At 38.2% G+C, this 57,671-nt stretch carries 50 protein-coding genes and 8 pseudogenes (1 of these 58 running past the window's edge); 48 read left to right on the plus strand and 10 right to left on the minus strand.

Annotated elements, in window-relative coordinates; genetic code table 11:
• From STRIC_RS03820 to STRIC_RS03840, 5 genes are all read left to right on the plus strand, one after another.
• A protein-coding gene (locus STRIC_RS03820) for a metal ABC transporter substrate-binding protein (RefSeq protein ID WP_008088054.1) crosses the window boundary here: on the plus strand, positions 1-94 show its 3' end. Its footprint begins 839 nt before the window's first position; only the last 94 of its 933 coding nucleotides appear in the window; its start codon lies off the left edge, out of view; it ends in the stop codon at positions 92-94.
• Positions 95-160: 66 nt separating this feature from the next.
• Positions 161-886 (plus strand): metal ABC transporter ATP-binding protein, encoded by a 726-nt coding sequence (locus STRIC_RS03825; RefSeq protein ID WP_008088243.1) that lies wholly within the window; start codon positions 161-163, stop codon positions 884-886.
• On the plus strand, positions 886-1,728 hold the full coding sequence (locus tag STRIC_RS03830; protein WP_008088371.1) for a metal ABC transporter permease: 843 nt from the start codon (positions 886-888) through the stop codon (positions 1,726-1,728). The genes STRIC_RS03825 and STRIC_RS03830 overlap by 1 nt, the downstream gene beginning before the upstream one ends.
• Positions 1,729-2,074: 346 nt before the next feature.
• Complete coding sequence (locus STRIC_RS03835; RefSeq protein ID WP_162097583.1) at positions 2,075-3,157, plus strand: hypothetical protein; 1,083 nt, start codon at positions 2,075-2,077, stop codon at positions 3,155-3,157.
• A 71-nt stretch (positions 3,158-3,228) separates the two neighbouring features.
• Positions 3,229-4,290 carry a hypothetical protein gene (locus STRIC_RS03840; protein ID WP_040831938.1) on the plus strand — a complete coding sequence of 354 codons (1,062 nt, stop codon included), beginning with the start codon at positions 3,229-3,231 and terminating at the stop codon, positions 4,288-4,290.
• A gap of 108 nt (positions 4,291-4,398) precedes the next feature.
• On the opposite strand, the gene STRIC_RS03845 is transcribed toward STRIC_RS03840, so the two are convergent.
• Positions 4,399-5,187, minus strand: a complete 789-nt coding sequence (locus STRIC_RS03845; RefSeq protein ID WP_008088533.1) for a peptidylprolyl isomerase — start codon at positions 5,185-5,187, stop codon at positions 4,399-4,401.
• A 207-nt stretch (positions 5,188-5,394) separates the two neighbouring features.
• On the opposite strand from STRIC_RS03845, the pseudogene STRIC_RS13035 reads away from it, so the two are divergent.
• Together STRIC_RS13035 and STRIC_RS13040 are read left to right on the plus strand one after the other, a co-directional pair.
• Positions 5,395-6,223, plus strand: a pseudogene (locus tag STRIC_RS13035) (cell division protein FtsK); the annotation flags it as partial.
• 110 nt (positions 6,224-6,333) lie between these two features.
• Positions 6,334-7,818: pseudogene (locus tag STRIC_RS13040) on the plus strand (DNA translocase FtsK); the annotation flags it as partial.
• 56 nt (positions 7,819-7,874) lie between these two features.
• Here STRIC_RS13040 and STRIC_RS03855 read toward each other — a convergent pair.
• Positions 7,875-8,228, minus strand: a complete 354-nt coding sequence (locus tag STRIC_RS03855) for a DUF3397 domain-containing protein (RefSeq protein ID WP_008088272.1) — start codon at positions 8,226-8,228, stop codon at positions 7,875-7,877.
• Positions 8,229-8,590: 362 nt separating this feature from the next.
• On the opposite strand from STRIC_RS03855, the gene STRIC_RS03860 reads away from it, so the two are divergent.
• A complete protein-coding gene (locus tag STRIC_RS03860) occupies positions 8,591-9,181 on the plus strand; it encodes a cadherin repeat domain-containing protein (RefSeq protein WP_234944190.1) in 591 nt (196 codons plus the stop codon).
• A gap of 80 nt (positions 9,182-9,261) precedes the next feature.
• Here STRIC_RS03860 and STRIC_RS03865 read toward each other — a convergent pair whose 3' ends face one another.
• Positions 9,262-10,059 carry a LacI family DNA-binding transcriptional regulator gene (locus STRIC_RS03865; RefSeq protein WP_008088262.1) on the minus strand — a complete coding sequence of 266 codons (798 nt, stop codon included), beginning with the start codon at positions 10,057-10,059 and terminating at the stop codon, positions 9,262-9,264.
• A gap of 62 nt (positions 10,060-10,121) precedes the next feature.
• Here STRIC_RS03865 and STRIC_RS03870 point away from each other — a divergent pair, with 62 nt between their 5' ends.
• From STRIC_RS03870 to STRIC_RS12605, 4 genes are all read left to right on the plus strand, one after another.
• Positions 10,122-11,840 (plus strand): glycoside hydrolase family 13 protein, encoded by a 1,719-nt coding sequence (locus tag STRIC_RS03870; RefSeq protein ID WP_008088241.1) that lies wholly within the window; start codon positions 10,122-10,124, stop codon positions 11,838-11,840.
• Positions 11,833-13,281 carry a sugar ABC transporter substrate-binding protein gene (locus tag STRIC_RS03875; RefSeq protein WP_008088113.1) on the plus strand — a complete coding sequence of 483 codons (1,449 nt, stop codon included), beginning with the start codon at positions 11,833-11,835 and terminating at the stop codon, positions 13,279-13,281. Before STRIC_RS03870 ends, STRIC_RS03875 begins: the two co-directional genes overlap by 8 nt.
• Positions 13,282-13,290: 9 nt before the next feature.
• Positions 13,291-14,598 carry a carbohydrate ABC transporter permease gene (locus STRIC_RS03880; protein WP_008088389.1) on the plus strand — a complete coding sequence of 436 codons (1,308 nt, stop codon included), beginning with the start codon at positions 13,291-13,293 and terminating at the stop codon, positions 14,596-14,598.
• Between the two features lie 293 nt (positions 14,599-14,891).
• Entirely contained in the window at positions 14,892-15,425 is a 534-nt protein-coding gene (locus STRIC_RS12605) for an ABC transporter permease subunit (RefSeq protein ID WP_234944191.1), read from the plus strand.
• Positions 15,426-15,502: 77 nt separating this feature from the next.
• On the opposite strand, the gene STRIC_RS03890 is transcribed toward STRIC_RS12605, so the two are convergent.
• The gene (locus STRIC_RS03890) at positions 15,503-16,414 is read right to left on the minus strand and encodes a LysR family transcriptional regulator (RefSeq protein WP_008088207.1); all 912 of its coding nucleotides are present in this window, start codon (positions 16,412-16,414) and stop codon (positions 15,503-15,505) included.
• 250 nt (positions 16,415-16,664) lie between these two features.
• On the opposite strand from STRIC_RS03890, the gene STRIC_RS03895 reads away from it, so the two are divergent.
• The 23 genes and pseudogenes from STRIC_RS03895 to STRIC_RS04000 all read left to right on the plus strand — a co-directional run bounded on the left by STRIC_RS03895 (position 16,665) and on the right by STRIC_RS04000 (position 39,916).
• Positions 16,665-17,879, plus strand: a complete 1,215-nt coding sequence (locus STRIC_RS03895; protein WP_008088089.1) for a M20 family metallopeptidase — start codon at positions 16,665-16,667, stop codon at positions 17,877-17,879.
• Positions 17,880-19,253: pseudogene (locus tag STRIC_RS03900) on the plus strand (MFS transporter). It abuts the gene before it with no gap.
• A 126-nt stretch (positions 19,254-19,379) separates the two neighbouring features.
• Positions 19,380-20,402: an IS30 family transposase gene (locus STRIC_RS03905; RefSeq protein WP_200857371.1), complete on the plus strand. Its 1,023-nt coding sequence runs from the start codon at positions 19,380-19,382 to the stop codon at positions 20,400-20,402.
• Positions 20,403-20,598: 196 nt separating this feature from the next.
• Positions 20,599-21,024, plus strand: coding sequence for a 50S ribosomal protein L11 (gene rplK / locus STRIC_RS03910; protein WP_008088086.1), 426 nt, complete (start codon positions 20,599-20,601; stop codon positions 21,022-21,024).
• 102 nt (positions 21,025-21,126) lie between these two features.
• Positions 21,127-21,816: a 50S ribosomal protein L1 gene (gene rplA / locus STRIC_RS03915; protein WP_008088159.1), complete on the plus strand. Its 690-nt coding sequence runs from the start codon at positions 21,127-21,129 to the stop codon at positions 21,814-21,816.
• Positions 21,817-22,071: 255 nt separating this feature from the next.
• Positions 22,072-22,770 carry an energy-coupling factor transporter transmembrane component T gene (locus tag STRIC_RS03920; protein WP_008088310.1) on the plus strand — a complete coding sequence of 233 codons (699 nt, stop codon included), beginning with the start codon at positions 22,072-22,074 and terminating at the stop codon, positions 22,768-22,770.
• On the plus strand, positions 22,767-24,194 hold the full coding sequence (locus STRIC_RS03925) for an ABC transporter ATP-binding protein (RefSeq protein WP_008088210.1): 1,428 nt from the start codon (positions 22,767-22,769) through the stop codon (positions 24,192-24,194). The genes STRIC_RS03920 and STRIC_RS03925 overlap by 4 nt, the downstream gene beginning before the upstream one ends.
• Positions 24,172-24,774, plus strand: coding sequence for an MptD family putative ECF transporter S component (locus tag STRIC_RS03930; RefSeq protein ID WP_008088419.1), 603 nt, complete (start codon positions 24,172-24,174; stop codon positions 24,772-24,774). The genes STRIC_RS03925 and STRIC_RS03930 overlap by 23 nt, the downstream gene beginning before the upstream one ends.
• Positions 24,761-26,506: an ABC transporter ATP-binding protein gene (locus STRIC_RS03935; protein WP_008088042.1), complete on the plus strand. Its 1,746-nt coding sequence runs from the start codon at positions 24,761-24,763 to the stop codon at positions 26,504-26,506. Before STRIC_RS03930 ends, STRIC_RS03935 begins: the two co-directional genes overlap by 14 nt.
• Positions 26,503-27,726 carry an ABC transporter transmembrane domain-containing protein gene (locus STRIC_RS03940; RefSeq protein WP_008088169.1) on the plus strand — a complete coding sequence of 408 codons (1,224 nt, stop codon included), beginning with the start codon at positions 26,503-26,505 and terminating at the stop codon, positions 27,724-27,726. The genes STRIC_RS03935 and STRIC_RS03940 overlap by 4 nt, the downstream gene beginning before the upstream one ends.
• A gap of 19 nt (positions 27,727-27,745) precedes the next feature.
• On the plus strand, positions 27,746-28,207 hold the full coding sequence (locus tag STRIC_RS12860) for an ATP-binding cassette domain-containing protein (RefSeq protein ID WP_268741217.1): 462 nt from the start codon (positions 27,746-27,748) through the stop codon (positions 28,205-28,207).
• A gap of 183 nt (positions 28,208-28,390) precedes the next feature.
• Positions 28,391-30,005: pseudogene (gene nikA, locus STRIC_RS03945) on the plus strand (nickel ABC transporter substrate-binding protein).
• Positions 29,995-30,957, plus strand: a complete 963-nt coding sequence (locus tag STRIC_RS03950; RefSeq protein ID WP_008088593.1) for an ABC transporter permease — start codon at positions 29,995-29,997, stop codon at positions 30,955-30,957. Before nikA ends, STRIC_RS03950 begins: the two are co-directional and overlap by 11 nt.
• A complete protein-coding gene (locus STRIC_RS03955; RefSeq protein ID WP_008088205.1) occupies positions 30,942-31,748 on the plus strand; it encodes an ABC transporter permease in 807 nt (268 codons plus the stop codon). Before STRIC_RS03950 ends, STRIC_RS03955 begins: the two co-directional genes overlap by 16 nt.
• A pseudogene (locus tag STRIC_RS03960) lies at positions 31,736-32,524 on the plus strand (ATP-binding cassette domain-containing protein). Before STRIC_RS03955 ends, STRIC_RS03960 begins: the two are co-directional and overlap by 13 nt.
• Complete coding sequence (locus STRIC_RS03965) at positions 32,511-33,191, plus strand: ABC transporter ATP-binding protein (protein WP_008088356.1); 681 nt, start codon at positions 32,511-32,513, stop codon at positions 33,189-33,191. The pseudogene STRIC_RS03960 and the gene STRIC_RS03965 overlap by 14 nt, the downstream one beginning before the upstream one ends.
• Before the next feature lie 141 nt (positions 33,192-33,332).
• The gene (pyrH, locus tag STRIC_RS03970) at positions 33,333-34,061 is read left to right on the plus strand and encodes a UMP kinase (RefSeq protein ID WP_008088194.1); all 729 of its coding nucleotides are present in this window, start codon (positions 33,333-33,335) and stop codon (positions 34,059-34,061) included.
• Positions 34,062-34,097: 36 nt separating this feature from the next.
• Positions 34,098-34,655, plus strand: coding sequence for a ribosome recycling factor (frr, locus tag STRIC_RS03975; protein WP_008088157.1), 558 nt, complete (start codon positions 34,098-34,100; stop codon positions 34,653-34,655).
• 126 nt (positions 34,656-34,781) lie between these two features.
• A complete protein-coding gene (cvfB, locus tag STRIC_RS03980) occupies positions 34,782-35,636 on the plus strand; it encodes an RNA-binding virulence regulatory protein CvfB (protein ID WP_008088540.1) in 855 nt (284 codons plus the stop codon).
• A gap of 80 nt (positions 35,637-35,716) precedes the next feature.
• Positions 35,717-36,226, plus strand: a complete 510-nt coding sequence (gene msrA, locus STRIC_RS03985; RefSeq protein WP_040831941.1) for a peptide-methionine (S)-S-oxide reductase MsrA — start codon at positions 35,717-35,719, stop codon at positions 36,224-36,226.
• A complete protein-coding gene (locus STRIC_RS03990; protein ID WP_008088508.1) occupies positions 36,223-36,438 on the plus strand; it encodes a YozE family protein in 216 nt (71 codons plus the stop codon). Before msrA ends, STRIC_RS03990 begins: the two co-directional genes overlap by 4 nt.
• 184 nt (positions 36,439-36,622) lie before the next feature.
• A complete protein-coding gene (locus STRIC_RS03995) occupies positions 36,623-37,768 on the plus strand; it encodes a LysM peptidoglycan-binding domain-containing protein (protein ID WP_008088478.1) in 1,146 nt (381 codons plus the stop codon).
• Between the two features lie 375 nt (positions 37,769-38,143).
• On the plus strand, positions 38,144-39,916 hold the full coding sequence (locus STRIC_RS04000; RefSeq protein ID WP_008088387.1) for an oleate hydratase: 1,773 nt from the start codon (positions 38,144-38,146) through the stop codon (positions 39,914-39,916).
• 62 nt (positions 39,917-39,978) lie between these two features.
• Here STRIC_RS04000 and STRIC_RS12610 read toward each other — a convergent pair.
• Positions 39,979-40,194 (minus strand): annotated as a pseudogene (locus tag STRIC_RS12610) (MFS transporter); the annotation flags it as partial.
• A gap of 68 nt (positions 40,195-40,262) precedes the next feature.
• Here STRIC_RS12610 and STRIC_RS04010 point away from each other — a divergent pair.
• Positions 40,263-41,368, plus strand: a protein-coding gene (locus tag STRIC_RS04010) for an IS3 family transposase (protein ID WP_156033570.1) whose coding sequence is annotated in 2 segments (ribosomal slippage) — positions 40,263-40,539 and positions 40,539-41,368 — 1,107 coding nt in all. Because the reading frame shifts where the segments join, the coding sequence is not laid out codon by codon here.
• Between the two features lie 45 nt (positions 41,369-41,413).
• On the opposite strand, the pseudogene STRIC_RS04015 reads toward STRIC_RS04010, so the two are convergent.
• Positions 41,414-42,413, minus strand: a pseudogene (locus STRIC_RS04015) (MFS transporter).
• 353 nt (positions 42,414-42,766) lie between these two features.
• On the opposite strand from STRIC_RS04015, the gene STRIC_RS04020 reads away from it, so the two are divergent.
• From STRIC_RS04020 to era, 5 genes are all read left to right on the plus strand, one after another.
• Entirely contained in the window at positions 42,767-43,819 is a 1,053-nt protein-coding gene (locus STRIC_RS04020) for a PhoH family protein (RefSeq protein WP_008088283.1), read from the plus strand.
• 41 nt (positions 43,820-43,860) lie between these two features.
• Complete coding sequence (locus STRIC_RS04025) at positions 43,861-44,436, plus strand: uracil-DNA glycosylase family protein (protein ID WP_040831944.1); 576 nt, start codon at positions 43,861-43,863, stop codon at positions 44,434-44,436.
• A gap of 190 nt (positions 44,437-44,626) precedes the next feature.
• Positions 44,627-45,130, plus strand: coding sequence for an rRNA maturation RNase YbeY (gene ybeY, locus STRIC_RS04030; RefSeq protein ID WP_008088359.1), 504 nt, complete (start codon positions 44,627-44,629; stop codon positions 45,128-45,130).
• Positions 45,111-45,518, plus strand: coding sequence for a diacylglycerol kinase family protein (locus tag STRIC_RS04035; RefSeq protein ID WP_008088257.1), 408 nt, complete (start codon positions 45,111-45,113; stop codon positions 45,516-45,518). The genes ybeY and STRIC_RS04035 overlap by 20 nt, the downstream gene beginning before the upstream one ends.
• A gap of 12 nt (positions 45,519-45,530) precedes the next feature.
• Entirely contained in the window at positions 45,531-46,430 is a 900-nt protein-coding gene (era, locus tag STRIC_RS04040) for a GTPase Era (protein ID WP_008088076.1), read from the plus strand.
• Positions 46,431-46,814: 384 nt separating this feature from the next.
• Here the strand turns inward: era and STRIC_RS04050 are convergent, their stop codons facing one another.
• Positions 46,815-47,678 carry an IS982 family transposase gene (locus STRIC_RS04050; RefSeq protein WP_008088535.1) on the minus strand — a complete coding sequence of 288 codons (864 nt, stop codon included), beginning with the start codon at positions 47,676-47,678 and terminating at the stop codon, positions 46,815-46,817.
• Positions 47,679-47,925: 247 nt separating this feature from the next.
• On the opposite strand from STRIC_RS04050, the gene STRIC_RS04055 reads away from it, so the two are divergent.
• The 4 genes from STRIC_RS04055 (at position 47,926) to STRIC_RS13045 (ending at position 49,556) form a co-directional block, all read left to right on the plus strand.
• Positions 47,926-48,585, plus strand: coding sequence for a CPBP family intramembrane glutamic endopeptidase (locus STRIC_RS04055; protein WP_008088317.1), 660 nt, complete (start codon positions 47,926-47,928; stop codon positions 48,583-48,585).
• Positions 48,586-48,613: 28 nt separating this feature from the next.
• Positions 48,614-48,760, plus strand: coding sequence for a hypothetical protein (locus tag STRIC_RS12100; RefSeq protein ID WP_156033579.1), 147 nt, complete (start codon positions 48,614-48,616; stop codon positions 48,758-48,760).
• 107 nt (positions 48,761-48,867) lie between these two features.
• On the plus strand, positions 48,868-49,293 hold the full coding sequence (locus STRIC_RS04060; RefSeq protein WP_008088585.1) for a hypothetical protein: 426 nt from the start codon (positions 48,868-48,870) through the stop codon (positions 49,291-49,293).
• Between the two features lie 14 nt (positions 49,294-49,307).
• Positions 49,308-49,556 carry a CPBP family intramembrane glutamic endopeptidase gene (locus tag STRIC_RS13045; RefSeq protein ID WP_162097584.1) on the plus strand — a complete coding sequence of 83 codons (249 nt, stop codon included), beginning with the start codon at positions 49,308-49,310 and terminating at the stop codon, positions 49,554-49,556.
• Between the two features lie 731 nt (positions 49,557-50,287).
• On the opposite strand, the gene STRIC_RS04065 is transcribed toward STRIC_RS13045, so the two are convergent.
• Positions 50,288-51,393 (minus strand): IS3 family transposase gene (locus STRIC_RS04065; RefSeq protein WP_156033581.1). Its coding sequence is split into 2 segments (ribosomal slippage): positions 50,288-51,117 and positions 51,117-51,393, totalling 1,107 coding nucleotides; the frame shifts between segments, so codons are not numbered across the junction.
• Between the two features lie 223 nt (positions 51,394-51,616).
• On the opposite strand from STRIC_RS04065, the pseudogene STRIC_RS12620 reads away from it, so the two are divergent.
• Positions 51,617-53,635, plus strand: a pseudogene (locus STRIC_RS12620) (DUF1430 domain-containing protein).
• 1 nt (position 53,636) lies between these two features.
• On the plus strand, positions 53,637-54,269 hold the full coding sequence (locus tag STRIC_RS04085) for an ABC transporter ATP-binding protein (RefSeq protein WP_008088531.1): 633 nt from the start codon (positions 53,637-53,639) through the stop codon (positions 54,267-54,269).
• 182 nt (positions 54,270-54,451) lie between these two features.
• Here the strand turns inward: STRIC_RS04085 and STRIC_RS12105 are convergent, their stop codons facing one another.
• On the minus strand, positions 54,452-54,709 hold the full coding sequence (locus STRIC_RS12105) for a chitin deacetylase (protein WP_156033582.1): 258 nt from the start codon (positions 54,707-54,709) through the stop codon (positions 54,452-54,454).
• 33 nt (positions 54,710-54,742) lie between these two features.
• Complete coding sequence (locus tag STRIC_RS04090; protein WP_008088373.1) at positions 54,743-56,362, minus strand: transglutaminase domain-containing protein; 1,620 nt, start codon at positions 56,360-56,362, stop codon at positions 54,743-54,745.
• A gap of 146 nt (positions 56,363-56,508) precedes the next feature.
• Between STRIC_RS04090 and STRIC_RS04100 the strand changes: the two genes are divergently transcribed.
• Positions 56,509-57,614 (plus strand): IS3 family transposase gene (locus tag STRIC_RS04100; RefSeq protein WP_156033583.1). Its coding sequence is split into 2 segments (ribosomal slippage): positions 56,509-56,785 and positions 56,785-57,614, totalling 1,107 coding nucleotides; the frame shifts between segments, so codons are not numbered across the junction.
• Positions 57,615-57,671 lie beyond the last annotated feature (57 nt).

Consider the following 57,671-nt stretch of genomic DNA (forward strand, 5'->3'; position numbering starts at 1 on the left):
CGATTCAGTCGCTAAAAAAGGTGAAGATGGTGATAGCTACTATGCCATGATGAAATGGAATCTTGACAAAATTTCAGAAGGCCTAGCCAAATAAGATAAGATCAAAGCACATCAACTTTTTAGTGCTGTGCTTTCTTTTGTTTGTTATCAGGAGGGAAATGTGATTATAACCAAAAACCTGTCGGTCACTTACGACGGCAGCCAAAAAGCATTGGATAATATTAATATCCAAATTCAAGGACCAGCGATTGTAGGCATTATCGGTCCAAATGGAGCAGGAAAATCAACTTTTATGAAAGCCATCTTAAATCTGATTGATTATAGCGGTCAAGTGACCGTGGATGACAAAGAGGGTCGCAAGCTCGGACACACCGTAGCCTATGTGGAGCAGCGAAGCATGATTGACTTTAACTTTCCGATCACGGTCAAAGAGTGTATCGCTCTTGGAACTTACACCAAGTTAGGGCTTTTTCGTCCCGTTGGCAAAAAAGAAATGGCTAAAGTCGATAAACACTTAAAAGAGGTAGGACTAGAAGGTTACGGAGACCGTCCTATCAAGTCTCTATCTGGAGGTCAGTTCCAGCGCATGCTAGTAGCTAGATGCTTGATTCAAGAATCAGACTATATCTTTTTAGATGAGCCCTTTGTGGGCATTGACTCAGTCAGTGAAAAGATTATCGTTGACTTGCTAAAAGGGCTCAAAGAAGCTGGCAAAACTATCTTAATTGTCCATCATGACCTCAGTAAGGTAGAATATTACTTTGATAAGCTTCTGGTCTTAAATAAAGAACTCATTGCCTATGGTACCGTAGGTGAAACCTTTAATGTCGAAACCCTCTCTAAAGCTTATGGTCAAAACCTCATCTTAGGAAAGGAGGCTCGCTAATGTTTTTAAAATTTTTCCATAGCCTCATGACCTATCACTTCTTGCAAAATGCTCTAGTGACAGCTATTGTCATCGGTTTTGTCTCAGGAGCGGTTGGCTGTTTTATCATCTTGCGCTCCATGTCGCTGATGGGAGATGCTATCTCACATGCGGTCTTGCCTGGGGTTGCTCTTTCCTTTATTTTAGGCATTAACTTCTTTGTGGGGGCTATTGTCTTTGGGCTCTTGGCCTCTGTTATCATCACCTACATCAAGGAAAACTCGGTCATCAAAGGGGACACCGCCATAGGTATCACCTTTAGCTCCTTTCTAGCCTTAGGGGTCATTCTGATTGGAGTGGCCAATAGTTCCACAGACCTCTTTCATATCCTTTTTGGGAATATTTTAGCGGTGCAAGACAGCGACAAGTGGATTACCATCGTGGTTTCTATCCTTGTCCTAGCGGTCATCGTTCTCTTCTTTAAGGAATTGTTAATCACCTCCTTTGACCCTATTTTAGCTAAATCCATGGGCATGAATGTCAATGCTTATCATTATCTCTTGATGATTCTATTGACCCTAGTATCCGTGACGGCTATGCAAAGTGTGGGGACTATTCTCATTGTGGCCATGCTGATTACACCAGCTGCCACGGCTTACCTTTATGCCAACAGCCTAAAGACCATGCTTTTGATTTCCTCTTGCTTAGGGGCTGGGACGTCCATTTTGGGTCTTTATATCGCTTATACCTTTAATATCGCGGCAGGATCAAGCATCGTTTTGATCTCAGCTATCCTCTTTTTAATCAGCTTTTTTATCTCACCCAAGCAAGGTTACCTCAAGAAAAAGAAGCTCAAAGACTAAAACCACGTCCTTAGAAACTCAAAAAAATCCACCATCAGGTGGGTTTTTTTATTTTTAAAAGAAAAATGTGAGAAGCTTAAAATAAAATTTCAAAAAAGTTTCAACTTATTTTCTTTGCATGACTATACATCTCTCATTTATCTTAATAAAATGAAAATGCTAAAAAGACAAAAGAAGGCGGATTTAAGCGAATAAATAGCTGTATATACTTAACCAATTAACATAAATAATCCAATTTTTTAATCATTTGCTTAAAAATATTAAAATAAAAGTGTTGACAAGATTATTTTTTAACTTAAAATGAACTTCGTTGTCTTAATTTTAGGGCAGAAAAATTAAAATAAAAGTGAGAGAGAAAATGAATAAGAAGTTTTTAAAATCATTAGCCATCTTAGGATTGGCCAGCACAGCATTAGGAGTCGCACAGCCAGTAGGAGCGGTGGTGAAAGATTATAAGAGAGCTGTTGAAGAATATGATAATATCTTAAAAAATCCAGAAAATGGTAAAGCCCCTATGATGGGCTTGCAACGAGCTGAAGAATTAGCACCGAATATTATTAAAAAACTTGATCTTATGCGTTATTTAATTACTAAAGAAGAATTTATAGATTTTGAATATAGTGCAATTACGGAGAAGCTAGAAAATATTGTGGCAGGTATTGATACATTTTTAAATACAAGAAAATTAAGTATAATAGAAGAGAATGAAATAAAGAGAATAAGAGAAGAAGATAGAATCGAAAAAACATATATTTATAAATTGTCTAAAATAACTTTAAATCAATACAATAAAATGAGAGAGTTGTTAGATATACAGTTGAGAGAGACTGCAAAAGAAATTATAAATGTTCAGTCTAAAAATAATAATCTTATATCATATCCGGTTTATTCCGAGATAGTAAACAATGACATTAGTGAATTTAAATCAATAATAACAAATGGTTACTATGATATGTTTTATACTGATTATCTACGTTTTTATTTATCACCAGTAAGAAATGAAATTAATTCAAAAAGTACGGAAACAAAGAAAAAATACTTTGATAAAATAAAAGAAATTGTAAAAATATCTGATGAGATAAAGAAAATTATATCTGATGGAGAGAATGAAAAAAGCGAGGAGCTCTCTCTTAAATTTAATATGATTTTAGATCAGAATAAAAAAAGTACAGATGTTTCCCCGTATGAAGTTTCTGATGTAAAAGAATCTGTAATTGATAATGTTTATTTTATTGAAAACTGTTTAATTTTTGCTGAAGAAATTCCTAATTTAAAGATTGCCGAGGAAAAACTAAAGAATTTACAATATATTCTTAATGAGTATAAAGATATTCCAAATGATGATAGAAGTATTTATGAAGATCAAATTAAGGTAGAGGAAGAGAGAAATCGAATAAATCAAGCTAGAAACATTTCAAAAAAAATCTAGAATGGAAATATAAACAAAAAAGTAAGAAAGAACTTCATTCTAAATCGAAAGAATTTTTGAAAGTAAGTAATATGATAAAATCTAACGCTTGGAGAAGATTAAACCAGAAAGATATTTCTCAGTTCCCAACTAAGGAGTTATTGATTGAAGATATAACTCCTTCGAAAAAATTACCAGTTTTAATCACGCAATCTATTAAGATGAAGCCTTTCTTTTCATCTCAATCGGAAGTACTTACTATTGGAGATAGAAAGATATTACGTGGAGTAGTTACTTCACCGTTACCTAGCATTAGCGGCTCCAATAATTTGCCATCACTGGGTGGTACCAATATTACTCCTTTAACTGGTTTAGAAGGTGGTAGTTCAATGCTGCTTGCTCGCTCTTCTAACTCAACTTCTGTTTCAGCACCAAATAGTACTTTGAGTGGGAGAGGTGTTGCTAACTTAACAGGGATTTCAGGTGAGTCAGATCTTATCGAAGTTACTTACAACACTAGCTCAAACGAAGAAAAGACAGTTTCTCAAGAAAATAGCGTTGAGACTTCAGCTCCACAAGCACAACCAAGTCAATCAGAAGTAAAAGCTACTGAGCTTAAAGTAATTGATAACAAATTTGATTCTTACTACAAACACGAGGCTGATCGTGTTATGGTTGAGTTTTCAGAGATGAGAAATAGCCTACATTTCTATGATTGGGATACTCGAGTGGAAGAGTTGAAGCAAAAAGGTCAAGAAACCTATAGAGAATTAGAAGCTGGCTTAGGTAACGTTAAGGAAATGAGTCAACAAGCCTTGATTAATGCTACTGACTACCTAAATGTTTTGCGTACTAATCTTGAAAAACGTAAGGAAGAGCTTGGTCGTCAAGAGATTAACAAGTTGAACGATGCTATTAGTGACTTTAACACAGCTTACAACAAGTTATATGGCTTTGCGGATGAGTCACGTTATGCTCAATATGAAGAAGCAAGCTCACAAGGTCATGCGATTACACAATACTTAGATAGACAATTATCAGAAGGAACTGTTGATTACACAAATGTTTTTGCAGCTCTTAACTTGAAAACTGAGCTAGCACGTTTGGAAGGTTTTACAAAGACTTTAACAGACCTTGCGCAAGTTAATAACTAGTAAGGGCTCATTCTAATAATCCCCTTATTAGGATTGACACAATAACTATTCCCTATAAAGACAAAAAAAGAAGTGCGGTTGCCATTAACCGTACTTCTTTTGATGTTTTTATTTAACAACCTCGATATGCTTGATGGTAATCTCTTCTTGAGGTTTGTCATTAGCGCCTACTGGGCTTTGGGCGATGGTATCCACCACATCCATGCCATCGATGACTTGTCCAAAGACGGTATAGCCACCATCTAGGCTTGGGTTTCCGCCATGCTCATAGGCTGAGATGATAGGTTTGGGATAGTTTTTAGCTGCTAGATTTTTGTTTTGCTTGTTTTTGTTTTGATTGATAAAGAACTGACTACCATTGGTGTCTGCACCAGCATTAGCCATAGCAAGGGCTCCTCTGATATTATAAAGGAATGGCGAGATTTCATTCGCAAAGCCTCTGCCTGAATCTTTCTTGGCATCCTTATCTTTCCAGATAGACTGTCCACCGGTTCCATCACCATTAGGGTCACCAGCCTGAATCATAAACTCATTGATGACACGGTGAAAACTAAGATTGTCATAGTAGCCTTCCTTAGCGTGGGTGACAAAGTTTTCAACGGCAAGTGGCGCATACTTAGGAAAGAGCTTGAGGGTAATAGCCCCCTTACTAGTGGTCATAATGACCTTAGTTTCGTCCTTGCCCACCTCTTTGTTTAGCTGTGGAAACTGGCTAGCATCTGCCTTAAGCGCCTTTTTAATATCATCTTCGTAGGCTTTTGAAGCGGCTTCGCTTTCTTTTTGAGCGATTTGCTGATCGACATACTTGTCTCCTTTAATGGCACGGTCGATGCTTTCACAAGCACTCAAAGTCAAAAAACTAATAGCAAGCAAACTAAGTGATATGATTTTTTTCATGTTGACTCCTTGAATCTCTTTTCTTTATTTTATCATAAGATGAGATGAAAAATAAAGTTTTCAGATAGTTATAGGATAGAAAAAATAGCTAACTTTAGTCTATCCTCCTTAAAAGCCATGCTAACACAGATTCCTTAAGCTTCCCTAAACTGAAGACAGAAGCTTATCCTAGCTATCATTCTAAGTAAAAAATGATATAATATTGCTATGATTAAAAGAAGACAAGGTAAAAAACGTGCGCCTAAGAAGCGCTTAACAAAGGTAGAAATAGAAAAGCAGCGAGCGATTAAGCGGATGATAGTGTCGCTTTTATTAGCGCTTTTGCTTATTTTTGCTATGATTCGTTTGGGTATTTTTGGCATCACAGCTTATAATGTGGTGCGTTTTATGGTAGGGAGCTTGGCTTATCCCTTTATGGTGGCTATTCTCATTTACCTCTTTTGTTTCAAGTGGTTACGTCAAAAAGATGGTCTCATTGCCGGTTTTATCACCCTCTTTTTGGGACTTTTGATTGAGTGGCATGCTTATTTATTTTCAGCGCCGCAAATGGCTTCTAAGGAAATCTTCACCGGTACAGATCGTCTGATTACCAGAGATTTATTAGCCTTTAAGGTAGACCAGTTTGTTGGTGGGGGCATGTTTGGGGCTCTCCTTTATAAGCCAGTCGCCTTTTTGTTCTCAAATGTCGGTTCTTATTTTATTGGCTTTTTATTCATCCTGTTGGGGCTCTTTTTAATGACGCCTTGGGATGTCTACGATGTCAGTCATTTCGTCAAGAATCTGGGAGACAAGTTAGCGCAATCTTATCAGATTAATAAAGAAAAGCGCTTCTTGGCACGAGAAGAGCGTCGTTTGCAGGAGGAGCAGGAGCGCCTAGAAGCTCAAGCCTTGGCGGAGCAAGAAGCCCTTTCGAAGCTACAGGTTGACCCAGAGACAGGCGAGATTTTAGAGGACGAGGTTCAAGCATTGCCTTCTAGTGCTATTCCTATGGCAGCAGAGCCTGAGATTATCGCTTACCAGTCTCACCCACAATTAGAAGACGAATTTGATGCTTTTTTAGATAGTCAAGAGATGCCTATACCTTCTTACCCTGATGAAGCGCCTCTCTTGCCTGAAAATCAAGTTCTTGAGATGGAAATGGCAGCTGATGAAGACTTAGATGAGCCTGTTGAGGTGGACTTTAGTCCCAAGACCCACTTGCTTTATAAGTTGCCGACCATTGATTTGTTTGCGGCAGATAAGCCTAAAAATCAATCCAAAGAGAAGAACTTGGTGCGCAAAAACATTAAGGTCTTAGAAGACACCTTTAAGAGCTTTGGGATTGATGTCAAGGTGGAGCGTGCTGAGATTGGTCCGTCAGTCACTAAGTATGAAATTAAGCCAGCAGTGGGGGTTCGTGTTAATCGGATTTCCAACTTGGCAGATGATTTGGCCTTGGCTTTGGCTGCTAAGGATGTCCGCATTGAGGCACCTATTCCTGGTAAGTCTCTAGTGGGGATTGAAGTGCCAAACTCAGAAATTGCGACCGTTTCTTTCCGAGAATTGTGGGAACAATCCAATACTTCAGAGGACAAGCTGCTAGAAGTACCGCTTGGTAAAGCAGTTAATGGTAGTGCCCGTAGCTTTGACTTGACCCGTATGCCACACTTGCTAGTGGCAGGTTCTACGGGTTCAGGTAAATCCGTAGCGGTCAATGGGATTATTTCAAGTATCTTGATGAAGGCGAGACCTGATCAGGTTAAGTTTTTGATGGTTGACCCTAAGATGGTAGAGCTTTCGGTTTATAATGATATTCCTCATCTCTTGATTCCAGTGGTGACAAATCCTCGTAAGGCAAGTAAGGCTCTTCAAAAAGTGGTGGATGAGATGGAAAACCGCTACGAACTCTTTAGTAAGGTTGGCGTTCGTAATATTGCAGGCTACAATGCCAAGGTAGAAGATTACAATAGTCAGACTGAGCAAAAACAAGTGCCTTTGCCATTGATTGTGGTGATTGTGGATGAGTTGGCGGACCTTATGATGGTGGCCAGCAAAGAAGTGGAAGATGCCATCATTCGCTTGGGACAAAAAGCGCGTGCGGCTGGTATTCACATGATTCTTGCCACTCAGAGACCTTCTGTTGATGTCATTTCAGGATTGATTAAGGCAAACGTACCTTCTCGAATCGCCTTTGCGGTCTCATCAGGGACAGACAGCCGTACTATCTTAGATGAAAACGGTGCTGAAAAGCTATTAGGACGAGGGGACATGCTCTTTAAACCGATTGATGAGAACCACCCTGTCCGCTTGCAAGGTTCCTTTATCTCAGATGATGATGTGGAACGCATTGTAAGCTTCATTAAGGATCAAGCTGAGGCAGAATACGATGACAACTTTGATCCAGGTGAGGTCAGCGAGTCGGATAATGGCTCTTTTGGAAGCTCTGGTGCCGCTGAAGGAGACCCTCTTTTTGAGGAAGCTAAGGCCTTAGTCTTAGAAACACAAAAAGCTTCAGCCTCTATGATTCAAAGGCGTCTATCAGTTGGTTTCAACCGAGCTACTCGTCTCATGGATGAGTTAGAAGAAGCTGGTGTGATTGGACCAGCCGAAGGCACAAAACCACGCAAAGTCTTACAAACCAATGCTAATTAAAAGTACTTTTTTAAAACAAAAACTACCTAAGCCTAGTGGCTCAGGTAGTTTTTGTTTTAAGGCATGATAAAGATAAAAGCGACTAGAATCAAGTAGAAAAAGCTGGTCACTAGAAAGCCAATTCGCCAGAATAATTTGTAAAAGCGAGCATAGTGAAAGCTTTCTGTGCGAAAAATCAGTAATAAGGTGATAACGATGGCAAGTAGTGACATGATAATCAGATAGTATGGGAGCAGATTATGGGTAAAAAATTTTCCTGAGACAAGGATAATCTCAAGAGCAAAAAGTGGTAGTGATAGATCGGGAAATTTGATGCCTTTTTTACCAAGCCTAAAGAGGGACACCATGATACTGGCAAAAAGAGGTGTCAAAAGAATAAAGGCTGCGGCGGTTAATTTGTATATAGTCATAGGTCTATTTTATACCCAAAAAGCTGACTTGTAAACTGATACTTGTCAGCTAGTCTTTTCTCTTTGTTGGAAGGGGGGGATTTTAGAAGCTTACAAAAAAGTCTTAACAAGTGAAAGCGAATTCAATAAAATAGAGTTACTTAAACGTTTAAGTTAGCTAGATATAGCTAATTGTAGTCGTCCACCCATAGGAAATGAAGGTCATTTTCTATCTCTTTTAAAAAAAGAAAGTCTGAGAGTTATCATGAAAAAAATCCCATCTCTTTTGCTTGCAGGAGCTCTTTGTTTTAGTTTTAACAGCTTGTTCAAGCTCAAATGACGCTAAAAAGTCTGAAGACAGTCAAAAGACCAGTCAAAATCAGATGAAAGTTACTTTCTATGACGCTGATGGAAAAACGGTTTTGAAGACTAAAGAAGTGGCTTCTTTGAAAGGGATTCAAGATTATCAGCCTAAAAAATCTGGTAAACACTTTGAAGGTTGGTACTTGAAACCTGATTTATCACGTAAGTTAATGTCAAAAGCTGAGTTGCGCCCAGATATGTCACTTTTTGCTGGTTTTTCTGAAGCCAAGGAAGACACCCGTGATTTTGTGATTGTCGGAAATGGCTCAAGTGATTTGTTAAAAGCCTCTAACTGGGGTGGCAATGTGACAGAAGCACACCAATTCAAAAAAGAATGGGACGGCAAGGTCAATACTTACACCTTAACGGCTAAACTAGCGAAAGATGATGAATTCCAGTTTGCCAAAAATGGTAAATGGGAGCATCAACGTGGCTTTGGTTACCTAGCAAGTGGTGATAAAGACGGTGAAACTTACTTGAGTAATTCTAGCGGACTTGGAGATGTCTCTCTTAAACAAGCTAATATTAAAGTTGCTAAAGCAGGGACTTACCGCTTTACCCTAATCACTCATCCGGCTGATGACCAATACGATACAAATTTGACAGCATAACTTGGGAATACCAAGGGGAATAAGCATAGCTAGTTAGTTTGGACAGCAAAAAAAGCTTGAGCAGAGCTTCAAGCTAAGGGTTAGACAAGAATGTTATGGCTACAAGCTGTTTCACGTTTGGTTGCCAAGTCAATGGCCTGAAACAGCTTTTGAAATTTCTCATCAGAGCTATTTGGCAAGTACAATTGGTTAGCCCGACTAGGCAAGATACTATTAATGGTATTGTCGATGATAAGAACATTGCCTTTTGAGACGGCTTCAAGATCTGCTAATTTTTCAACCCAAAGAATATCGTCGAAGACCTTTGATAGGCTTTGGACGATTTCTTGGTTTTGAATAGGCAGACTAACCAGCTGAAAAGGCTGGTCTAAGAAATGCTCTTTAGCCTTTAGATAAAGCCCTTCATGGTAACTATTGACCTGGAAAAAGAGGGGATCATCGATAATGCTATCAATGGCAATCAATGGCACAAAGTTACTGTTACCTATTTTATAAAACTCATCTTTATTAACCTCTAAGGTGACGATGACATCTGTCACATCATACTTGCCGATGTATTCTTGACTAAGGCAAATCAGATGATAATTCTTAGTATAAAGAAAAGCAGACAAGTGATTGATAAAGTGGAGTTGCTCAGCCTTTTTGAGGAAAGAGGGATGCTCTTTGTAATATAAAGCTACCATTTGTCTCTTTTGAGTGACCAATGATTTGGCGGCTTGATTGGGTCTATAATTCAAAAGGTTAATCATTTGTAAGACCTTATTACGTGTTTCGGGGCTTATCTTTTGGTCTTCTCTGTTATTAATAATATAGGAGACGGTGGCAACAGATACCCCTGCTTCACGAGCCACATCTTTGATGGTAACTTTCTTATTCATAGCAATGTTATATAAAAAAACAGTAAAAGTCAACAACCAGTTAAAAAGGAGTAGAAAAAGACATGAATGAAGCAGGAATGCTGCAGATTCCAGATTCCAGATATTGCTTTGCGACAGATCGCAATGACTTGGTCATTCACTTACGCATTGCCAAAGAAGACAAAGACGCTAAAGTCTTTCTGGTCTATGGGGACAAATTTGAATACCATGATAAGCAGTCTGAAAAAGAAATTGAGATTGCCTACCAAGATAAGACTTATGTCTATTATGAAGTCAAGCAGCATGTGACGGATCGCCGTTTTGCCTATATTTTTCGATTTGAGGTAGAGGGCAGAAGCTATTATTTCAGTGAAGATGGATTAACAGAAAGCTATGATTTTCCAAATAGTTTTTACAATTTTTTCCAGATGCCTTACATCAATGAGGTTGATATTCACCGTCCTATCCCTTGGTTGAAAGATGCGGTTTTTTATCAGATTTTTGTGGATCGTTTTGCCCAGGGAGATTTTGACAAAGACCAGTCCTATATTGACATGGCCTGGGGAGACAAACCGACACCGAGTCATTTCGCAGGTGGTGATTTGAAAGGTATCATCCAAAAACTCGATTACCTCTCAGACTTAGGAATCAAGGCCATCTACCTAACTCCTATTTTCTTGTCACCAACTAATAACAAGTATGATATTATTGATTATTATCGGGTTGACCCACAATTTGGAAGTCTTGAGGATTTAAAAACCTTAGTAACCAAGGCTCATCAAATGGGTATCAGAGTGATTTTAGATGCGGTTTTCAATCATTGCAGTGTGCTCGCTCCTCAATTTCAAGATGTTCTTGATAAGGGCAGAGAGTCAGTCTTTTATGATTGGTTTATGATTGAAGGGGATTACCCTAATCCAGACTTGCTCAATTATGAGACCTTTGCCTCTTGTCACTATATGCCAAAATGGAACACTTCAAATCCTAAGGTTCAAGACTTCTTAATTTCAGTGGGACTTTATTGGATAAAAGAGGCAGATATCGACGGTTGGCGATTGGATGTCTCAGATGAAGTTTCACATCAATTTTGGCGTGACTTTAGACGAGCTGTTAAGGCCACCAAAGAAGACTGCGTGCTGATTGGTGAGAATTGGCATGATGCTTACCCTTACCTAGCTGGTGACCAGTATGATAGCATCATGAATTATGCCTTTACCAAGGTGTGTTTGGACACTTTTGCTTTTAATCGTTTCTCAGCCGAAAATTTGTCTCATCAATTGAATAATATTTTGATGCGTAATACCGATGCCGTCAATCGGATGAATTTGAACCTTTTGGATTCTCATGACACGCATCGTATTTTTACCCAAGTTGGCAAATCAACTGAGAAACTATTGGCTGCCCTTGCCTTGGCTATGGTTTTTCCTGGTGTTCCTTGTCTTTATTACGGTACGGAACTAGCCATGGAGGGAGGCTATGACCCTGATTCGAGAAGAACCTTTAATTGGCAAAAAGAGGAGTGGAATATGGCCGTCCTTGAGCAGACCAAGGCGCTCATTAGACTAAAAGAATTAGCTGTGATTCAAGAGGGTGATATTCGCATCACTTATGATAAGGATCTTTTAAGAGTTAGCCGACTTGGAAAAGTGCAAAGACTCGACTTGCTTCTTAACTTGGGACAAAACCCACTTGGCATTGAGGTTAAAGATCAAGTAATCATGGCCAATGGCTTAGATCTTCAAAAGCAAGTCTTAGCCCCATTTGGATTTATCATTATAACAAAGGAGAAGACGCATGATTAACAAAAAAGCATCCCTAACAGGATTTATCTGTTTAAGTCTACTTAGCTTAAGTGCTTGTCAATCATCAAACCAATCTGAAAAAAATGCTGCAAAGGGAGACATCTTCACAGGAAAGCTTGAGAAGAAGGTTACCATTAAAGTTTTGGAAAATGATACTGCAATTTCCAAAGGTTATTTTAAAGAAATTATCACAGCATTTAATAACAAGTATGCTAAAGACGGTATTAAAGCTGTAGATGCCAATACAGATCAATTTGTTGATTTAGCAAAAGATGGTCCTTATGGTTATGGACCGGATGTTATTTATCAAGCTAATGACATCATTATGAAATATGCGGCAGATAAACACATTTACCCTTTACCAGTTGATCGCTTGGGCGCTTATAAAGAGACCTCAAAAGAAGCGTGGACAGCCTTCACCTTGAAAAAGGATGGCAAAAAATACATTTGCGGGATGCCTGTCAATGTGCAGATGCCTCTCATCTATTACCGCAAAGACTTGCTTCCAGCTGATTGGAAGAGCCAGTGGGATAAGAATAACAATGATCAGCCGGATATGTTAGAGAATTGGTCAGATATGTTAGCCTTTTCTCGTCAACGCCATCAAGAAAATCCTTCACAATATGGTTATATGCAATCCATCTATGATTCTTACTTTTCAAATGGCTTCTTGCTATCTTATGGGGCTTATATTTTTGGTAACCATAATACAGATACCAAAGATATTGGCCTATCAAAAGGACAGGCAGAAAAAGGGGCTCATGTTTTGCAACAGTTAGCTAGTGCTATGAATGAAGAAAGTATCAATGATACGATCCAAACCAGTGCTTATAGCAAGATCGGAAACGGCACTTATTTTGCAACCATGTCAACACCAGACGTCTATTCTACTTTCCTAGGTGAAATGACTCAAGATTACATGGCAAAAGGAAAATCCGAGGCTGAAGCGAAGACGCTAGCTAAGGAAAATCTAGGTTTAGCAAGCATTCCAAAATTGCCTAAGTCTGGTGATTTAGAAGATGGTAGTCAAGACTTGATTCCAACCAAGACCATGGGTGGTATTAGTGGATACGCCGTGAGTGCTTACACTAAGGCTCCTAATGCTAGTCTTGCCTTCATTGAATTTGCAACTAATTACCAAAATATTAAAAAACGTCATCAGCTCCTAGGGATTGTTCCGACACGAGTTGATTTGGTTAAAGAAATTGGTGGCTCAACAAAAGATGTGTACCTAAATCTGGAACAAAAAAACATTGTCCTTATGCCATCAAATGGGGCTGCTAGCCAAATTTGGACGCCAACACAAACTTACTTTGCTGACATCACCAAAGATGTCTTTAGACCAGAATCTGAAAAGAAATATCCTGATAACAAAGCTCTAAAAGAAGGCTTGAAAAAGGTAGACCAACAGATTCATGATGCCATTCATACCTTGGAATAGGAGAAAGTCATGGAAAGCAGACAAAAAAGAGATCTTAGCTCTAAGGGCTTGAGGCACTACTTGCCTTATGTCCTTATGGGCTCAGGACAATTTCAATATGGTCAACGCTTAAAAGTCTATTTTCTAGCTCTTGTTGAGCTTAGCTTTCTTAGCTATTTTGTGATCAGAGGCTTTAAGGATATGGTGGGATTTGTTACTTTGGGAGATCAAAAAGCTGATACTTGGCAAGGCATTAGTGGTGATAATTCCGTTATCATGCTTTTGATGGGTATTTTGAGTCTTATCTTTTTAGCCTACTTTGTTTACCTTTATGTGCTTTCTATTAAGGAATGGCGAGCTTTAGAAGAAGGGCCAAAGCTGGCAAAAGAACCACTTAGTTTAAAAGAGGAATTTCATCAGCTAGCAGACCAACATTTTCCACAAATGGTTTTGTTCTTCCCAATTTTAGGGATTCTCATTTTTAGTGTCCTTCCAATTGTCTTTATGATTTTGATTGCCTTCACTAATTACGGTGGGAAAATCGTACCGCCAGAGTTGGTAGATTGGGTTGGTTTGGCTAATTTCAAAAAAATTGTGAGTCTTTCCCAATTTGCGCCAATCTTTTTCAAAATCTTTCAATGGAATATGGTTTGGGCTGTTTTATCAACCGCTCTGAACTATTTTGCAGGACTAGTTTTAGCTCTCTTATTTAGCCATAAGAAACTTAAAGGAAGTGTCTTTTGGAGAGCTTTTCCGATATTAGCTTATGCTATTCCAGGATTTATTAGCCTTCTAGCCTTCAAGTTTATGTTTTCATATGGTGGGCCAATTAATTATTATATTCAGGCGATGGGGCACCATGCCGTTGGCTTTTTGGATGTGGATGCTAAATGGCTAGCGCGTGCTATTGGACTTTTTGTTAATGCTTGGATTAGTGTTCCTTCTATTATGCTTTTAGCTACGGGTCTCTTATCTAATAAAGATGAGAGCCTCTACGAAGCAGCTCAGATTGATGGCGCTAGCAAGTGGCAACAGTTTAGCAAGATTACCTTGCCTTATATGATTATAGCGACTACCCCTGTCTTGATTGGACAGTTTGTTGGAAACTTTAACAATTTTGGTATTTTCTATTTCCTTAGAGGTGGCCTCTACATGGATCATTATTTCTTAGCGAGTGATACAGATTTATTGATTAACTGGCTTTATAATTTATCTATTGCCAACAACTATTACAGTATTGGGGCTAGTATTAGCTTGATTATCTTTATTGTAATATCAATCATGTCCTTATTTGTTTATATCAGGTCAGCATCCTACAAGGAAGGGGGAAAAGTATAAAATGAAAAAGTTAAAAACTTTAGGTGATTTGTCAGCTCTGTATTTGGGTCTGATTCTTGTTAGATAATCTTCTTTTTCCCTTGCTTATGGTTGATTATGGCTTCCTTTTCCAAGTCAGGCACCATCTATTCCTTCCAAGGTTTCTTTCCAAAAGCTTACAGTTTCAACAGTTTTGTGACACTCTTTACGGATACCAAACTCTATAATTATCCCCAATGGTTTTTCAACACTTTGTTAATCTCCTCGGCCAGTTGTGTATTGAGAACGATTCTAGTGATTTAACAGCCTACACTATGTCACGTTTCCAATTCAAGTCAAAGAAGGCCTTGATGAAAGTGACTATGGTTCTAGGGATGTTCCCATCTTTTATGGGGATGATTGCTGTTTATATTGTCATGACTCAGTTTAATTTGATCAATCAATTATGGGGGCTAATCCTGATTTATAGTGCAGCGGCACCACTTGGCTACCTCACTCAAAAAGGCTTTTTTGATACCATTCCTTATAGTATTGATGAAGCCGCCCGTATTGATGGGGCTACTAGTTTTCAAATCTTTACCAAGATTCACCTACCTTTATCCAGACCAATCATTACCTATACAGCCTTAACCGCTTTTTCTTGGTCATGGAGTGATTTCATTTTACCTAAGTTACTTTTAGAAGAGAAAAATCTTTACACTGTAGCAGTTGGCTTAATGAATCTTGGTGAAACCGAATTTGCTCGTTTTGCTGCCGGCAGTGTCTTTATTGCCATACCCATTATTCTCCTCTATTTCTTACTGGTTAAACACATGGTAGAAGGCTTATCTGCAGGCGCAGTAAAATAAAACAAAAAATAACTCAGTTTTGAGTTATTTTTTGTTTTAACAATATTTTAAGATGGGAATGCTTTAAATAGCAGACTTTAATGATGTTTTAAAAAGGCATTATAGAGCTGAATACTAGGTCCTGAGAGACTAGTATCTTTGCTATAAATTAAGATATATTCTGCAAAAAGATTCAAGCGATCGATCCTAAAAATATTACAATTTTTGTTATCTAGGTAGCTTGAGACCAATCTCTCAGGGATGAAAGTTGCCCCCATCCCTGACAGGGATAGGTTAATAGCAGTTGGTGATGTGCTAGTTGTGATAACTTGGTTGAGTTTGATGTGTTGTTTTTGGTAATAGCGAGCAACAGTTTTGCCCATTCCGTATTCTAGTGGTGTTAAAATAAGCGGTTCATTTTCAAGCAATGACAAGGATTGTTTAAAAGGTGAGATTTGCCCGCAATTTGTGACATCAAAGAGCGCACTATCTTTAGGAACAAATAAGAAAAGCTCTTCTTTTTGGATAGTGGAATAGGACACTTTGCTATCATCGCAAACAGGTGACATTCCCACAGCTAAATCTAACTCTCCTTTAGCTACCATTTGTTCACTAACATTTTGATTGTTTTCAATCAGCTTAATATGAAAACCTTCATGTTCTTTTTTAAATTGAGGGATAACATTACCAAGCAATGATGAGGCAAGACCGGGATTAATGCCCAAGATAATTTCGCCTTTGTGGTTATTGCCAATCAAGAAGAGTTCACGAGTCATTTGCTTTTCAACTTCTTCGATTTTTTTGAGGTAATAAAGGTATCGCTTACCACCATAAGTGAGTTGAGTACGGTGGTAATTGCTTTCAAATAAAGTGATTCCAATATCTTCTTCTGTTTGTTTGATAAATTTACTCAAATAGGGCTGTGATAGAAAAAGTTCTTTGGCAGCACTGGTAATACTATTGTGTTTTTCAATGGTTTCTAAGTAAAGGATTTTTTGAAAAGTTTGCATGATTTAAGGTTATAACTTTCTGGTTATCTTTTTAGAACTGTTTTGTTATAGAATACGTGAAATCAGTCATCATTAACGATTTAATGAGTCTTTCTTTTACCACAATTATATCATATAAAAGTTAAAAACGACTATTATTCAAGCTCTTTGCAATAACCAAAAAGTTATGAGGGAGAGTCAAAAGAGTTATTTGTTAGAAGAGGTATGATAGGAGTAAACTAAATAAGTAATGAAGAAAAAGGAGTCCATCATGAAGCAATTCACAGATAAAGTGCTTGCTCGTTTAGAAGCCAAGCAAAGTCGTATGATTGAGATTAGGCGTTATCTTCATCAACGTCCAGAGCTATCTTTTCAGGAATCTAAAACTGCTAAGTATATTAGCGATTTTTATCAAGGAAAAGATTGCCAAGTTCAGACAAATGTTGGTGGTATTAGAGGAGTCGTCGTTGACGTTTTTGGAAGTAAGGAGAGTGCTAAAAAGCAACAGCATATTGCTATTCGTGCTGATTTTGATGCCCTACCGATTCAGGAAGAAACAGGCTTGCCTTTTGCCTCTGTGAATCCGGGCGTTATGCATGCCTGTGGTCATGATGCGCACACAGCCCATATGCTCATTTTAGCTGAGACGTTAATTGAGTTGAAATCAGAGTTTTCAGGTCACGTTCGCGTTTTACATCAGCCTGCCGAAGAGGTACCACCTGGAGGTGCTAAAGCAATGATTGAGGCTGGCTGTTTAGATGGAATAGATGCTGTTTTAGGAATCCATGTCATGTCTACTATGGAAGAAGATACTGTTCAGTATCATGCTGGTGCGGTTCAAACGGGTAGAGCGACTTTTAAAGTTAAGATTCAAGGAAAAGGTGGTCACGGCTCAATGCCACATCTAGCCAATGATGCCATTGTTGCTGCGGCATCTTTTGTGACATCAGCTCAAACCATTGTGAGTCGTCGAATTAGTCCATTTGAAACGGCTGTTGTGACTATTGGATCATTTGATGGTAAAGGATCTGCAAATGTGATTAAAGACAGTGTTACCTTAGAAGGTGATGTACGTGTCATGAGTGAAGAGAGTCGTCAGATTGTCGAGGAGGAATTTAAACAAATCCTTGAAGGGATTTGTCAAGCCTTTAAAGTCACTTATGAGTTAGATTATCTTAATGATTATCCTGTTTTAATGAATGATGCACATGTGACAGACACAGTGACTAAAGCACTGAGAGAACAAGCTATTCCAGAAATGGAAGTCCTTGAGTGTGATCCTCAAACACCATCTGAGGATTTTGCCTATTACGCGCAACAAATTCCTGCATGTTTCTTCTATGTTGGAGCTCATGAAGCCGGTAAAGCTTATTACCCTCATAATCATCCGAAATTTGAAATTAGTGAACAATCATTACTAATCTCAGCAAAAGCAAAAGCAATGGCAACGGCCTTGATGGCCTGTTTAGAAGAAGGAGAAGAGTAGATGAACACAACCTCAGCAGGTTTTAAAGGAAATAACAAGTTATTGGTAGGGATTGTATTGGCTGTGCTAGCCTTTTGGCTGTTTGCCCAATCCATTTTAAATATGGCGCCAGACGTTCAAAGGTCTTTAGGTATATCATAAGGATCTATGGACATCGGAATTTCGATTACAGCTCTCTTTTCAGGACTGTTCATTGTTGTAGCAGGTGGTCTGGCTGATAAATTAGGACGTGTCAAATTCACTTATATTGGACTTGCCTTTAATATCATTGGATCTCTTTTAATGATTATTACGCAAGGGGCTTTTCTCTTTATCTTAGGTCGTATCTTTCAAGGGCTAGCAGCAGCCTTTATCATGCCTTCAACGATGGCTTTGGTAAAAACCTACTATGACGGGGCTGACCGTCAAAGAGCTGTCTCATTTTGGTCGATTGGCTCATGGGGTGGTTCAGGTTTATGTTCCTTCTTTGGAGGAGCAGTTGCCTCAACACTTGGCTGGAGGTATGTATTTGTCTTTTCCATTATGGCTTCGGTTTTAAGTTTTGCACTTATTTTTGGTACTCCAGAAAGTAAAGTTGAGACCAAACAAAGAAAGTTTGACTTTATTGGTTTACTGATCTTTATTGTGACCATGCTATCTTTAAACATCGGTATTTCAACAGCTAAGGAAAATGGCTTTACCTCTCCGATGACTTTGCTTCTTTTCGCAATTGTACTAGTAGGTTTCACAATCTTTTATTTTGTAGAAACTAATAAGTCTGCTAGTTTTATTGATTTTCGTTTATTTGATAATAAATTCTTCTTGGGTGCAACGATTTCAAATTTCTTATTAAATGCTGTTGCGGGTGCCCTTATCGTTGTGAATACTTATATGCAACAAGGACGTGGTCTATCGGCATCAAAAGCTGGTATGATGTCACTTGGTTACTTAGCTTGTATTCTGATTACCATTCGAATTGGAGAAAAATTACTTCAGACATTTGGTGCGGCAAAACCAATGTTGTGGGGTGCTTTAGCCACACTCTTTGGAATTGTTTTAATGACATTTGTTAATGTCCAAGGTCCGTTGTATCTTGTTTTAGTTTTTGTTGGCTATGCTATTTTTGGTACAGGTCTAGGAATATATGCAACACCATCAACAGACACAGCTATTTCAAGTATTCCAAATGAAAAGGTTGGAGTAACTTCTGGTATTTATAAGATGGCAAGTTCATTAGGTGGAGCTATTGGAGTAGCGATGTCAATCGCAGTTTACCATGCCTTGGTGACACAAACGCAATTTGATAGAGCTGCATTTTATGGCTTATTAGTCAATGTTGTCTTTTGTACTTTATCTATTCTGTCAATCTTATTTGTCATTCCAAAACGTCAATAAGAGCGAGTTTTTAAAAGTGAGAATCCATTTACTTAAAATCCCGCGTTGTAAAATGAAGTGCAACAAAAAAGACATGTTCGTCTGATATACTAGAATTCCCCAATTCAGTATGGAAAGCAGATGAACATGTCCAACATTAATTCTACCAGAAAATCATCCTATTCTCATCTTTCAGCCACAGAACGGGGTGAAACTGCTGCTTATCTTAAAATGGGAAAGAAACCCGCTGAGATTGCTCGACTCTTGGGTCGTCACCGTTCTACAATCTGCCGAGAAATAAAACGTGGTTCAGTAGAACAGGTAAAGGATAAGAATGGAAAACAAACCTTCTTCAACGCCTATTTCGCTGATAGTGGGCAACGTGTCTATGAAACCAATCGTCAAAAGAGTTCTTATCTCAAGTTGAATGACTGCTCCGCTAGGTTCATTGAACAATTAGAATCTGCCTTGACGGCTAATATTCGTCTCCATAGTGTGGATAGTTTTGTTCAGACTTACAAAGTGAACCATCCTGAAGAAGTCGTCCCCTCTACCAAAACGATTTATCGTTATATCAAAGAGGGGGTATTAGCTATTAAACCAATCGATTTGCCTAAGATGGTTAGTATCAGAAAACGTTCTAAGAAAGTCATGAAGACGAATAAGAAGACTTTAGGTAAATCTATCGAAGAACGTCCAGAATATATTAATGATCGTTCTGAATTTGGGCATTGGGAGATTGATTTGGTTCTCGGCAAGAAAACCAAAGGTGAAGCTGTTATGTTGACTTTGGTAGAGCGCCAGACACGCTATGCACTAGGAGTTAAGCTAGAAGACAAGCAGTCCCAAACCATTAACCGTGCTGTCACGCATCTCATCAGTCAGTATCCTATAGCATCCATCACAGCGGATAATGGTTCTGAGTTTAGTTTACTCTCAAACTTAGAAGCTGTTGAAGTTTATTTTGCACATCCCTATTCTTCACATGAGAGAGGAAAAAACGAGAACTTCAATGGCCTCCTCAGAGAATATGTCCCTAAAGGAGTCTCACTTAATCCACTAACCTCTGAAGAACTTGACAATTATATTACTGCCATCAATGAGCGCCCAAGACGACTTCTTCAATATCAATCCTCAAAATTCCTGTTTGAGCTATCCCGAACAGCTTAACATCTGGAACTCTAGTTATCTATGAACTGGTTGCACTTGACTTGACAACTTGCGATTTACTTAAAATGGATTTTTTTAGATAAAACCTATTGATTTTTTTGAGGAATAAGGTATAATAGTAAGGTATGCAAATTGCATACCTGTGGGAGGTAAAAATCTTAATTACCGCCAAAACCACAACAGGAGGATTTTAAAAATGGCTAAAAAAGTCGAAAAACTTGTAAAACTTCAAATCCCTGCTGGTAAAGCGACTCCAGCTCCACCAGTTGGACCAGCTCTTGGTCAAGCAGGTATCAACATCATGGGATTCACTAAAGAATTTAACGCTCGTACAGCTGACCAAGCTGGTATGATCATCCCAGTTGTTATCTCAGTTTACGAAGACAAATCATTTGATTTCATCACTAAAACACCACCAGCTGCTGTTCTTTTGAAAAAAGCTGCAGGTGTTGAAAAAGGATCAGGTACACCTAACAAAACTAAAGTGGCAACAGTTACTCGTGCACAAGTACAAGAAATTGCTGAAACTAAAATGCCAGATTTAAACGCTGCAAACCTTGAGTCTGCTATGCGTGTGATCGAAGGTACTGCTCGTTCTATGGGATTCACTATCGCTGACTAATCAGTAACAATCCCTATTACCCGCACGACTTCATCATAAGATGAGTGACGTGGGAGATTTTAAATCAAATCGATATGACCACATTACAAGGAGAATTTTAAAATGGCTAAAAAAAGCAAACAAATGCGTGCAGCACTTGAAAAAGTTGACAGCACAAAAGCGTACAGTGTAGAAGAAGCTGTAGCACTCGCAAAAGAAACTAACTTCGCAAAATTTGACGCATCGGTTGAAGTTGCTTACAACTTGAACATCGATGTTCGTAAAGCTGACCAACAAATCCGTGGCGCAATGGTATTGCCAAACGGAACTGGTAAAACACAACGTGTTCTTGTTTTCGCACGTGGTGCTAAAGCTGAAGAAGCAAAAGCTGCTGGTGCAGACTTCGTTGGTGAAGATGACCTAGTTGCTAAAATCAATGGTGGATGGCTTGACTTTGATGTTGTTATTGCAACACCAGACATGATGGCTATCGTTGGTCGTCTTGGACGTGTCCTTGGACCTCGTAACTTGATGCCAAACCCTAAAACTGGTACAGTAACTATGGATGTTGCTAAAGCAGTTGAAGAGTCTAAAGGTGGTAAAATCACTTACCGTGCTGACAAAGCTGGTAACGTACAAGCTATCATTGGTAAAGTATCATTTGACGCTGATAAATTGGTTGAAAACTTCAAAGCTTTCCATGATGTAATGGCTAAAGCAAAACCATCTACAGCTAAGGGAACTTACATGACTAACGTATCAATCACAACAACACAAGGTGTTGGTATCAAGGTTGATCCTAACTCACTTTAAGCAAAAATTCAAAACTAGGGAGTGATTCCTAGTTTTATTTTATCAATAAAGTTAACTGATTAATTAATATTAACTTAACCTAATTATAAAATTAAGTCTATTGACTTTTGACTTATGCTGGTTTATGATGGTCTGTAGACGATGGGTCTTTTTGGAGAGAGAACTAGGGATAAACTGATTTGTATAAGGCGATTGGTTTATCTTTAAAGATTAATTTAGAACGATTTAGGTAGCGCCTAAATCAAAAGGAGATGATTGCAGCTGGCTTTATTAGTAACTTATAGTCAAAATAGGAAGGTATCTCTCATTAATCCCTTGACCATTATTTTGATTAATGCGGTTTTACCTCTTCTTAACACCTTATTTCCCTCAAACAAGAGCTTATTATTGTCATTTTTGTTAACAACTGTCATTTTTATGATTGGTGGTCAACTGATTCGGCTTTTTAAAGGACTTGTTTTTCTGATGATTTTTCTAGCCTTCTATCTTCTGTTCTTATGGTTAGAAAATGGAATTTTAGTCACCTGGTTTCGGATGACACTTCTGTTTTTGCCATGTTTTTTCTTAGCTTGGTTTCTTTATAGTAGTTCAGAAGTGCTAGCAGCTCTTCAGCGTTTACACTTGCCAAAATATTTTATTGTCAGCCTCATGATTTGCTTACGTTATATCATGACTTTTCAAAAAGAATATAGACTGATTAGAGATGCCTTACGTGTTAGAGGCATAGTTCTTTCTGTTAGACACCCCTTGAAGGCTTTTGATTACTTATTGGTTCCTCAGCTCTTTCGTTGTTTGACCTTAAGTCATGAACTTAGCATTGCTAGTTTAACAAAGGGTGTGACTGCGCCTCATCAGAGAAGTAGTTTTTACTATCAGGCTTTTACTTATGTAGATGTTTTGATACTCTTTCTACTTATTTTAGGCTATGGTTTTGTGATAGGAGGTGTGATATGAGTGAGGTGCTTGTTCAATGTAAGGACCTATCATTTACTTATGACGGTCAAAAGAATAAAACCCTAAAAGACTTGAACTTAGAGCTTGAAGAAGGTCAATTGATTTTTTTGACAGGTGCAAGTGGTTCGGGAAAATCAACTTTTTTAAATCTTCTTACTGGGGTAATTCCTGAAATTATAGAAGGGAACTTGACTGGTCAGTTAAGTATTTTGGGACAAGAACATCTTCCTATTCATGAAAGAAGTCGCCATTTTTCAACTGTTTTTCAAAATCCTAGAAGTCAGTTTTTTACTAATCATGTGATTTCAGAATTGGTCTTTGAAATGGAAAATATGGCTTTTAGCCAAGAAGAAATGCAAGAACGCTTAGACTGGCTTGATCAGAGTTTTCCTATTGCCACATTATCTGGAAGAACTATTGACTGTTTATCATCTGGGGAAAGACAACTACTTGCCTTAATGACGGCGCTCATCATGCAACCTAGACTTCTGATTTTTGATGAACCTTCAGCAAATTTAGATTATGGAAATGCCATGCGCTTACGACGACAGTTGCAAGCTTTGAAAGGAGAAGGTAAGACCATCTTAGTGGCTGATCATCGCTGTTTTTATTTAAAGGATTTGATTGACCAAGTTATTCTTTTAGATGACAACAGGGCTCAGGTATTTGATTCCCAAAGATCGTTTGACAAACATCATACTGGGTACGGCCTCTTGAACCTCTTTGATTTAGGCGATGACCACCGCCCTATTTGTCGGTCGAAAGATAAACTTTTTGAGATTCAAAGACTATCTTATCAGTCTGTGTTGGAAGATATCTCCCTTTCCTTTTATAAAGGAGAAGTCACAACTATTGTTGGAGTTAATGGGGTGGGCAAGACCTGTTTGGCTAAGTTAATTGCTAAGTTAGTAACAGCAGACAAGGGAGAACTTAACCTTGATGAGCAAGCCTTGTATTTGATGCAAGATGCTGATTTTCAACTTTTTGGCTCCTCTTGTTTCAAAGAGTTAGAGATGACTTGTTCGGATAGAGACAAGATTGTGAGTGTTCTTAAGTCTCTAAGGATAGAACATTTGGCTCATAAGCATCCCCATTCTCTAAGTGGTGGTGAAAAGCAGCGCTTGCAAATGGCTATTGCTATGCTTAGTCCTAGCCAAGTGATTATTATGGATGAACCAACTAGCGGTTTGGATCATCAATCCATGCTTGCAGTGGCTGAGCTGATTACTCGCTTAAGAAAAGATAAGTGTTTGATTCTTATTTCTCATGATTATGAGTTTATACGAAAGACAAGTGATCGCATTATTTATCTCAAAGATAAAGGTGTCGCAGACGATTTTTATTTAGAAAAAAATGCTATTAGTAAATTGAATAAGATTTATCACGAAATGGAGGCTTTTTATGAAACGAAACTTGAAAATTAATGATTTTCTCTTGATTGCACTCTTAACAGCTGTTTATATGATGATTTATTTCATAACGATGACCCTTAGTGCTCCTTTAGGGGCTTTTGGTCGGGCTATTAGTCCAGGGATTTGTGCCTTATTTTCTGGAATAGTTCTTTATTTTATGGCGCGAAAAGTTGGTAAAATGTGGCAATTTACTTTGATGACTCTCTTGGTTTTAACTATCTTTACCTTGATGGGTGGTGGCTATTTACCTTGGTTGATTAGTTCTGTGAGCATGTCTATTTTAGCGGATTTACTTGCCTCAAGCTCTAAGAAAATCTCTGTTTTAAAATTAGCTATAGCATCTGGACTCATGCATGTGGGTCAAGCATGGGGAGCCATTATTCCAGCAATGTTTTTTGTGGATCACTATAAGGAAGAATGGGTGAGACGTGGACAAAGAGCAGTGGATATGGACAATTATATTCGCTATACCTCAGGCCTTTGGGGTGTTTATTCCAGTATTATAGTCTTTGCTTTAGCGTTTGCAGGTATTTATATAGGACATGTCATTTTGAAGAAGCATTTTAAGGAGATCAATGATGACACTCTTTAAGCGACTCTTTTCTTACGCTCAAGAAAAAAAGACCTATTTGATTTTAGCCATGTTGCTTTCAGCAATGGCTACCATATTATCTTTTCTTCCTTATTATTATTTTTGGCAACTCTTAAAAGAGGTGACAGGAGATGTCAATAGTGTGATAATCAAGAAATTGTCTATGGGGATATTTCTAAGTACTCTATTGTATGCTGTCACTTATTTTTTCACTTTGATTGCCAGTCATATCTTTGCCTTTCGAGTGGAGTCTAATATGCGCAAAAAAGGACTCAGGCATCTCTTGAAAGCTTCCTTTTCCTTTTTTGATCAGCACTCATCAGGAAGAACACGAAAGATTATAGATGACAATGCCTCAAATACCCACACGATAATAGCTCATATCTTGCCTGATTCTGTGAATGCAATCTTCTTTCCCATTTGCTTGATTGGTCTTTCCTTTTGGACTAATTTTTCGATTGGAATTTTGGTCTTACTCGCCATTCTTTTTGCTCTTTTATGCTTTAAATGGATGTATAGCGATAAACATATGATGAAAGACTATATGGAGGCTCTAGAGGATATTAATTCTGAAACAGTTGAGTATGTTTGTGCTATCCAGGTGGTTAAAATTTTTAATATGGCGTTGGAGTCTTTTGAAAATTTGCATCGCTCGATTTTACGGTTTTCTAAGGTAGTCATTAAACAAAGTCAAGATTGCAAAAAGCCTTTCGTGAGTTTCCAGACGGCTATGATGAGTTTTAGTGCCTTGATTATTGTTATTGCTTATCAAGCTCTAACTAAGGGAGAAAACGTAGAAAAATGGCTAGCCTTAACGGTCTTTTTCTTAAGTTTTTCCTTATTATTATATCTAGCTTTTCAAAAAATCATGTTTTTTAATCAAAAGCTAGAACAAGCAAGAGATGCTGTGGAAAAGCTTGATGCTATTTTTGATCAAATGGCTACTAAAACGTTAAAGACAGGTAGCCTTGAGCAAATGCCAAATCACACAATTGATTTTTCACAGGTTTCTTTTGAATATGAGAAAGGAAGACCTGTTTTAAAAGATTTTGACCTTCATTTAGAAGAGAAAAAAACCTATGCCTTAGTAGGAGCTTCTGGTTCTGGTAAATCCACCATTGCCAAGTTGATTTCCGGATTTTACCCACTGACTTCTGGAGAATTAGCGATTGGGGGTCATGCTCTAACAGATTATAGTCAGGAATGCTTGGAGAGCTCTATTGCTTTTGTCTTCCAAAATGCCAAGCTATTTAAAACCAGTATTTATGAGAATGTTTTAATCGGAAAACCTAATAGTAGTTACCAAGAAGTCATGAGGGCATTGCAGTTAGCCAGATGTCAGTCCATATTGGATAAATTTGAAGCTAAAGAAGAGACCATCATCGGTAGTCGAGGGGTGCATTTATCAGGAGGAGAGGTACAGCGAATTGCGATAGCTAGAGCTATCTTGAAAAATGCTCCGATTTTGATTTTGGATGAAGCGAGTGCTGCCAGTGATCCTGAAAATGAATATGATATTCAAAAGGCTTTTCAAGTATTAATGCAAGGCAAAACAGTCATTATGATTGCTCATCACTTAAGTAGCATTCGACAAGTAGATGAGGTCTTGCTTGTTGCTAATGGGAAGGTTATGGAAAGAGGGAGTCATAACGATTTGATGGCTTATGATAGTCGCTACAGAAAGCTTCAAGAGCAGTACGCTTTAGCTAACGAGTGGAGGATTTCAGAATGATACGATTCTTACAAACTTATTTTTCATTATCTGAAACAGGTGCTAAAAATGTCTTGAAGGCGGCAGGAATGTCTTTTTTGAAATACCTTTCTTTTATGACACCGATCCTATTGGTCTTTCAGTTTTTGAATGATGTGATCTTAAATCAGCTCAAACCTCTTTATAGTTATCTGCTTATTTGGTTGCTTTTGGTAGTGGTGATTTTTGTCATTACTCAAAAAGAGTACAGTCTTACTTACGACACGACCTATCAAGAAAGCGCTGCGATGCGTATTCGAATTGCGAACAAACTAAAGGAATTACCTTTGTCCTACTTTTCCAAACATTCTGTTTCTGATATTTCACAAACGGTCATGCTAGATGTCAGCAATATAGAATCGACCATTTCACACGCTTTACCTCAAGCTATCGGATTTCTTTTCTTTTTGGGCTTGATTTCAGTCATGCTGATGTCAGCTAAACCTCTTTTAGGATTGGTAGTCGTTATGCCTATTTGGCTAACCATTATAATGATGTTTTTGTCACGAAATGCTCAGACCTATTTTGTCTCGCGTTATTATCAAAAACTCTTAGACAATGCTTCATCATTCCAAGAAGCCTTTGAAATGCAAGAAGAAATCAAAAGCTATTCCATGCAAAGGCAGGTTGAAGAGAGGGTTCTAAAGGATTTATCGGATACTGAAACCTTGCATATTAAGGCTGAATTCTTTATGGTCAGCTTTAGTGCTATTATTGCGATTCTCCCATTTTTATCGCCAGTACTAGGGGCTACTGTAGGAGCAAATCTCTTTCATGCTAAAAGTTTGGACTTATTGACTTATCTTGGTTTTTTGATGGCAGCTACTAATATTAGCGCTCAGTTTACTCAGTTGAATGAGATGTTGATGATGATTTTCTTCTTTAAAGATAGCTATAAACGTTTACGAGATTTGTATGCTCAGTCTCTGCAAGAAGGTCAAGATAATCCAAATATCACAGATTATGAAATTTCTTTTGAAGCGGTTACCTTTGCCTATGATCAAAGACCTGTCTTAAATCAGCTTAGCTTTCAAGCTAAATCAGGAGAAATTACCGCTATTGTTGGACCATCAGGTTGTGGAAAAACCACAATTCTGCGTCTATTGTCACGTTTATATGATTATCAAAAGGGACACATTCGACTTGGAGGGCGTGATATCAAGGGGATGAGTACAGATAGCCTTTGTCTTTCAAGATATTGATTTGTTTAATACTAGTATTTTGGAAAATATTCGAATGGGGAGACAAACAGCCACAGATGAAGAGGTTTTACGTGCGGCACGTTTAGCTAATGTGGATGCTATCGTGGCTAAGTTACCTCAGGGTTATCAGACTATCATTGGTGAGAATGGCTCTAAATTATCAGGTGGAGAACGGCAGCGCATCTCGATTGCTAGAGCCTTTTTGAAAGATGCTCCGATTATTTTACTTGATGAAATGTCAGCGTCGTTGGATGTAGAAAATGAAATGGCAATCCAAAATAGTATACGTCAACTGATTAAAAACAAAACAGTCATTACCGTCTCTCATCGCATGAAGTCCATTGAAAAAGCTGATCATATCGTCGTCATAGATAAAGGGAAGGTTCAAGCAAAAGGCAATCACGAGTCTTTACTTGTTCAATCAGAACTCTACCGAAATATGGTTATTAAGTCACGTCTCAGTGATGACTTTAGTTACTAAAAAAGTTCGTCTTAGAGTAGATTTAGCTGAAGTCACAAAAGAAAAAGAGAGGAGAAAGTAGCCTCTCTTTTTGGCTTTGTGTTTGACGTTAGAGGCAATCTTGACAAGATTAGCTTAAAATGATTTAATTAAGTCTACTTAAAATATAAATAAACATAAATTAAAAAATAAAGTTGGGTGAAAATGAAACGTTCGATACGAGTGATTTTGACTTGTCTAATAGCTCTTCCTTTACTAGCCTGTCAGGCTAAAAGTTCTCACAATCAAGAAAAAGAAAAGGATAAAGTAAGGCTGGCTTGGGGAGAAGATTTTGGAGACGTCAACCCTCACCGGTATAATCCTGATCAGTTTGTGATTCAAGATATGGTTTATGAAGGTCTGGTGAGATATGGCGACAATGGTAAGATTGAACCTGCTCTTGCGCAAAGTTGGCAGATTAGCCCAGATGGTAAAACCTACACCTTCACATTACGTCAGACCCAGTTTTCGGATGGTAGTCAGTTTGATGCTCAAAATGTTAAACGTAATTTTGATAGCATTTTTTCTCCTTCGAATAAGGGAAATCATAATTGGTTTAGTTTGACCAATCAATTAGCCTCTTATCGTGTTTTGGATGCATAGCATTTTGAGATGACATTGAAGGAGCCTTATAGTGCCACGCTTTATGACTTATCAATGATTCGTCCTATTCGCTTTTTGGCTGACAGTGCTTTTCCAGAAGGGGATGATACCACAAAGAACAATATCAAAAAACCTATTGGGACAGGGCAGTGGATTGTGACAGACAAAAAAGCCAATGAATACATTACCTTTAAACGAAATGAGCATTATTGGGGGAAAAAACCAAAACTAAAAGAGGTGACAGTCAAAGTGATACCAGATGCTCAAACGCGGGCACTAGCCTTTGAGTCTGGTGATATTGATCTCATTTATGGTAATGGCATTATTGGATTAGATACCTTTGTCCAGTATGCTAATGACAAGAAGTATGTAACTGATATTTCACAGCCCATGTCAACAAGGCTGCTTTTGCTAAATGCTAAGGAGCCTATTTTCCAAGATAAGACAGTAAGAAAAGCTATGAATCATGCCATCGATAAGTCTTCGATAGCAGAGAATACCTTCCGTGGTACAGAAATGGCAGCAGAAACCATTTTTTCAAAAGCAACACCTCATTCAGATGCAGGGTTGATTCCTTATGATTATAACTTGGACAAGGCTAAAGCCTTATCGGATCAATCAGGTTGGAAATTAGGTAAAGATAAGATAAGACAAAAAGATGGGAAGCCTCTGCGTTTGCGTCTTCCTTATATTGCAAGTAAAGCCACCGATAAGGATTTGGTCACTTATTTCCAGGGCGAATGGCGAAAACTTGGTATTGAGGTGTCATTGATTGCTATGGAAGAAGATGATTATTGGGCAAATGCCAAGAAAGGAAATTTTGATTTGATGTTAACCTATTCCTGGGGAGATCCTTGGGATCCACATGCATGGATGTCTGCTTTAACAGCCAAGACTGATCATGGTCATCCTGAGAATATTGCTCTAGAAGCCTTGCCAAGCAAGCCAGAAATAGATAGTCTTATCAAATCAGCCTTGGTAGATCCTGATGATGCAAATGTAGATAGAGATTATAAAAAAAGTCCTTTCCTTATTGCATGAGGAAGCGGTCTATATTCCGCTAACTTACCAATCCGTTTTATCTGTCTACCGAAAAGGCGATTTTAAAATGATTCGCTTTGCGCCAGAAGAAAATGCCTTCCCGCTAGCTTATATGGAACGATACCATGCTTCTTAGAGTTAGGCCTTTCCTTCTTAAATGCCTATCCACAGCTTCGGCTCTTTTAGTGATTTCGTTACTGACGTTTGCTTTAGTCAAGCTATCATCGGTTAATCCAGAAGAAAACTATCTTCGCCTTTCAAAAATTAGTCTCAGTCAAGAGGCTATTCAAGAGGCAGAGCACTATCTAGGTTTAGATAAGCCTTGGTGGCAGCAATATGGTATTTGGCTTAGTCGTGTTTTAAGGGGGGATTTTGGTCAGTCTTATCTTTTGAAACGTCCGGTTTTACCCTTGGTCTTAGAACGATTTGGCACGACATCACTGTTAGCTTTTTGTGCTTTTGTGCTGATTGTTTTAGTTTCAACGCCCATAGGTATCTGGAGTGGGCTTCATGAAGGGAGTCATTTGGATTCTGTCGTCCGTTTACTGACTTTTTCTAGCGTTTCTTTACCCAGTTTTTGGGTGGCTTATTTGTTAATTTTATTATTTTCAGTCAAGCTCAATTGGCTTCCATCATCAAGGGGACAAGAAGCAAATAGCTTGATTTTGCCGAGCATTACCTTGAGTTTTTCTCTTATCGGTCAATACATTGCCCTCATTCGAAAGGCTATCAGTGAACAAGCAAGGAGTTTGCATGTAGAAAATGCTAGACTGCGTGGAGTCAAACAGAGTTATCTTATTCAGAACCATTTGCTGAGAAATGCGCTTCCTGCTCCAGTCACTGCTATGAGTTTAAGCTTTGTTTATTTATTGACAGGTTCCATCATTGTGGAGGAAGTCTTTTCTTGGAATGGTATTGGACGCTTGTTTATTATGAGTCTAAGAGCCTATGACCTCCCGGTCATACAAGCCTGTATGTTACTATTTGGAACGCTATTTTTGCTCAATAACCTTGTGACCCAATGCTTGGTGAGCTGGATTGATCCGCATTTGCGACAAACAAAGGAGGTACCATGTCAAAACGATTAGTCATCCCCCTTTGCACCATGAGCATTTTGCTAATGAGCGCTCTACTTGCTCCTTTCATGGCTCCCTATGACCCTCGGGCTATTGATATCTCTCATAAACTATTAGCACCTAGCCCTCATCACTGGTTAGGGACAGATCAGTTAGGAAGAGATATTTTTTCGTGTCTCCTTCACGGTGCCCGCTATTCGATAGGGATAGCTCTAATCATCAGTAGTCTTGAGTTGGGAATCGGTGCTTTTGTGGGGCTTCTCGTGGGTTGGTTTCAAGGAAAAACAGAAGGTCTCTTTTTGTGGTTAGCTAATCTGATTTCAGCTTTTCCTAGTTTTTTATTGTCTTTAGTTACGGTTGGCATTTTAGGTCAAGGGTTAGGCAACTTGGTGATTGCTATTGTAGTTGTGGAATGGGTTTATTATGCTAGATTAATGACTAATTTAGTCAAAAGTGCCAAAAAGGAAGCCTATGTTATCAACGCACAAATGATGGGGCTTTCCTTTTGGAATATTCTCAAAACTCATATTCTCCCCTTTGTCTATCAACCCATTTTAGTCATGGTCTTTATGAATATAGGCAATATCATTTTAATGATTTCTGGTTTTTCTTTTTTAGGAATAGGGGTACAACCTAATGTGACGGAATGGGGAATGATGCTACATGATGCTAGAGCTTATTTTCGAGTGGCCACCTGGATGATGATCTCACCAGGAATAGCTATTTTTATAACTGTTTTTGTTTTCAATAGCCTAGGAGAAGCGCTTGACCAAAAAGATAGGATGATAAGATGGAAAAATTAATTGTTAACAACGTGTCCTTAAATTTAGGGGACATTGCTTTCTTGAAAGACTTTAATTTTGAGTTAAATAAGGGAGAGTCTTTGACTATTATCGGAGAAAGTGGATCAGGAAAGACGCTGTTAACCAAGCTATTGCTTGGGTAATACCCGCAAGAAATGACTTTAAAAGGAGATATTCATTATCAAGGGATTAATCTGAGGCAATTGACTTCTAAAGAATGGCAAAAAATCAGAGGTCGACGGATTGCTTATCTAGTTCAAAATCCAATGGCCATGTTTAATCCTTTTCAAAAAATTGGAAGTCATGTGCTTGAGACCACTTTAAGCCATGAGCAAAAATCAAAGAAAGCTTGTTTAACACAAGTCTTGGATTGGATGCAACGCTTGGGCTTACAAGATGCAGACGCTCTGTTTAAAAAGTACCCTTTTGAGCTTAGTGGTGGTATGCTACAACGTGTCATGTTAGCCATTATCCTTTGCCTTGATCCACAAATGATTATTTTAGATGAGCCGACGTCGGCACTTGATTGTCATAATTGTTCAAATCTGTTTACGATTTTAAAAGAATTGCAAGATAGAGGCAAAACCTTGATTACCGTAACTCACGATTTTCAGTTAGCGCAAGCTTTAGGTGGACAGTTGATGGTCATCAACAAAGGTCACATAGTAGAGCAAGGATTGACAGAAGCTGTCTTTAGTCAACCTAAAGAGGCTTACACCAAGTCTTTGCTGAACCAATCACGAATATGGGGAGAGATTAGCTATGCTAGTTTGTAAGCATGTTGGAAAACGCTATGGTAGTGAGTGGGTTTTAAAAGACTGCAACTTTCGCTTAGCACAAGGACAAGTCATGGGCATCATGGGGAAAAGTGGTTCTGGCAAGACTAGCTTAGCTCGTCTTCTTGTTGGGTTGGAAACAGCGACTTCAGGTAGCATTTTAGTTGATGATAAGCGCTATAACCCAAAAGTGGATGGTCCCAAAATTCTTTTGGTTTTTCAGGACGCTCTTAATGCAGTTAATCCACGATTTAGCGTTTCGCAAGTTCTTAAAGAAGCCTTGCCAAGTCAAGTTCAGGACCAAGCTTTAAGAGATATCTTACAAGCTGTTGGATTAGATAAGGTTTGTTTAAGTCAAAAAGCTAGACAGCTTAGTGGAGGGCAGTTGCAGCGGCTGTGTATCGCAAGAGCATTACTCTTGAAACCAAAAGTCATTATCTTTGATGAATCTTTAAGTGCATTGGATCCTTTGACACAAGTGAAATTGTTGGAACTCTTAGATGAGCTAAAGAATCGCTACCAGCTTAGCTATATTATGATTTCTCACGATCCTAAGATTTGTCAGGCTATTTGTGATCAGCTTTTCGTCATGAAAGACGGCATGCTTGTCGAAAATCATAGTTTCTTGAAATCGGTTTGTTCCAGTTCTTGTTTGAACTTTAGTTAATAAAGACTTGCTTTTACCCTTTTATTTGTCTAAAACTTATCAAGCAATCCAGAAAGAAAACGTTTAAGTGGCTGTCATTGCCCTATTAAAATTTTTGCTTTTGTGGTAGAATAGTAAGGACAAAATAAGGAGAACATAATAGTGGAACCTAAATATCAACGCATATTAATTAAGTTATCTGGTGAGGCATTAGCGGGAGATAAAGGTGTCGGTATTGACATTCCTACCGTTCAATCGATTGCAAAAGAAATTGCTGAATTGCATGATTCAGGTGTTCAGATTGCACTTGTTATTGGCGGCGGAAACCTTTGGCGCGGAGAACCTGCTGCAGAAGCTGGCATGGATCGTGTTCAAGCAGACTACACGGGTATGCTTGGGACAGTGATGAATGCTCTTGTCATGGCAGATAGCTTGCAACATTATGGAGTTGACACGCGGGTACAAACCGCTATCCCTATGCAAAATGTGGCAGAACCCTATATTCGTGGGCGTGCCTTGAGACACTTGGAAAAAGGACGTATTGTCGTCTTTGGTGCTGGTATTGGCTCACCTTATTTTTCAACGGATACGACTGCTGCGCTACGTGCTGCTGAAATTGAAGCAGATGCCATTTTAATGGCTAAAAATGGTGTTGATGGTGTCTATAATGCAGACCCTAAAAAAGATGCTAATGCCGTTAAGTTTGATGAGTTAACCCACGGTGAAGTCATCAAACGTGGTCTAAAAATTATGGATGCTACCGCTTCAACCCTTTCCATGGACAATGATATTGATTTGGTTGTCTTTAATATGAATGAAGCTGGCAATATCAAACGAGTGGTCTTTGGTGAGCACATCGGAACGACCGTATCAAATAAAGTTTGTGATTAAAGCAAAAATGACATAGAAAAAGGAGAGTAACCTACCATGGCTAATGCAATTATTGAAACAGCTAAAGAACGCTTTGCACAATCACATCATTCCCTTTCACGCGAGTACGCAAGTATCCGTGCTGGACGTGCGAATGCTAGTCTCTTGGACCGTATCAAAGTGGAATATTACGGCGCTCCAACGCCATTGAACCAATTGGCATCCATTACAGTGCCAGAAGCGCGTGTGCTATTGATTTCACCATTTGACAAATCATCTATCAAAGATATTGAACGTGCTCTTAATGCTTCTGATTTAGGAATCACACCAGCTAATGATGGTTCTGTGATTCGTTTAGTCATTCCAGCATTGACGGAAGAAACGCGTAAAGAACTGGCTAAAGAAGTGAAAAAAGTGGGTGAAAATGCTAAAATTTCCATTCGTAACATCCGCCGCGATGCTATGGATGATGCTAAAAAGCAAGAAAAAGCCAAAGAAATCACTGAAGATGAATTGAAAACTTTAGAAAAAGATATTCAAAAAGCAACTGATGATGCCATCAAAGAAATTGACAAGATGACAGCTGACAAGGAAACAGAACTACTTTCTGTTTAATCCCAAAAGCCTTTCCAAAAGCTTGTGATTGAACTTAAGTAACATAGCGTAAGGAAAGGTAGGCGACAAAGCCAGAAGCATTTGTTTTTGACTTGTCCCTGCCTTTTTTAAAGAAAGATGAAAGATATGAATGATATACTGGCAACCGTGATTACTGGCTTAATCCGAGAAGAAAATGACAAATCTTATTTTGTCCAAAAAGAAGGCTTCATCTTTGCCTTGGCAAAGGAAGAAGGTGAGCACAAGGTAGGCGATATGGTGACAGGCTTTGCCTACACTGATATCAAACAAAAAGGACGCTTGACCACAAAAGACATTAAGGCTACTAGAACCTCTTATGGTTGGGGCGAAGTCACTGATGTCCGTCGTGATTTAGGGGTTTTCGTGGATGTGGGTATCCCAGATAAAGAAATTGTCGTTTCCTTGGATGTCTTACCAGAAATGAAAGAGCTTTGGCCTAAAAAGGGTGATAGACTTTACATCACCTTGACCGTGGACAAAAAAGACCGTTTGTGGGGCTTGCCGGCAGAACCAGAAGTATTCCAAAAGTTAGCTAGTCCAGCTTACAACAATATGCAAAACCAGAACTGGCCAGCTATTGTTTACCGCCTCAAATTGACTGGAACCTTTGTCTATCTTCCTGAAAATAACATGCTTGGATTTATTCATCCAAGTGAGCGTTTTTCTGAGCCACGTTTAGGACAGGTTTTAGACGCTAGGGTTATTGGTTTTAGAGAGGTTGATCGTACTCTTAACTTATCCTTGAAGCCGCGCTCTTTTGAAATGTTAGAAAATGATGCTCAAATGATTTTGACATACTTGGGGTCAGCCGGTGGCTTTATGACCCTTAATGACAAATCGTCACCAGAAGACATTAAAGCCACTTTTGGTATTTCAAAAGGCCAATTTAAAAAAGCTCTTGGTGGTTTGATGAAAGCTAAGCGCATCAAACAAGATGCTTCAGGAACCGAATTAATCTAACCAAAAAGCTTTGCCTCAGGCAAGCTTTTTGGTTACAATGAGACCACAAAAGCAAGTTTAAAAGAAATGGAGTGTAGAGTTTGGAAAGAGCGATATTTGCAGGTGGCTGTTTTTGGTGTATGGTACAACCTTTTGAAGAAAAAGAAGGCATTTTATCTGTCAGAAGCGGTTATACAGGAGGTCATGTGCCAAATCCGACTTATGAAGCAGTTTGTTCCAAAACAACAGGACATACAGAAGCCGTAGAAATTATCTTTGATCCTGAGAAAGTCAGTTTTGCTGAATTGGTTGAGATTTACTGGGCGCAGACAGATCCAACCGATGCTTTTGGACAATTTGAAGATCGCGGAGATAACTACAGGCCTGTGATTTATTATTTCGATGGTCGCCAAAAGACTATTGCAGAAGCTTCAAAGGAGGCTTTGTCAGCCTCAGGTCGATTTGATCAACCCATTGTCACTACGATTGAGCCAGCAGAGCCTTTTTACCCAGCAGAGGACAGACATCAAGGGTTTTATCGTAAAAATCCATGTCGCTATGAGCAAAGCAGTGCGATTCGTCACCGCTTTTTGGAGGAGAACTGGTCATGAGAAAATCTTTTTACACCTGGTTGATGACGCAACGTCATGCCAAGTCAAATCCACCAAGTGCCATTTTAGCTGACTTGGCCTTTGATGATACCACTTTTCCAAAACATAGTAGTGACTTTGAAACCATAAGCCGTTATTTAGAAGATGAGGCTCGTTTTTCGTTTAATCTAGGAGACTTTGACCGTATTTGGGAAGATTATTTAGCCCATTAAGTAGCCGATAGCTGAAAAATCCATGCCTTTACACATGGATTTTTGTTTTGCTTTTTCTGTAACAAAAGTCTCTAAAGATTACAGGTTGACATCACTTCCTTTCAATAGCATGACATCCCCTTTTTAAGGGAAAATTTATGGTATTATGTATAGCAGAAATAAGATAACTAAAAAGGAAGATATCATGATTTTTAATAAAAAGAGTTTATTTGCTTCAACCCTTGTATTATCAATGGTTCCCCTAGCAACTGCAGAAGCACAAGTATGGACGCCACGTACTCTTGCTGAAATTAAAGCAGAAGTCAAAAACGAAAATGGGACACAGACCTATGTGGTCAAATATGGTGATACCCTTAGTACTATTGCAGAAGCTATGGATATTGATGTTCATGTCCTTGGAAATATCAATAATATTATCAATATTGATTTGATTTTCCCAGATACAGTCATTACAGCTAGCTACAATAATCAAAAAGAAGCGACTTCTTTAACAGTAGCTCCACCATCAGCACAAGAAGCTACGGCTCCAGTAGCAAGTGCAAACTTAGAGACTAATCAAGTTACATATGACAATACTACTGTTCAGGTAGATGACTTGCAATCACAAGCTCCTCAAACCACGCAGGTGACAGAAGAAGTCCCAGTAGCTGAGCAAGCTCCAAGTCAAGAAGAAGCAACAAGCTCTGAAGTCATTGAAAATCCAGCTCAAGCAGCAGATCAGTCTGGTGAAGTTCCAGCTGAATTGATGGCTGGAGAAGAGCCAGTTGAAGCTTCAGTGGCTCCAGAAGTCCCAGCTGAAGTCCCAGTAGAAGAAACTACTGAGGTAGAAGCTGTAGCTACAGAGCCAGCAGCACAAGAAGCTCCTGCTCAAGAAATGCCAGAAGAAGCTGCGCCTGAAGCTGAAGTAGCAGCGCCAGTTGACACAACTGCAATCGCAACATCAAATGGACTAAGCTATGCTCCAAATCATGCTTACAATCCAATGGATGCTGGCTTACAACCACAAACAGCTGCCTTTAAAGAAGAAGTGGCATCAGCTTTTGGCATTACCTCATTTAGTGGTTATCGTCCAGGAGATCCAGGAGATCACGGAAAAGGCTTAGCTATTGATTTTATGGTCGAAAATAGTTCTGCTACAGGAGATAGTGTTGCCCAATACGCTATTGACCATATGAGCGATAAAGGGATTTCTTATGTGATTTGGAAGCAACATTTCTATGCGCCTTTCCAAAACATTTATGGACCTGCCAATACATGGAATCCGATGCCTGATCGTGGTGATCAAACTCAAAACCATTATGACCATGTTCACGTTTCTTTTAATGGCTAATAGGTTAAAGAAAGCTTTTGGTTAGGAAGTAAGTTTTCAAATGAAGACTCTTAATCAGGATATTTGATTCATTTTAAAATCACGCTTAGGCGTGGTTTTTTCTTTTTAGACAGTTTTGTCACACTTTCTAAAAAAGTTCAAAGATGACAGTTTTCGTTAGCACAAGTTCTTAAGAAGGAGTAAAATAGGCAGTATTAAAGGGGAATAAAATCCGAACTTCTTGTGAGTAGGGGATTATTCTCTAAAAGTAAGGATAATCTTTTAAGAGGGGTAATCGTACTTGAGACTTTAGCCATTTAAAGAAACTCAGGTCACGATTTTTCCTATCATCATTAGATTCTTTTGTTTCGTTGAGTGATTCAAGGAGGTCTTAAGATGTATTATAGTAGTGGAAATTATGAAGCATTTGCTAATCCTCGTAAACCAGCAGGCGTTGATCGTAAATCAGCTTACATAGTGGGTTCTGGATTAGCTGGTCTAGCAGCAGCGGTCTTTTTAATCCGAGATGGACAGATGCAAGGTGACCGCATTCATATCTTTGAAGAATTGTCGCTATCGGGTGGCTCCTTAGATGGAATCAAAAAACCAGAACTAGGATTTGTGACACGTGGTGGTCGTGAAATGGAGAACCATTTTGAGTGTATGTGGGATATGTACCGTTCTATTCCATCACTTGAAATACCAGGAGCATCCTATCTTGATGAATTTTACTGGTTAGATAAAGATGACCCAAACTCATCTAATTGTCGTCTGATTCATAAAAGGGGCAATCGTGTAGATGATGACGGCCAGTATACCTTAGGAAAACACTCTAAAGAGTTGATTAATCTCATTATGAAGACAGAGGATTCTTTGGGAGACCAAACCATTGAAGAATTTTTCTCAAAAGAATTCTTCCAGAGTAATTTTTGGATTTATTGGGCAACCATGTTTGCTTTTGAAAAATGGCATTCTGCTGTTGAGATGCGTCGATATGCTATGCGTTTCATTCATCATATTGATGGTCTTCCTGATTTCACATCATTGAAATTTAATAAGTACAATCAATACGATTCAATGGTTAAACCTATTCTTGCTTATTTGGAATCACACGGGGTGACTTTCCAATTTGATAGTAAGGTAACTGGTATAACGGTTGATCTTGAAGCAGGTCAAAAAGTTGCTAAATCCATTCAATTAACCGTCTCAGGAGAGGCTCAAAAAATCGAATTAAGTCCTGATGACTTGGTTTTTGTAACCAATGGCTCTATCACTGAAAGTACTAATTATGGTAGCCACCATGAAGTGGCTAAACCTAATAAAGAATTGGGTGGCTCTTGGAATTTATGGGAGAACTTAGCAGCGCAGTCAGATGAGTTTGGGCATCCTAAAGTCTTTTATAAGGACCTTCCTGCAGAAAGTTGGTTTGTATCAGCCACAGCAACCATCAAGAATCCAGCTATAGAACCTTATATTGAACGGTTGACGCATCGTGATTTACATGATGGTAAGGTCAATACGGGCGGTATTATTACCATTGTTGACTCCAATTGGATGTTGAGTTTTGCCATTCATCGTCAACCACATTTTAAAGAACAAACAGAACAAGAAAGCACTGTTTGGTTATATGGACTATATTCCAATGTCGAAGGGAATTTTGTGCATAAGAAAATTGAAGAGTGTACGGGACAAGAAATCACTGAAGAATGGCTCTATCACCTCGGTGTGCCAGAAGAAAAAATCAAAACACTGGCTAGTCAAGAGTCTATTAATACGGTTCCAGTTTACATGCCTTATATTACCAGTTACTTTATGCCGCGTGTGACAGGTGACCGTCCTAAAGTCATTCCAGATGATTCAATCAACCTCGCTTTTATTGGTAATTTTGCAGAATCACCATCACGCGATACCGTCTTTACTACAGAATATTCTATTCGTACAGCCATGGAAGCTGTTTACAGTCTTTTGAATGTGGAAAGAGGGATTCCTGAAGTCTTTAACTCCATTTATGATGTTCGTGAGCTCTTGAAATCCTTCTATTATCTCAATGATAAAAAAGCCCTTAAAGAGATGGACCTTCCAATACCTGGTTTAATTGAGAAGATTGGTTACAAGAAGTTACAGGGAACTTTTGCGGAAGAATTACTAAAAGAAGCGCATTTACTTTAAGTCATTTTATCTTGACCTACAAAAAAACACATCCCTCAAGGGGTGTGTTTTTGATTTTTGTCTTATTCTTTAACTAATTCTTCCTCGTGTTTCGCTAGAAGAAGGTAGCCTACTGCAGAGAAAGCAGAGAGGCCTGCAACGACAACGTATGACCAGAACCAACCAAAACTATCCGTTAAGATAGGCATTAACCAGTTAGCTCCCATATTACCAATAAGGTAAGCTGTTACACCAACGAATCCTATAGCCGTTCCAGCTACATTTAAAGGAACAAAGTTTGAATAGGTTACACTAAACTAGACAGAATTTATAAAGTGTTCTACACTAAAGAAAATAGGAGAATATTATGTCTAGAAAAATACGTCGCCACTTCACCGATGACTTTAAGCAACAAATCGTTGACCTTCACAATGCAGGGATGAAACGAAGTGAGCTTATCAAAGAATATGAGTTAACCCCATCAACCTTCGATAAGTGGGTACGTCAGGCTAAAACAACTGGTTCCTTTAAAACTATTGATAATCTTACAGATGAGCAGCGTGAACTGATTGAACTCCGAAAGCGTAATAAAGAACTCGAAATGCAGTTAGATATCCTAAAGCAAGCGGCGGTGATTATGGCACGAAAAGAGAAGTAATCACTGCTAATAAAGACAAATATAGCATTTCAGCCATGTGTCGTTGGTTGAACATTCCTCGTTCTAGCTATTACTACAAGGCTGTTAAACCAGTCTCTGAAGCGGAACTTGAAGAAAATATCAAAGCTATTTTTCTCGAAAGTAAGGCCAGATACGGGGCTAGGAAAATCAAGAAATGTTTGGAAAATGAAGGCATCCAGCTGTCTCGTCGTCGGATTCGTCGCATCATGCACAAACTCAACTTAGTATCCGTTTATCAGAAAGCAGCCTTCAAGCCACATTCAAAAGGGAAGAATGTGGCAGCTATTCCTAATCACTTAGCCAGACAATTTCATCAAGAAAAGCCTCTAAATGCTTTAGTAACAGACTTAACCTACGTTCGTGTCGGTAATAGCTGGGCTTATGTTTGCTTGATTATTGATCTCTTCAATCGTGAAATCATCGGTTTGTCAGTTGGTTGGCATAAGACCGCCGAATTGGTTAAACAAGCGATTCAGAGCATCCCTTACGCTCTGACCAAGGTCAAGATCTTCCATTCTGATCGTGGGAAGGAGTTTGATAATCAGCTGATTGATGACATGTTGGAAGCTTTTGGAATCAATCGTTCTCTAAGCCAAGCAGGCTGTCCCTATGACAATGCGGTAGCTGAGAGCACCTATCGCGCTTTCAAAATTGAATTTATTCATCAAGAAACCTTTCAGTCACTGGAAGAATTAATCCTTAAAACGAAAGATTATGTGCACTGGTGGAATTACCATCGCATTCATGGCAGTCTCAACTACCAGACACCCATGACATGGAGATTAATTGCTTAAAGAAAAAAGCACTTTATAAATGTTGTACAGAAAAGTGTTGCCTTTTCAGTTGATGGTTAAAATGTTAACAATTAATTGAGGGCCATAGATAAGTGATCCTAAAATACCTGAAATGATTAACAAGAAGAGGTAGTCAGGTGCCCCGCTAGCTGTGATGTATTCGTAGACAAAGACAATACCAGACATGGCAAAGAGTCCAATAACACCAATCTTAGCCATCTTATTAGGGTATTTAACGGCTAACCAAGCAAAAATCAAAGATCCTGGGATAGTAACCCATTCTAAAATGGAGATCGCAAAATGAATTTTAGCCTCTGGCAGGTTAGCGACTTCGGTGAGATAGATAGGCATCCAGTCTTCGATACCAAAGCGAACGAAGTATAGTGCCACATTCACAGCAGCTACTAATAGTAAGGATGGGTTACAAAAAACGTATTTCCAAATCAATTGCCAATAGCTGAGGTTACCTTTTTCTTCTTCAGAAGCCACATTTGACTCCCCTGCTTCACCAAACATTGTTCGTAAAGAGTCCAGACCTTCGGTTTCAGGGTTATCTCCACCAAATTTCCAACAAATAGCAGCAAAGGCTAAGACAAATAGCCCAGGAATTAAGAAAGCTAATAAGATATTTCCTGTTTCTGGAACAACCAAGCCAGCACTAGTGAATGACGCAATGGTCAAAGGTAAGAGGGCAGAACCGGCATTTTGTGAAATGTTCCAACCAGCAATGGCACCACCGCGGGTTTTATTAGGAAAATAATTAGCAATCATAGCTTGAGAAGCTGGAGCCAAGGCTCCTTGCACCACACCACAAAGAAAAAGCAGAATCCCTAGTGTCAACATAGAGGTGTGGAAAAAAACCAATCAAGATACAAATTAAGGCACTAGCCCCTAAGCTAGTTGCAAATAATTTGCGTAAACTAACACGATCTCCCAAAGCTCCCATGTAAAACTTCGCTAATCCATAAGAGACGGTCAAGCAAGATAGGAGGGTAGCGATTTGTGACTTATCCCAACCGTTAGTTATCATAATGGTATTAGACATTAACTTAAAGTTATTACGTACCAAATAGGCACAAACATAACCAAAAAAGGCAATTAAGAAAACGACTTTTTGGCGTTTTAAAAATCGAGCAAAGGTCTCAGGGTGCTCTTGTTCATAGTGGTGAATCATAACTTACTCCTCGTTGTTTTGGTGTATCATCAATTGATAAATTTTTATTAAAGTATCATAACAATTAAATAGTCTAACAGAGAAAACTATAATAGTCAACGCTTTCATAAAAATAAAATGAGAAAGATGCAAGTGAGCTAAAAGGTGAACTGAAGATAAAATCCTACATTTCAGTAGATTTTTGTTATAATACTAGGTAGAAAATAAAGAAAGAGGGACTCTATTTGCAAGAGTATTCTGTTGATACAACACTAAATCACCCAGATGATGTCTTGGCTTTGTTTGGGACTAATGAGCGACATCTAAAAGTAATGGAAGATCATTTAGGAGTGATTATTCATGCCAGAACGGAACGTGTCCAGATTATTGGAGATGACCAATCTTCGGTTGAGCTGGCAAGACAGACCATTCAAGCCCTCCTTATATTGGTTGCTCGAGGGATGATTGTCAATACTTCTGATGTGGTCACTGCCCTATCAATGGTTGAGTCTGGTCAAATCGACAAGTTTGTTACCCTTTATGAAGAAGAAATCATTAAGGATAATTTTGGAAAGCCTATCCGTGTTAAAACGCTAGGTCAAAAAGCCTATGTTGACAGTGTCAAACGTCATGATGTGGTCTTTGGGATTGGTCCTGCGGGTACCGGTAAGACCTTTTTAGCCGTTACCTTAGCGGTTACTGCTTTAAAACGTGGTCAAGTTAAGCGTATTATTTTGACGCGCCCTGCTGTAGAATCGGGTGAGAGCCTTGGCTTTTTACCAGGTGACCTGAAAGAAAAAGTAGATCCTTACTTGAGACCAGTCTATGATGCACTTTATCAGATTCTAGGAAAAGAGCAGACTACGCGTTTGATGGAACGCGACATTATTGAAATTGCTCCTTTAGCCTATATGCGTGGGCGTACCTTGGATGATGCCTTTGTCATTTTGGATGAAGCTCAAAACACAACCATCATGCAAATGAAAATGTTTCTTACTCGACTTGGTTTCAATTCTAAAATGATTGTTAATGGTGACACCAGTCAGATTGATTTACCGCGTCAAGTCAAATCTGGTCTGATTGATGCTGCTCAAAAATTAAGTCACATTAAAGCCATTGATTTTGTGTATTTTTCAGCTAAAGATGTGGTCAGACACCCCGTTGTGGCAGAAATCATTAATGCCTATGAGGATAAAGCAACAAAAGAACTTCAAAAAGCTATTGAAGAAAGCAAACCCAAATCTGCTTTAACTAGCTACGAAGTGATTGGTGAATTGCCAGAAGATGATGACAAGTAACTCCAGTTTTTGAGGAGAAATTGCTATATAAGGAGAGTGATATGGATGCTATTTGTCAAGCGATCATGTCAGACCCAGATAACCAGTATTATACAAAAAAAGGGATAAAGCCCCTCTACACGGCTCCAGAAACAGCCAAAATCCTTGTTGTGGGACAGGCTCCTGGGATTGTTGCTCAAGAAACAGGACTTTATTGGAATGATAGAAGTGGTGTCCGGCTTCGAGAGTGGCTTGGCGTAGATGACAAGACATTTTATAATTCTGGATTATTTGGTATTTTACCAATGGATTTTTATTATCCAGGTAAAGGAAAGGCTGGGGACTTACCTCCTCGTAAAGCATTTGCTGCCAAGTGGCACCCACCATTATTGGCAAAAATGCCACAATTAGAATTAACTATTCTAGTGGGGTGGTATGCTCAGCGTTACTATCTGATGGACCAAAGCTACAAAAATCTAACAGAAACGGTCCATCATTTTCAAGACTACCTACCAAATGTCTTTCCCCTCGTTCATCCATCGCCTCGCACCCAGATTTGGTTAGCTAAAAATCCATGGTTTGAAAGAGAGCTTTTGCCACATTTACACAAGAGAGTTGCAGGCATTATACAGAAATAATCTTGTCAGTCACTAAAGGCTTATGAGAAGGGATGGGGTACCATTCCCTTTTTTTATTGCCTTGTGGTATAATGGAAGTTAGAACTATCAAAAGATTATTGAAAGGATGAGAAGATGATGGCTTAAGCCTTTGGCTGATGAGGTATATTGACATACACAGTTTAAAAGTTATCTTCTAAAATCTGATATTATGTATATTGAGATGATTGACGAAACGGGACAAGTTTCGCAAGAGATTATTGAGCAAACCATTGATTTGCTCAATTTTGCTGCTCAAAAAACCGGCAAAGGCAAAGAAGAAAAAGAAATGTCTGTTACCTTCGTGACCAATGAAAGAAGTCACGAATTGAATTTAGAATACCGTGATACGGATCGTCCGACAGATGTGATTTCTTTAGAGTATAAGCCAGAAACACCTATTTTATTTGACCAAGAGGACTTAGAAGCAGATCCTGACTTGGCAGAAATGATGTCTGAGTTTGATGCTTATATTGGAGAATTATTTATTTCTGTGGATAAGGCGCAAGAGCAAGCAGCAGAATACGGCCATTCCTTTGAACGTGAAATGGGTTTTCTTGCGGTGCATGGCTTTTTACACATCAATGGCTATGACCATTACACCCCTGAAGAAGAAAAAGAAATGTTCACCTTACAAGAAGAGATTTTGACTGCTTATGGCCTTACACGACAATAACACTAAGCGTAAATGGAAAAACAGAACCGTAACGGCTAGTTTGGAATTTGCTCTGACAGGAGTTCTAACGGCCATTAGAGAAGAGAGAAATCTAAAAAGTCACCTGGTATCAGCCGTCTTAGCAAGTTTAGCAGGGATTATTTTTGGGATTTCAGCCATAGAATGGCTCTTTCTTTTGTTGGCTATTTTTTTAGTCATCACCTTAGAAATTGTCAATTCAGCCATTGAAAATGTGGTAGATTTGGCTAGTGACTATCACTTTTCCATGCTAGCTAAAAATGCCAAGGATATGGCAGCAGGAGCAGTACTTGTCATATCGTTTTATGCTGTTCTTACTGGAATTATTATCTTTGCTCCAAAAATTTGGGGCATCTTATTTGGAAACTAAAAAGGAAAACTTATGGGATTTAAATCAGGCTTTGTAGCCATTTTAGGGCGACCAAATGTTGGAAAATCAACATTTTTAAACTATGTCATGGGGCAAAAAATTGCCATCATGAGTGATAAGGCGCAAACAACGCGTAACAAAATCATGGGGATTTACACCACTGAGACCGAACAGATTGTCTTCATTGATACACCAGGTATCCATAAGCCTAAAACGGCCCTTGGAGATTTCATGGTTGAATCAGCCTATAGCACCTTGCGTGAAGTTGAAACGGTGATTTTTATGGTGCCAGCTGATGAAAAGCGTGGTAAGGGCGATGATATGATTATAGAACGCCTAAAAGCTGCAAAGATTCCCGTTATTTTAGTCATCAATAAGATTGATAAAATCCACCCAGATCAGCTCTTAGAGCAAATTGATGATTTTCGTAGTCAAATGGATTTTAAAGAAATTGTTCCTATTTCTGCAACACAGGGCAACAATGTTAACCGTTTGATGGAAATCTTGAAAGCCAACTTAGAAGAAGGTTTCCAATATTTCCCAGAAGACCAAATCACTGATCATCCTGAGCGTTTCTTGGTATCAGAAATGATTCGTGAAAAGGTCTTGCATCTAACCAAGCAAGAAGTTCCCCACTCAGTTGCAGTAGTGGTGGAATCCATGAAGCGAGATGACGAAACTGATAAAGTACATATCAGAGCGACTGTTATGGTTGAACGTGACAGCCAAAAAGGAATCATCATAGGCAAGCAAGGTGCTATGTTGAAAAAGATAGGTCAAATGGCCCGTCGTGATATTGAACTCATGCTAGGTGACAAGGTCTACTTAGAAACTTGGGTCAAAGTCAAGAAAAATTGGCGAGACAAAAAGCTAGACTTAGCTGATTTTGGTTATAACGAGAAAGAATACTAAGAGAGTTTTGAGTTACTATGAATGAAAATAAGACTAATATTTTTCTTGGTTTTTTGGATTAGGAGTTATTGCGACAGTAGCATATCTTAGTCTTGAATGGTTTTTGAGATTGCTATCCATTTTGAAAACATACGATGCAATTATTATAGCTGCTATTATTACAGGATATTTTGCCTATAAAGCTTCAGGTGGCTGAGTATGGAGAATTTTTTGCTAATCATCATTTCGATTTTTCAAATTTATTTGATTTATTTATCACTAAAAGGTTCTGATAAACATAATAGAATTATTGAAATTACTGGAATAAACACTTTCTTTATTCTCTTTTTAATTTATCATCACATCAATTTCTTCTTTATGGGATATATCATTTTACCCATGGTGCTAGTTAATTTCAAAATATCTCAAATTGTAAGCTAGTATGATTTGTTCAATCCTCAATTGCAGCCCTGTCATGCCCCTATCCAGTGTTCGTTCCATATCAAAAAGGGAACAAAGTTCTGAAAATCTAGTCTCAATGGTTCGTCTCATAGCCATTAGTTTCCAATGATTATGCTGTTTAGCCCCTTCCATATTTTGACGCAAGGGAGTCCAGAGGTGATAGCCATTTTGCTTCAACTCATCTTTCAGCTCACGGTTAAGGTAACCTAAGTCTGCTAAAATGACGGATTGTTCACACCTTTCTAGCAACTCGTAAACTGCCTTAATATCATGAACAGAGGCTGGGCTGACAACATAATTCAGAATGTAGCCTGATAAGGTCACTAGCATGTGAACCTTAAAACCGTAAAACCACATATGTTTAGAGGCGGTGTAACCAATATTAGCTATCCCATTGAAAAGTCTGACCCTGTGGTTACGAATAGATTGACAAAGTGGCAAAGGAAAGCTGTCTATAATAACAATGGTATTGGGAGAAATTTGAGTGTTCATTGCCTGACGAATCACTTGAACCAGCCAAATCAACTGTCTTGCACGCCTATTAAAGCGACTTCTTTCTAGTAATGTACCGCAGGGAAATAGCTGACAAATCCTATAAAAGTGACGTTGTGATTTAATACCTAGTTCAGCTTGTAATAGCAGTAAAACTAGAAGAGATTGGTCTGAAACTTTGGACAGACAGACGTTACGACGGTGTTTGAAGTCTTCCGGACAATAATCTTGATAAAACTGAGAACAAATTTTTGATAGTTGACGCATATTCCATTGTAAGTGATGGGATTTAGCTGTATACTGTAAGTGGCTCATTTGGACTAACCTCCTGTTTGTGTAGGCACTTACAGTATAGTCCTTTTGGGCTTTTTATTGTATTTTGAGATTAACTAGCACCACGGGTATCATTTTTGTTATTTTCATATTAGGATTATATAGAAAATCGTAAGAGTTCTCGTGGTGAAATCAATTCTTTTTTGTTGAGACTTGAGATGACATTATTTTTTGAGTGGTATGGTAGGGGCAGCTGAAGGAGTAACATTTTGTGCTCAAGGAGACTCATATGAAGTTACTAAAACTTTTTTTCTTGATTTTTTTAACAATCTTACTAAGTTTGGTGATTCAAATTCCAACTTATTTGGGAATGAATTATTTTGAAAACAATACTGTTTGCAAAATCCTGATAGGATTAGCAGTTTTTTTATTAATATTTGGTGTATTGTCTCTTATTAGAAGGAAATGTTTTCCCAATATCCCTAGAAATCAAAATATATCTTTAAGAACCACACTGCAATGGACAGTGTTGTCGTTCCTTCTAGTTATTGGTATAAACTCAAGTTTACTGGCTATGGGATTTGATGTGCATTCTGCCAATAATGAAGATATTATACAGGAACTCTTCTCTGCCAATATGTGGTTTATGATGGTTGGTATTCATATGTTTGGACCAATTTTGGAAGAGATGCTTTTTAGAGGAATTTTTCTGGAGAGTTTGATAAGGTTGTATCCAGATAATAAATACTTCAATCTGTCTCTCTCGGCATTCATTTTTGCATTTGCTCATACCTACACCGTCTCCTTCTCCCTACTTGATTATTTTGTAGGTGGCTTATTGTATAGTGTCTTATATTATCGTTCAAGAAGATTGAGAGACAGTGTAATTGCTCATATATTGACAAATATCTTAATCACAGTAATATTAATGGCAAATTTGCTGATGTGATGATTGAATGAAAAAATTGAAGAATCAAATGACTAATAAAAAAGTTAAACCATTAACGACAACTGATTTGAGCCACGTAACAAGTGGCGATAATGAAGCTTATGATTTTTGGTATAGAGTAGGCAAAGGTATCAGAAAAGTATGGATACAGCTGGAAAAGCAGTTTGTGGTGTAGCAACATGGTGTTAATTGATATTTTTAAAATGAAATCATAAATTTTGTCGGAGTATGATTTGATCAAAAAACAAGACGATTGGTAAATGTTAAATAGGAGTAAATAGAATGAGTGGTGTCTTTAAGAAGTGTCTTACCTTTATTATGTCAATGATATTCTTTATATTTATGACTATTTTTATTCAAACTCCGGTTGTTGCTACATTTAATAATGAACGGATTAATCTTAGTCCAGGGATCGATGGAGATTTTTTAAGAGTAATAATTTGCATTGTTTTTATAATGCTTTGCCTTTATTTACTATCACTCTTAGCGAGATGCTTTGGTGTAGATTTGAGTATCGATCAGTTTAAGGAAAAAGAGATAGCGTATAAACCTTTAGTGATATATGTATCGGTAACACTTTTAGTAACGTTACTCTATTTAATGCTTTTATTTATTGGGAATGGTTATAACGTAGGATTTGTACCAGACCAAATTTCAGAAATGTCTTATCAGCCAGTAAAATTCATATTATTTCTTTTACGACTGTAGTTTCTCAACCAATCTTGGAGGAGCTTTTATTTCGAGGAATATTGCAAGAAAAGTTATCACGCGTTTCCTTTTGGTTAAGCATCATTGTGACATCGGTGATATTTTCGTATATTCATGGAAATGACTCTATATTTAATACTCAATTAATCAGTTCTTTGTTATATGGAATAGCTTATCAAACAAGTAAGGATTTAAGATTTCCTATTGTTATCCATTCTCTGCAGAATTTAATAGTACTTCTTACAGTTGTTTTGCTAAAGTAAGTAGTGAGAATTAATAAAAATAACCGGGATAATTATAGTAATGAAAAGATTTTGACAATGACAAAACAATAATAAATATGACTGAGCTAACAAGTATTTCAGGTGGCTCCCAAAAAAGTTATTGTAATGGTCTAATTACAGGACGCATCTGGAAGAAAAAGCTTCTTAGGCAAAAAAATGTAGTTTCAGATTATAGTTTCCCTTAAAGCTATAATGAAGACAATTAGTAAGTAAAATGAACAGTATAGTTATCTCAAGCATTTTGATGGCGTCTTAGAATCAAAATGCTTTTTTTGATATCCAAGCCATTTTGTAGTCAAAAAATATAATAGAATTTATCTATTAAATAAGAAAAAGCATTGTCTTAAAGGAGAGGTCGCTATGGAACTGGGTGAAAGTTCTCTAGAAAGCTGTTTCCTCTCTTAAAATCTGTTTTTAGGTATTGCTTGTTCGTAAATCTAAACAACATGTTTTGAATGTCTTAATGAATATAACTCTTAGTTAATAGGACTCAAGGAGTTGTTACATAAAGATATTCCAAGACTAAGATTAAAAAATATTGTACGTTATAAAAGTATTGTTGCCTTTATAAGGCTATGATAAAATATAATTAAAAAAAGGCTTTCAATGAAATAAGGAAAGGTTTTGAAGCTCAAAAAAGTAAGTTTTGTGACATACTCGCTTGAAAAGGCAACACTTTTCTGTACAACATTTATAAAGTGCTTTTTTCTTTAAGCAATTAATCTCCATGTCATGGGTGTCTGGTAGTTGAGACTGCCATGAATGCGATGGTAATTCCACCAGTGCACATAATCTTTCGTTTTAAGGATTAATTCTTCCAGTGACTGAAAGGTTTCTTGATGAATAAATTCAATTTTGAAAGCGCGATAGGTGCTCTCAGCTACCGCATTGTCATAGGGACAGCCTGCTTGGCTTAGAGAACGATTGATTCCAAAAGCTTCCAACATGTCATCAATCAGCTGATTATCAAACTCCTTCCCACGATCAGAATGGAAGATCTTGACCTTGGTCAGAGCGTAAGGGATGCTCTGAATCGCTTGTTTAACCAATTCGGCGGTCTTATGCCAACCAACTGACAAACCGATGATTTCACGATTGAAGAGATCAATAATCAAGCAAACATAAGCCCAGCTATTACCGACACGAACGTAGGTTAAGTCTGTTACTAAAGCATTTAGAGGCTTTTCTTGATGAAATTGTCTGGCTAAGTGATTAGGAATAGCTGCCACATTCTTCCCTTTTGAATGTGGCTTGAAGGCTGCTTTCTGATAAACGGATACTAAGTTGAGTTTGTGCATGATGCGACGAATCCGACGACGAGACAGCTGGATGCCTTCATTTTCCAAACATTTCTTGATTTTCCTAGCCCCGTATCTGGCCTTACTTTCGAGAAAAATAGCTTTGATATTTTCTTCAAGTTCCGCTTCAGAGACTGGTTTAACAGCCTTGTAGTAATAGCTAGAACGAGGAATGTTCAACCAACGACACATGGCTGAAATGCTATATTTGTCTTTATTAGCAGTGATTACTTCTCTTTTCGTGCCATAATCACCGCCGCTTGCTTTAGGATATCTAACTGCATTTCGAGTTCTTTATTACGCTTTCGGAGTTCAATCAGTTCACGCTGCTCATCTGTAAGATTATCAATAGTTTTAAAGGAACCAGTTGTTTTAGCCTGACGTACCCACTTATCGAAGGTTGATGGGGTTAACTCATATTCTTTGATAAGCTCACTTCGTTTCATCCCTGTATTGTGAAGGTCAACGATTTGTTGCTTAAAGTCATCGGTGAAGTGGCGACGTATTTTTCTAGACATAATATTCTCCTATTTTCTTTAGTGTAGAACACTTTATAAATTCTGTCTAGTTTAGTGTAACCTATTCATTTTGTGACATACTCGCTTTTTATGAGTTTGTGATAATATTTTCTTAGACTCATAGGTTTATAGTGCTTACAGTTAATAAAGCAGGGGATTTGATATTATAATATGATCTCTCTCAAAAATGATGTGTCTATGTATTCTACATTGAGGAGTGCTTATGAAAAGATTCTTTGTTATGTTATCCAACTTGCTAACTAGTTTATTTTTAGTTTGGATGTTCACTATTTGGTCTGATACGTATGTTTCCCATTACTACCCGAGTGTATCAGTTCATACTTCCAAGACAGAGGTAAGTTTTGAAAAGCTTGCAGATAGACTATCATATTTAGCGAAAGAAACAGATAGTCTCATTGCCATGCAGCATCAGGAGCCTGACGCTGAGGGAAAGACAGTCTTTACTTATACCGTATTTGGACAAGGAAAATTACCTGAGCATCTTTCTGAAAAAAACCACAAAGATGCTACTAGAAGTAGTCTTGCCACTAACTATTTTATCTTCCGAGGCAATCTTACTGTTGAGCGTTTGACTAGTGTCCTTAAGCATGCAGGGTTGGAACATTTATACCCCAATCTTCCTTCCAGTCTTAGTGTATTAGCTTCTGTCTTTAGTAGTGGCTTTCAGTTGATTGCCTTATTGATTTTTCTACTAACCTTCGGAGTGCTTAGTCTAATCAGTCAAATCCTAAACTTACGAAGTGCTGGGATACGGCTGATATCTGGTGAAAACAGATGGAACATTTTTTTAAGACCTTTTTCTCAAGATCTTATCCATACCTTAATAGGATTGGTTCTTGGATTGCTCTTTGCCGTTCTTTTAAAACCGTTTTTCCCATTTCCTTTGATAGCCCTTAAGACCCTAGTCACTGGATTAATCCTCTATAATAGTTGTCTTCTCTTTATTAGCTTATTTTTTGTAGTACTATTTGCGACTAGCATCACAAAAATCCCTTTGATGCAGGTCATTAAAGGCCAAATTCCAGTTAGAGGCATTATCAGCCTTATTTTAATAGGTCAATTGTTAGCTGTTATTATCGTTTCTATCGGGGTTAGTCGAACCTCTATTTATTCCAAGGCTTGGCAAAAGCAAGAACAGGGGCAAGTAGCTTGGCGTCAAGAAAGTTCCTTGATTACCTTGTCTCTGGGTCGTGATGGTGTGGACCCACGACAAAGTCAGGAAGAAATCACTCGTAAGCAAAAAGTCTAGTTTAATCTCTTAAATCAGGCAATTTCAGAAAATCGTGCCTTTGTATCACAGCATCAGTTAGTGGAAAGAGTTATGAAAAACGGGATAAGCTCTGCGAAAAGCGTTACTTCTTCGACGAAATGGCATGATTATAGTCCGCAAGGTAATGTCTTAATGGTCACACCTCAATACTTGAAACATCAAAAAATTGACCTTTCACCTAAAATTGAGCATAAACTGAATCAATTAACTACGGGAGAGTTTGTTTTCCTCTTACCCGAAAAGCTTCGTTCAAAAGAGAAACACTATCAATCAGTTTTTGAAGAAGAGATAAGTCGTCGTATGTCCAGCCAAGAGAAGCATCAAGAGATGCTGGCTACTGTATCCTATCTAAGAACTGGTCGTGATAGATTTGTCTACAACACAACTCCGATCTCTTATCAGCAGTTTTTAAGAGATCCAATCATTGTTGTTTTCACACCTCAATCAACAGGAGAGCAATCTTACGGTTACTGGGAAAAACTTCTAGGGGATTACATCTTTTTTGAAAACTTAAAGGATGCCAAAGCGCTTATTAAGCAATATGGAATTGATAATTGGGTTGGAGAACTAAAATCGGGTCATGAGATTCACCAAACTTTGTTGGATAATCTTAAAAGAGAAAGCTGGATAATGCTTGCTGGAGCTGTGCTTGGGATAGCTACCTCCATCTTGTTGTTTCATACAATGAATCGACTCTACTTTGAAGAATTTAGACGGGTCATTTTTATTAAACGCATTTCTGGGTTAAGGTTCTTAGAAATTCATCGACACTATCTCTTAGCTCAGTTTATGGTATTCTTGTTTGGTTTCTTTATCAGTATTTTCTTTCGAGTAGGGATAATACTGGCATTTTTAGTCTTGCTATTATTTATTGGGCTATCGATTTTACAGTTACATATTCAAATGAAAAAAGAAAACAAGATGTCCATGATTATTTTGAAAGGAGCATAAGATGATTCGATTAGAAACAGTAAGTAAGCAGTTTGGTGAGCGTTATTTATTCTCAGAACTCTCTATGACTTTTGAGACCGGAAAGGTTTATGCCTTAATCGGCTCAAGTGGCAGTGGCAAAACGACATTGATGAATATGATGGGGAAACTAGAACCCTATGCTGGCAAGATTTTTTATCGTGATAAGGAGCTGGGGCAATACAGAGCTAGTGATTTTTTCCGTCATGAATTAGGGTATCTCTTTCAAAATTTTGGTCTCATCGACAGTCAAACTATCGAGGACAATTTAAAGCTAGGTCTGATTGGAAAAAAGTTAAGTAAGTCTGAACAACACAAAATGGAAAAAGAGGCTCTAGAAAGAGTGGGCCTGTCATATCTTGGTCTTGATAAACGAATTTATGAATTATCTGGAGGGGAATCCCAAAGGGTTGCTCTAGCCAAAGTGATCTTAAAGAATCCTCCCTTTATTTTAGCGGATGAACCAACAGCCTCGATTGACCCTGAAACGTCAAAGATTATTATGGACATTCTTCTCTCGTTGAGAAATGAAAATCGACTTATTATTATTGCAACGCATAACCCATTTATCTGGGAAATGGCTGATGAGATTATCTCAATGGATGAGCTTAGATAAGGTTTACTGTTAATAGTTCACTATCTACATATCTATGTTTTTATTTATTTTATTAGTTAAGTGCAAGTTTATCTACTCTTAATAGCAAAAGTTGATAAAGAGAAAAAAACCGACTGTAAACGTTAAGTTTACAGTTGGTTTTACTGTTTTCTATAAATAGGTATTTCTTATAGAGTTGAGCTTTAATCTAAAGAAATTATCACCGTTTCGCTTTCCATCTTGATTTGAGGTTTGATGACAGCATCGGTGTGAGGTTTTGCCTCTGCTTTTGGATGAGAAGGGTTGTCATTTGGGGTGACAGCTTTGGACTTTTCCTCTTTTGTAACCATCTTTTCTTTTCCTTTCTGTACTTTATTAAAGTGAGGTGTTTTGGAGTAAACGATAAAGTAATAATAGGAGCAGATGAGAAGGAATCCTAAATATAATAGCTTTCTAGTCATTAAGAATCCTATCTATAGCTTAAACCAAAGTAATTATATTTGACGGTAGCTTGCATTTGGGATTGAGCTAGCTAAGTCATTGTATGCTGGGTCTAAAGTATGTTCTTCGTCAGTTACTTGTTTTCCAGCAAGGAAGTATTTGTTGGTGCGAGCAGTATCATTCCATGTAGCATCTACATAATAGTTAGTACCGTCGATCTTAACAATATTCCAAGCATGGTTACCACTGACAGGGTCACCAATAATATCTGCCTTACCTGTAACATACCAAGCATCTAAACCAGCAGCAACTGCCATGTCTCTAAACATTACAGCGTAAGCTTGGCAAACGCCACGTTTGTCTTTATAAAGAGCTTCTGGAGCATGGACACTGATACCGCTAACGGTTTCGTGGGTTGTTTGTAGCTCTTCAGTAGCATATTCGTAAGAGTTGACAATGTGATCATGGATGATTTTCGCTTTTTCATAATCACTTGTGATATTTTTGTCAGTAATGTTTTCTTTAACAAAGTTAGCTACAAAGTTCTTGTACTCTTTTGATAAGGCAACTTGATCTTGTTTGATGGTATACTCGATAGCAATGTCACTGCTTACCAGCACACGCTCAACTTGACCACCTCGTTGGAATAAACTGATTTTTGTTTGAGCTGAGAATTGTGTTGTTGTACCAAAAAGGTTACCCAACTCGCGAAGGATATCACCAAGTTTTTGTTGGTAAACTTGAACTTCTTGCTCTGATTTCAATTCCATATTAACCGTCATAGTTGGGACACGGTTATCAACTTTATCTTTCAAAACGGCTTTTAACTGATCATAGGAAGTGACAGTATTGTTAGCTGCTTTTTCAGTTTCTTCAGGTTTTGTGTAATTAGCGTCTGTTTCAACGACAGGTTTTTTGTCTTCAGTTTCGACAGGTTTTTCCTCATCGGCATTTTCAACAAGTTGAGAATCTGATTTCAGTGGTTTAACTTCAGCAGCTTCTTTATTTGTTAGTTTAGCGATCTCAGCTTCTAAAGCTGGTGAAGGGTAGTTGTCTAATTGAGATTGTAAGTCAAGAGCTTGGTTCTTGTAGGTGATAATGTTTTCCACCAAGGGATTAACACGGTCAGCAAGTTCTTGAAACATTGCTTTGACTTGGTCGACACTACCTGTTCCGTCAAAATGGATGGTTTTAAGAAGGGTGTTAATCTGGTTAACCGCTTGATTTCTTTGATTGACAAGGGTATTGTATTCTTGTTGAATACCATTGATTTTTGCGGATTCTTGATTAACAAGATTTTGAATATTTTTATGGATTGTATTTCTACGCTCAATAGCGTCATTATATTCTTTAGGGCTTAGCTTTTGGCTTTGTAGCTGTGCTACGAGTTGGCCAGCGGCTTGTTTGGCTAAAGCTACTAAGCGGTTAAGCTCTTGGCTGGCCTTTTGTGGTGATAGAGTAACGAACTCATTGACATTTGACATGATGTAGTCATGAAGCGAGTGGTGTTGTTCGTTAAAATAGTTAATAGCCTGATATGGATTATCTGTCTCAGTAACATAGTAACCAGCTTGATTACCAAATTCATCGGCTTTAACCTGATGGTCAATGAGAGTTATCGATATCGCTAGTAATGTAGCCAAAAGGCTACTGATAATCTTCTTATTTTTCATTTGTCCTCCTAAAAATAATAAAAAATGAAAGATTTCTTCTAGTAGAAGCATCCTATCTTACCTTAGTTTGATCTAAGATGAATAGGTTACACTAAACTAGACAGAATTTATAAAGTGTTCTACACTAAAGAAAATAGGAGAATATTATGTCTAGAAAAATACGTCGCCACTTCACCGATGACTTTAAGCAACAAATCGTTGACCTTCACAATGCAGGGATGAAACGAAGTGAGCTTATCAAAGAATATGAGTTAACCCCATCAACCTTCGATAAGTGGGTACGTCAGGCTAAAACAACTGGTTCCTTTAAAACTATTGATAATCTTACAGATGAGCAGCGTGAACTGATTGAACTCCGAAAGCGTAATAAAGAACTCGAAATGCAGTTAGATATCCTAAAGCAAGCGGCGGTGATTATGGCACGAAAAGAGAAGTAATCACTGCTAATAAAGACAAATATAGCATTTCAGCCATGTGTCGTTGGTTGAACATTCCTCGTTCTAGCTATTACTACAAGGCTGTTAAACCAGTCTCTGAAGCGGAACTTGAAGAAAATATCAAAGCTACTTTTCTCGAAAGTAAGGCCAGATACGGGGCTAGGAAAATCAAGAAATGTTTGGAAAATGAAGGCATCCAGCTGTCTCGTCGTCGGATTCGTCGCATCATGCACAAACTCAACTTAGTATCCGTTTATCAGAAAGCAGCCTTCAAGCCACATTCAAAAGGGAAGAATGTGGCAGCTATTCCTAATCACTTAGCCAGACAATTTCATCAAGAAAAGCCTCTAAATGCTTTAGTAACAGACTTAACCTACGTTCGTGTCGGTAATAGCTGGGCTTATGTTTGCTTGATTATTGATCTCTTCAATCGTGAAATCATCGGTTTGTCAGTTGGTTGGCATAAGACCGCCGAATTGGTTAAACAAGCGATTCAGAGCATCCCTTACGCTCTGACCAAGGTCAAGATCTTCCATTCTGATCGTGGGAAGGAGTTTGATAATCAGCTGATTGATGACATGTTGGAAGCTTTTGGAATCAATCGTTCTCTAAGCCAAGCAGGCTGTCCCTATGACAATGCGGTAGCTGAGAGCACCTATCGCGCTTTCAAAATTGAATTTATTCATCAAGAAACCTTTCAGTCACTGGAAGAATTAATCCTTAAAACGAAAGATTATGTGCACTGGTGGAATTACCATCGCATTCATGGCAGTCTCAACTACCAGACACCCATGACATGGAGATTAATTGCTTAAAGAAAAAAGCACTTTATAAATGTTGTACAGAAAAGTGTTGCCTTTTCAAAGATGTGT

Source organism: Streptococcus ictaluri 707-05 (assembly GCF_000188015.2).
In the GTDB taxonomy this organism is placed as follows: Bacteria; Bacillota; Bacilli; order Lactobacillales; family Streptococcaceae; genus Streptococcus; species Streptococcus ictaluri.

Bases quoted from the DNA above. Each gene is read 5' to 3' on its own strand.
- STRIC_RS03830 (WP_008088371.1), top strand. From the start codon at position 886: ATGTTTTTAAAATTTTTCCATAGCCTCATGACCTATCACTTCTTGCAA.
- STRIC_RS03840 (WP_040831938.1), top strand. From the start codon at position 3,229: ATGATAAAATCTAACGCTTGGAGAAGATTAAACCAGAAAGATATTTCT.
- STRIC_RS03845 (WP_008088533.1), bottom strand. From the start codon at position 5,187: ATGAAAAAAATCATATCACTTAGTTTGCTTGCTATTAGTTTTTTGACT.
- STRIC_RS03855 (WP_008088272.1), bottom strand. From the start codon at position 8,228: ATGACTATATACAAATTAACCGCCGCAGCCTTTATTCTTTTGACACCT.
- STRIC_RS03860 (WP_234944190.1), top strand. From the start codon at position 8,591: ATGAAAGTTACTTTCTATGACGCTGATGGAAAAACGGTTTTGAAGACT.
- STRIC_RS03865 (WP_008088262.1), bottom strand. From the start codon at position 10,059: ATGAATAAGAAAGTTACCATCAAAGATGTGGCTCGTGAAGCAGGGGTA.
- STRIC_RS03870 (WP_008088241.1), top strand. From the start codon at position 10,122: ATGAATGAAGCAGGAATGCTGCAGATTCCAGATTCCAGATATTGCTTT.
- STRIC_RS03875 (WP_008088113.1), top strand. From the start codon at position 11,833: ATGATTAACAAAAAAGCATCCCTAACAGGATTTATCTGTTTAAGTCTA.
- STRIC_RS03880 (WP_008088389.1), top strand. From the start codon at position 13,291: ATGGAAAGCAGACAAAAAAGAGATCTTAGCTCTAAGGGCTTGAGGCAC.
- STRIC_RS12605 (WP_234944191.1), top strand. From the start codon at position 14,892: ATGTCACGTTTCCAATTCAAGTCAAAGAAGGCCTTGATGAAAGTGACT.
- STRIC_RS03890 (WP_008088207.1), bottom strand. From the start codon at position 16,414: ATGCAAACTTTTCAAAAAATCCTTTACTTAGAAACCATTGAAAAACAC.
- STRIC_RS03895 (WP_008088089.1), top strand. From the start codon at position 16,665: ATGAAGCAATTCACAGATAAAGTGCTTGCTCGTTTAGAAGCCAAGCAA.
- STRIC_RS03905 (WP_200857371.1), top strand. From the start codon at position 19,380: ATGTCCAACATTAATTCTACCAGAAAATCATCCTATTCTCATCTTTCA.
- rplK (WP_008088086.1), top strand. From the start codon at position 20,599: ATGGCTAAAAAAGTCGAAAAACTTGTAAAACTTCAAATCCCTGCTGGT.
- rplA (WP_008088159.1), top strand. From the start codon at position 21,127: ATGGCTAAAAAAAGCAAACAAATGCGTGCAGCACTTGAAAAAGTTGAC.
- STRIC_RS03925 (WP_008088210.1), top strand. From the start codon at position 22,767: ATGAGTGAGGTGCTTGTTCAATGTAAGGACCTATCATTTACTTATGAC.
- STRIC_RS03930 (WP_008088419.1), top strand. From the start codon at position 24,172: ATGAAACGAAACTTGAAAATTAATGATTTTCTCTTGATTGCACTCTTA.
- STRIC_RS03935 (WP_008088042.1), top strand. From the start codon at position 24,761: ATGACACTCTTTAAGCGACTCTTTTCTTACGCTCAAGAAAAAAAGACC.
- STRIC_RS03940 (WP_008088169.1), top strand. From the start codon at position 26,503: ATGATACGATTCTTACAAACTTATTTTTCATTATCTGAAACAGGTGCT.
- STRIC_RS03950 (WP_008088593.1), top strand. From the start codon at position 29,995: ATGCTTCTTAGAGTTAGGCCTTTCCTTCTTAAATGCCTATCCACAGCT.
- STRIC_RS03955 (WP_008088205.1), top strand. From the start codon at position 30,942: ATGTCAAAACGATTAGTCATCCCCCTTTGCACCATGAGCATTTTGCTA.
- STRIC_RS03965 (WP_008088356.1), top strand. From the start codon at position 32,511: ATGCTAGTTTGTAAGCATGTTGGAAAACGCTATGGTAGTGAGTGGGTT.
- frr (WP_008088157.1), top strand. From the start codon at position 34,098: ATGGCTAATGCAATTATTGAAACAGCTAAAGAACGCTTTGCACAATCA.
- cvfB (WP_008088540.1), top strand. From the start codon at position 34,782: ATGAATGATATACTGGCAACCGTGATTACTGGCTTAATCCGAGAAGAA.
- STRIC_RS03990 (WP_008088508.1), top strand. From the start codon at position 36,223: ATGAGAAAATCTTTTTACACCTGGTTGATGACGCAACGTCATGCCAAG.
- STRIC_RS03995 (WP_008088478.1), top strand. From the start codon at position 36,623: ATGATTTTTAATAAAAAGAGTTTATTTGCTTCAACCCTTGTATTATCA.
- STRIC_RS04000 (WP_008088387.1), top strand. From the start codon at position 38,144: ATGTATTATAGTAGTGGAAATTATGAAGCATTTGCTAATCCTCGTAAA.
- STRIC_RS04025 (WP_040831944.1), top strand. From the start codon at position 43,861: ATGGATGCTATTTGTCAAGCGATCATGTCAGACCCAGATAACCAGTAT.
- ybeY (WP_008088359.1), top strand. From the start codon at position 44,627: ATGTATATTGAGATGATTGACGAAACGGGACAAGTTTCGCAAGAGATT.
- STRIC_RS04035 (WP_008088257.1), top strand. From the start codon at position 45,111: ATGGCCTTACACGACAATAACACTAAGCGTAAATGGAAAAACAGAACC.
- era (WP_008088076.1), top strand. From the start codon at position 45,531: ATGGGATTTAAATCAGGCTTTGTAGCCATTTTAGGGCGACCAAATGTT.
- STRIC_RS04050 (WP_008088535.1), bottom strand. From the start codon at position 47,678: ATGAGCCACTTACAGTATACAGCTAAATCCCATCACTTACAATGGAAT.
- STRIC_RS04055 (WP_008088317.1), top strand. From the start codon at position 47,926: ATGAAGTTACTAAAACTTTTTTTCTTGATTTTTTTAACAATCTTACTA.
- STRIC_RS12100 (WP_156033579.1), top strand. From the start codon at position 48,614: ATGACTAATAAAAAAGTTAAACCATTAACGACAACTGATTTGAGCCAC.
- STRIC_RS04060 (WP_008088585.1), top strand. From the start codon at position 48,868: ATGAGTGGTGTCTTTAAGAAGTGTCTTACCTTTATTATGTCAATGATA.
- STRIC_RS04085 (WP_008088531.1), top strand. From the start codon at position 53,637: ATGATTCGATTAGAAACAGTAAGTAAGCAGTTTGGTGAGCGTTATTTA.
- STRIC_RS12105 (WP_156033582.1), bottom strand. From the start codon at position 54,709: ATGACTAGAAAGCTATTATATTTAGGATTCCTTCTCATCTGCTCCTAT.
- STRIC_RS04090 (WP_008088373.1), bottom strand. From the start codon at position 56,362: ATGAAAAATAAGAAGATTATCAGTAGCCTTTTGGCTACATTACTAGCG.